The organism is Acidaminobacter sp. (assembly GCF_030247605.1).
Taxonomy (GTDB): Bacteria; Bacillota; Clostridia; order Peptostreptococcales; family Acidaminobacteraceae; genus Acidaminobacter.
In genome coordinates this window covers 1-57671 of sequence record NZ_JAOTSB010000014.1, presented here as the reverse complement: position 1 = coordinate 57671, position 57671 = coordinate 1, and the positions used below count along the sequence as shown (strand labels likewise).

General features: G+C 48.4%; 47 protein-coding genes (1 of these 47 running past the window's edge). 38 read left to right on the top strand and 9 right to left on the bottom strand.

The window, feature by feature from the left end:
• A protein-coding gene (locus OEL90_RS08270) for a PLP-dependent aminotransferase family protein (protein WP_300687863.1) crosses the window boundary here: on the top strand, positions 1-713 show its 3' portion. 466 nt of this gene lie to the left of the window's left edge; 713 of the gene's 1179 nt are visible here — the last part of the coding sequence; the start codon falls outside the window, past its left edge; it ends in the stop codon at positions 711-713.
• 23 nt (positions 714-736) lie between these two features.
• Here OEL90_RS08270 and OEL90_RS08265 read toward each other — a convergent pair whose 3' ends face one another.
• On the bottom strand, positions 737-1111 hold the full coding sequence (locus OEL90_RS08265; protein ID WP_300687861.1) for a hypothetical protein: 375 nt from the start codon (positions 1109-1111) through the stop codon (positions 737-739).
• 58 nt (positions 1112-1169) lie between these two features.
• On the opposite strand from OEL90_RS08265, the gene OEL90_RS08260 reads away from it, so the two are divergent.
• From OEL90_RS08260 to OEL90_RS08245, 4 genes are all read left to right on the top strand, one after another.
• Positions 1170-1376 (top strand): 4Fe-4S binding protein, encoded by a 207-nt coding sequence (locus OEL90_RS08260; RefSeq protein WP_291403588.1) that lies wholly within the window; start codon positions 1170-1172, stop codon positions 1374-1376.
• Positions 1377-1437: 61 nt separating this feature from the next.
• Positions 1438-2538: a 3-methyl-2-oxobutanoate dehydrogenase subunit beta gene (locus OEL90_RS08255; protein ID WP_300687859.1), complete on the top strand. Its 1101-nt coding sequence runs from the start codon at positions 1438-1440 to the stop codon at positions 2536-2538.
• A complete protein-coding gene (locus tag OEL90_RS08250) occupies positions 2538-3347 on the top strand; it encodes a thiamine pyrophosphate-dependent enzyme (RefSeq protein ID WP_300687857.1) in 810 nt (269 codons plus the stop codon). Before OEL90_RS08255 ends, OEL90_RS08250 begins: the two co-directional genes overlap by 1 nt.
• On the top strand, positions 3348-3893 hold the full coding sequence (locus tag OEL90_RS08245) for a 2-oxoacid:acceptor oxidoreductase family protein (protein ID WP_291403582.1): 546 nt from the start codon (positions 3348-3350) through the stop codon (positions 3891-3893).
• A 190-nt stretch (positions 3894-4083) separates the two neighbouring features.
• Here OEL90_RS08245 and OEL90_RS08240 read toward each other — a convergent pair whose 3' ends face one another.
• Complete coding sequence (locus OEL90_RS08240) at positions 4084-5430, bottom strand: hypothetical protein (RefSeq protein ID WP_300687856.1); 1347 nt, start codon at positions 5428-5430, stop codon at positions 4084-4086.
• A gap of 292 nt (positions 5431-5722) precedes the next feature.
• Here OEL90_RS08240 and OEL90_RS08235 point away from each other — a divergent pair, with 292 nt between their 5' ends.
• The 5 genes from OEL90_RS08235 (at position 5723) to OEL90_RS08215 (ending at position 13965) form a co-directional block, all read left to right on the top strand.
• Entirely contained in the window at positions 5723-7129 is a 1407-nt protein-coding gene (locus OEL90_RS08235) for a sodium/glutamate symporter (RefSeq protein ID WP_291403578.1), read from the top strand.
• 56 nt (positions 7130-7185) lie between these two features.
• Positions 7186-8643 (top strand): M20 family metallopeptidase, encoded by a 1458-nt coding sequence (locus OEL90_RS08230; RefSeq protein ID WP_291403576.1) that lies wholly within the window; start codon positions 7186-7188, stop codon positions 8641-8643.
• A gap of 275 nt (positions 8644-8918) precedes the next feature.
• Entirely contained in the window at positions 8919-10991 is a 2073-nt protein-coding gene (locus OEL90_RS08225) for a sigma-54 interaction domain-containing protein (protein WP_300687855.1), read from the top strand.
• Between the two features lie 319 nt (positions 10992-11310).
• Complete coding sequence (locus tag OEL90_RS08220; protein WP_300687853.1) at positions 11311-12720, top strand: M20 family metallopeptidase; 1410 nt, start codon at positions 11311-11313, stop codon at positions 12718-12720.
• 39 nt (positions 12721-12759) lie between these two features.
• Complete coding sequence (locus OEL90_RS08215; RefSeq protein ID WP_300687852.1) at positions 12760-13965, top strand: hypothetical protein; 1206 nt, start codon at positions 12760-12762, stop codon at positions 13963-13965.
• Positions 13966-14104: 139 nt separating this feature from the next.
• Here OEL90_RS08215 and OEL90_RS08210 read toward each other — a convergent pair whose 3' ends face one another.
• On the bottom strand, positions 14105-14986 hold the full coding sequence (locus tag OEL90_RS08210; RefSeq protein ID WP_300687851.1) for a DMT family transporter: 882 nt from the start codon (positions 14984-14986) through the stop codon (positions 14105-14107).
• 118 nt (positions 14987-15104) lie between these two features.
• Between OEL90_RS08210 and OEL90_RS08205 the strand changes: the two genes are divergently transcribed.
• Complete coding sequence (locus OEL90_RS08205; protein WP_331488114.1) at positions 15105-15998, top strand: LysR family transcriptional regulator; 894 nt, start codon at positions 15105-15107, stop codon at positions 15996-15998.
• Positions 15999-16233: 235 nt separating this feature from the next.
• Here OEL90_RS08205 and OEL90_RS08200 read toward each other — a convergent pair whose 3' ends face one another.
• A complete protein-coding gene (locus OEL90_RS08200; RefSeq protein ID WP_300687850.1) occupies positions 16234-17559 on the bottom strand; it encodes a hypothetical protein in 1326 nt (441 codons plus the stop codon).
• Between the two features lie 135 nt (positions 17560-17694).
• On the opposite strand from OEL90_RS08200, the gene OEL90_RS08195 reads away from it, so the two are divergent.
• On the top strand, positions 17695-19077 hold the full coding sequence (locus tag OEL90_RS08195) for a tryptophanase (RefSeq protein ID WP_300687849.1): 1383 nt from the start codon (positions 17695-17697) through the stop codon (positions 19075-19077).
• A gap of 436 nt (positions 19078-19513) precedes the next feature.
• On the opposite strand, the gene OEL90_RS08190 is transcribed toward OEL90_RS08195, so the two are convergent.
• The 3 genes from OEL90_RS08190 to OEL90_RS08180 all read right to left on the bottom strand — a co-directional run bounded on the left by OEL90_RS08190 (position 19514) and on the right by OEL90_RS08180 (position 21268).
• Positions 19514-19954 (bottom strand): SRPBCC domain-containing protein, encoded by a 441-nt coding sequence (locus OEL90_RS08190; protein WP_300687848.1) that lies wholly within the window; start codon positions 19952-19954, stop codon positions 19514-19516.
• Positions 19951-20364: a VOC family protein gene (locus tag OEL90_RS08185; protein WP_300687846.1), complete on the bottom strand. Its 414-nt coding sequence runs from the start codon at positions 20362-20364 to the stop codon at positions 19951-19953. The genes OEL90_RS08190 and OEL90_RS08185 overlap by 4 nt, the downstream gene beginning before the upstream one ends.
• A gap of 160 nt (positions 20365-20524) precedes the next feature.
• Complete coding sequence (locus OEL90_RS08180; RefSeq protein WP_300687844.1) at positions 20525-21268, bottom strand: hypothetical protein; 744 nt, start codon at positions 21266-21268, stop codon at positions 20525-20527.
• 337 nt (positions 21269-21605) lie between these two features.
• Between OEL90_RS08180 and OEL90_RS08175 the strand changes: the two genes are divergently transcribed.
• The 10 genes from OEL90_RS08175 to OEL90_RS08130 all read left to right on the top strand — a co-directional run bounded on the left by OEL90_RS08175 (position 21606) and on the right by OEL90_RS08130 (position 34416).
• Positions 21606-23276 carry a CotH kinase family protein gene (locus OEL90_RS08175; protein WP_300687842.1) on the top strand — a complete coding sequence of 557 codons (1671 nt, stop codon included), beginning with the start codon at positions 21606-21608 and terminating at the stop codon, positions 23274-23276.
• Between the two features lie 188 nt (positions 23277-23464).
• Positions 23465-24343 (top strand): pirin family protein, encoded by an 879-nt coding sequence (locus OEL90_RS08170; RefSeq protein WP_300687840.1) that lies wholly within the window; start codon positions 23465-23467, stop codon positions 24341-24343.
• Between the two features lie 753 nt (positions 24344-25096).
• Positions 25097-26464, top strand: a complete 1368-nt coding sequence (gene ltrA / locus OEL90_RS08165) for a group II intron reverse transcriptase/maturase (protein ID WP_300687838.1) — start codon at positions 25097-25099, stop codon at positions 26462-26464.
• Positions 26465-26599: 135 nt separating this feature from the next.
• Complete coding sequence (locus OEL90_RS08160) at positions 26600-28261, top strand: sigma-54 interaction domain-containing protein (protein ID WP_300687837.1); 1662 nt, start codon at positions 26600-26602, stop codon at positions 28259-28261.
• A gap of 369 nt (positions 28262-28630) precedes the next feature.
• Positions 28631-30196 (top strand): BCCT family transporter, encoded by a 1566-nt coding sequence (locus OEL90_RS08155; RefSeq protein WP_300687835.1) that lies wholly within the window; start codon positions 28631-28633, stop codon positions 30194-30196.
• 51 nt (positions 30197-30247) lie between these two features.
• Positions 30248-31846 carry an aromatic amino acid ammonia-lyase gene (locus OEL90_RS08150; protein ID WP_331488113.1) on the top strand — a complete coding sequence of 533 codons (1599 nt, stop codon included), beginning with the start codon at positions 30248-30250 and terminating at the stop codon, positions 31844-31846.
• Between the two features lie 46 nt (positions 31847-31892).
• Complete coding sequence (locus OEL90_RS08145) at positions 31893-32195, top strand: hypothetical protein (protein WP_331488112.1); 303 nt, start codon at positions 31893-31895, stop codon at positions 32193-32195.
• 358 nt (positions 32196-32553) lie between these two features.
• Entirely contained in the window at positions 32554-33201 is a 648-nt protein-coding gene (locus OEL90_RS08140; protein ID WP_300687833.1) for a DUF6088 family protein, read from the top strand.
• On the top strand, positions 33170-34201 hold the full coding sequence (locus tag OEL90_RS08135; protein ID WP_300687831.1) for a nucleotidyl transferase AbiEii/AbiGii toxin family protein: 1032 nt from the start codon (positions 33170-33172) through the stop codon (positions 34199-34201). The genes OEL90_RS08140 and OEL90_RS08135 overlap by 32 nt, the downstream gene beginning before the upstream one ends.
• A 5-nt stretch (positions 34202-34206) precedes the next feature.
• Positions 34207-34416: a hypothetical protein gene (locus OEL90_RS08130; protein WP_300687829.1), complete on the top strand. Its 210-nt coding sequence runs from the start codon at positions 34207-34209 to the stop codon at positions 34414-34416.
• A gap of 114 nt (positions 34417-34530) precedes the next feature.
• On the opposite strand, the gene OEL90_RS08125 is transcribed toward OEL90_RS08130, so the two are convergent.
• Together OEL90_RS08125 and OEL90_RS08120 are read right to left on the bottom strand one after the other, a co-directional pair.
• On the bottom strand, positions 34531-35427 hold the full coding sequence (locus OEL90_RS08125; protein ID WP_300687827.1) for a YitT family protein: 897 nt from the start codon (positions 35425-35427) through the stop codon (positions 34531-34533).
• Positions 35428-35448: 21 nt separating this feature from the next.
• Positions 35449-36816 carry a PhoH family protein gene (locus tag OEL90_RS08120; RefSeq protein WP_300687825.1) on the bottom strand — a complete coding sequence of 456 codons (1368 nt, stop codon included), beginning with the start codon at positions 36814-36816 and terminating at the stop codon, positions 35449-35451.
• Positions 36817-37156: 340 nt separating this feature from the next.
• Between OEL90_RS08120 and OEL90_RS08115 the strand changes: the two genes are divergently transcribed.
• The 16 genes from OEL90_RS08115 to OEL90_RS08040 form a co-directional block, all read left to right on the top strand.
• Positions 37157-37420: a type II toxin-antitoxin system Phd/YefM family antitoxin gene (locus OEL90_RS08115; protein WP_300687823.1), complete on the top strand. Its 264-nt coding sequence runs from the start codon at positions 37157-37159 to the stop codon at positions 37418-37420.
• Entirely contained in the window at positions 37413-37715 is a 303-nt protein-coding gene (locus OEL90_RS08110) for a type II toxin-antitoxin system RelE/ParE family toxin (RefSeq protein WP_307730926.1), read from the top strand. The genes OEL90_RS08115 and OEL90_RS08110 overlap by 8 nt, the downstream gene beginning before the upstream one ends.
• Positions 37716-37921: 206 nt before the next feature.
• Positions 37922-39718 carry an MBL fold metallo-hydrolase gene (locus OEL90_RS08105; protein WP_300687821.1) on the top strand — a complete coding sequence of 599 codons (1797 nt, stop codon included), beginning with the start codon at positions 37922-37924 and terminating at the stop codon, positions 39716-39718.
• Positions 39719-39916: 198 nt separating this feature from the next.
• Entirely contained in the window at positions 39917-40261 is a 345-nt protein-coding gene (locus tag OEL90_RS08100; RefSeq protein ID WP_307730925.1) for a GNAT family N-acetyltransferase, read from the top strand.
• Between the two features lie 156 nt (positions 40262-40417).
• Positions 40418-40738 carry an NUDIX domain-containing protein gene (locus OEL90_RS08095; RefSeq protein ID WP_300687819.1) on the top strand — a complete coding sequence of 107 codons (321 nt, stop codon included), beginning with the start codon at positions 40418-40420 and terminating at the stop codon, positions 40736-40738.
• Positions 40739-41290: 552 nt separating this feature from the next.
• A complete protein-coding gene (locus OEL90_RS08090) occupies positions 41291-42847 on the top strand; it encodes an acyl CoA:acetate/3-ketoacid CoA transferase (protein WP_300687817.1) in 1557 nt (518 codons plus the stop codon).
• Between the two features lie 219 nt (positions 42848-43066).
• Positions 43067-44401 carry a GntP family permease gene (locus OEL90_RS08085; protein WP_300687815.1) on the top strand — a complete coding sequence of 445 codons (1335 nt, stop codon included), beginning with the start codon at positions 43067-43069 and terminating at the stop codon, positions 44399-44401.
• Positions 44402-44663: 262 nt separating this feature from the next.
• Positions 44664-46133 (top strand): sigma-54 interaction domain-containing protein, encoded by a 1470-nt coding sequence (locus tag OEL90_RS08080; protein ID WP_300687813.1) that lies wholly within the window; start codon positions 44664-44666, stop codon positions 46131-46133.
• Positions 46134-46490: 357 nt separating this feature from the next.
• Positions 46491-47714: a thiolase family protein gene (locus tag OEL90_RS08075; protein WP_300687811.1), complete on the top strand. Its 1224-nt coding sequence runs from the start codon at positions 46491-46493 to the stop codon at positions 47712-47714.
• A gap of 95 nt (positions 47715-47809) precedes the next feature.
• Entirely contained in the window at positions 47810-48553 is a 744-nt protein-coding gene (fabG, locus tag OEL90_RS08070) for a 3-oxoacyl-ACP reductase FabG (protein ID WP_300687810.1), read from the top strand.
• Positions 48554-48637: 84 nt separating this feature from the next.
• Positions 48638-49963: a GntP family permease gene (locus OEL90_RS08065; RefSeq protein ID WP_300687808.1), complete on the top strand. Its 1326-nt coding sequence runs from the start codon at positions 48638-48640 to the stop codon at positions 49961-49963.
• A gap of 174 nt (positions 49964-50137) precedes the next feature.
• Entirely contained in the window at positions 50138-51703 is a 1566-nt protein-coding gene (locus OEL90_RS08060; protein ID WP_300687806.1) for an acyl CoA:acetate/3-ketoacid CoA transferase, read from the top strand.
• Between the two features lie 237 nt (positions 51704-51940).
• The gene (locus tag OEL90_RS08055; protein ID WP_300687805.1) at positions 51941-52336 is read left to right on the top strand and encodes a (deoxy)nucleoside triphosphate pyrophosphohydrolase; all 396 of its coding nucleotides are present in this window, start codon (positions 51941-51943) and stop codon (positions 52334-52336) included.
• Positions 52337-52500: 164 nt separating this feature from the next.
• Positions 52501-55710: a DUF3427 domain-containing protein gene (locus OEL90_RS08050; RefSeq protein WP_300687804.1), complete on the top strand. Its 3210-nt coding sequence runs from the start codon at positions 52501-52503 to the stop codon at positions 55708-55710.
• A gap of 9 nt (positions 55711-55719) precedes the next feature.
• Positions 55720-56304, top strand: coding sequence for a DUF6155 family protein (locus tag OEL90_RS08045; protein ID WP_300687802.1), 585 nt, complete (start codon positions 55720-55722; stop codon positions 56302-56304).
• Positions 56305-56467: 163 nt separating this feature from the next.
• Positions 56468-57671 (top strand): AAA domain-containing protein (locus OEL90_RS08040; protein WP_300687801.1); only part of this gene is annotated, 1204 nt, incomplete at its 3' end.

The window sequence follows — 57671 nt, the reverse complement described above, 5'->3', positions numbered from 1 at the left end:
AGCTCGTGGCGCATCCAGAGGCGAAGCTGATTTATGTCATTCCGAACTTCCAGAATCCGACGGGGCGGACCTGGTCCCTGGAGCGCCGGCAGGCACTAGTGGCACTGGCGGTCAAGTATGACCGGGTGATCCTGGAGGACAATGCTTATGGTGAGGTGCGGTTTGATGGTTCGCGGGTGCCTTCTGTTAAGTCGCTCGATCCTGGTAAGCATGTGGTACATATGGGCTCCTTTTCCAAGGTGCTGTCGCCGGGTCTCAGGGTGGGCTGGATCTGCGCCCACGAGGATTTCATCAAGAAATTTGAGCTTGTGAAATACGGCTGCGATCTTCAGCCGGCGGAGCTGGCGCAGATGCAGGTCGACGCGTTCCTTGAGGAAAATGATTTTGACGCGCATCTCGAGACGATCAAAGGGGTGTATAAGCGCAGGCGGGATCTGATGCTGGAGACTATGGAAGCGGCCTTTCCTTTGGAGGCCAGGTATGAGCGGCCGGAGGGCGGCATGTTTATCTGGGTGGAGCTCCCGTCTCATGTCGATACAAAAGCGATGCTGCCTGAAGCCATCAAGCGTGGTGTGGCTTATATTCCGGGGGAATCCTTTTATCCGCTGGCAGACCGGAACAACGCGATCCGGCTGAACTTCTCGACTATGGAGGACGACAAGATCGTGGAAGGGATCAAGCGCCTTGGGGCTTTGATTAAGGAAAGGCTGTAGCAACTGCGCTTCGTGGCTGGCGCCTAGTGCGCAGCTTTGGCGTTAAGTTTGGTGTCTGACACTGAGTTGAGATTGGTGTCAGACACTGAGTTGAGATTGGTGTCAGACACCGAGTTGAGTTTGGTGTCAGACACCGAGTTGAGTTTGGTGTCAGACACTGAGTTGAGATTGGTGTCAGACACTGAGTTGAGATTGGTGTCAGACACCGTGTTGAGTTTGGTGTCTGACACCGAGTTGCACTTGGTGTCAGACACTGAATTGAGATTGGTGTCAGACACTGAGTTGAGATTGGTGTCTGACACCGAGTTGAGTTTGGTGTCTGACACCGAGTTGAGTTTGGTGTCTGACACCGAGTTGAGTTTGGTGTCTGACACCGAGTTGAGTTTGGTGTCTGACACCGAGTTGCACTTGGTGTCAGTTACGGTAATATTTCTGTAACATTGAGGAGGATGCAAAATGAGCAAAGTATTGACGAAACCGCAGCGGTGCAAGCAATGTGGGCTGTGTGTCGCGGTTTGTCCTAAAAAAGCGATCTCTTTCAGCTCGGAGATCAATACAGCGGGTTATTTGTTCACGGTGATTGATGATGAGGCGTGCATCGCCTGCGGCATTTGTTACACCACGTGCCCGGACGGGGTCTACGAAATTCCCGGTACTAAGTGATGAAGCCAGGGTGCTAAGGCACTAAGGCGCTAAGACGCTCAGAAAAGAAGGAGGCAGCAGCATGTCAACCGTAAAAGGTGAAATGATAAAAGGCAATGAAGCAATCGCTGAGGCGGCGATCCGGGCGGGAGCCAGATTTTATGCGGGGTATCCCATCACGCCGTCATCGGAGATCATGGAGTATATGTCCTGGCGGCTGAAGGAGGTCGGAGGGGCCTTCGTTCAGGCGGAGTCAGAGATTGCGGGGATCAACATGATCATAGGCAGCGCCGCTTGCGGCGTCAGGTCCATCACGGCATCCTCGGGACCGGGCATCAGCCTCAAGCAGGAGGGCATGACCACCCTGTCCGACGAAGAGCTCCCAGCCGTGGTCGTCAACGTTGTGCGCTACGGCAACGGCATAGGGACGCTCCTTTCCGCCCAGTGCGACTACCATAGAGAGACCAGAGGCGGCGGTAACGGAGACTACAGATGTATAGTCCTCTGTCCGGCCAGCGTCCAGGAAGCAGCTGATCTCACCGTTGAAGCCTTCGACCTTGCGGAAAAATACAGAATGGTCTCCGTCCTCATGACAGAAGGCGCCCTGGGCCAGATGATGGAGCCCTGCGTGCTGCCGGAGATGCAAGCGCCAAAGCGCTTCGAATGGGGCTTCGACGGCAAATATACGAACAAGAAAATTGGCATCTTCGACCGGGACAGTATGAAAGAAGCGGTCGCCCTCAACGCTAAATACAACAAGGTAAAGGAAACGGAACAGCGCTGGGAAGCACAGCACATTGAAGATGCGGATTACGTGTTTGTGGCGTATGGGATGCCGGGTCGGGCGACTATTGGCGCGGTAGAGCAGCTCCGGGCTGAGGGCCACAAGGTAGGCTACATCCGGCCTATTACAGCATGGCCATTCCCGGAGAAGGCCTTCGAGCAGGTCAACCCGGACGTGAAGGGCTACATTTCCATTGAAGCCAACGCCACGGGGCAGCTGGTGGATGACATTGCGCTGACGGTCATGCGCCAGGGCAAGAAAAAGGGCAGCGACTGCAGCGGTGGAAGTTGTCCGGCACCAGTCTACTGTAACCCCCACGTCTACGGCGTGCCGTCCACCAAGGCAATTATGGAGGATTACGCCAAAGTCCTCAGCGGTGAAATGAAGGAGGTCTATTAATGGCTGCGAACGCGAACACGAACACGAACACGAGCGTCAAAACCAAGGTGAACATAAAACCGAGAAAAGTACCCGCACTGATCGACAGGCCCATGAGCTTTTGCCCGGGCTGCGGTCACGGGATCATCATACGGCTGATCGCCGAGTGCCTGGAGGAGCTGGGTCAAGATGACAACGTCATCTTTGGCATAGGCGTCGGCTGCTCCAGCCTTCTGGGCGGCGGCCTCGAAACCGACCGTCTCCACTGCTCCCACGGCCGGGCGGGCGCGGTTTGCACGGCCATTAAGCGCGTGAACCCGGACAACGTGGTCATTTCCTATCAGGGGGACGGGGACGCCTACAGCATCGGCATAGGCGAGACTACAAGCGCCGCCTACCGCAACGAGCGCTTCACCACCTTCGTAGTCAACAACACGAACTACGGCATGACCGGCGGCCAGATGAGCAACACCACCATGCCGGGCCAGAAAACCACAACCTCCCCCGATGGTCGCGACTGCACCACCACCGGCATGCCCCTGCGCTTTCCGGAGCTCGTCGCCTCGCAGTTTGATGCAGCCGCCTATGTGGCACGAGGCAGCGTCAGCACACCCGCGAACATCAACAAAACCAAGACCTACATCAAAAAGGCCCTCGAGGCCCAGCTCAGCGGCGAAGGCTACAGCGTCGTCGAAATCCTGTCCTCCTGCCCGACCAACTGGGGCATGACGGCCCCGGACGCCATGAAGCACCTGGATCAAGCCGTCACGCCGCACTTTCCCCTCGGTGAATTCAAAACCAGGGCAAATGAGCAAAGGGAGGTTAAATAGATGGCAGCATACAAAGAAATCATTTTCGCCGGCTCAGGCGGCCAGGGCGTACTCACCGTAGGCCTGCTCATGGCCGAGATGGCTCTGTTCAAAGGCCTCCACGCCACCTGGATCCCACAGTACGGCTCCGCCATGCGAGGCGGCACCGCCAACTGCACCGTCAAATTCAGCGAAAGCTACATCTACAACCCCTCCCAGGAAGAGGCGGATCTCTTACTCGCCATGAACGAGCCCTCCTTCCAGAAATTTTTGCCGATGGTCAAGGAAGGCGGCACCATTGTCATAAACAGCGACCTGGTGGATCCGGCGAAGTGCACGCGCACGGACGTCAAACTCATTGCGGTTCCTTGCTCGAGCATGGCCAAGGAGCTGGGCCACATGCTCGGGGCCAACATCATCATGGCAGGCGTCGTGGTGAAGGCCACCGGAGAGTTTACGGAGGAAGAGGCGCTGAATGGCATGAACCAGGTTTTCAGAAAGAAGGGCAAGGAGAAGTATGAGACTCTGAATTCCAGTGCGCTGAGGGCTGGGTTTGGGTTTATTTAGGAAGGTTGAAAAGCCTGAGACCAGAAGCCGCATGCTTCTGGTATCAGGCTTTTCCCCAATTAACTAAAGGTGAGAAGACAAAAGCAGAGAAGATGGCGCCCCGCGCCATCTTCTCTGCTTTTGTCTTCCTGTTTAAAGTGCGGATGTGAAACTCGGTGTCAGACACCGAGTTTCACATCTTACTCAACCCCTACCCCCGCAGCACATCAATCTTGCCTTTATTCACCACATACCGCTTCACCGGCCTGCCGGCGCCTGTATTGGTTTCGTTACACCCAACTTCACCGGGCTCCTCGCTGTTGATGATGGCGAGGAAACCATCGGCAGCTAACCGGCTGAGGATGCGGTTAGCGCTTCGGACAGTAATATTCAGGGCCTCGGCGACCTGATCCGAGGTCATGTACGGTGTGGTTGTTGAATAAGCGAGCAGCCGCTCGAGATTCTTAGGGGAAATGTTGAGCTGCTTGGAGAGGCGCTCACTTTGGGTCGGGAGCGGTCTGTATTCAATACAGTTTGGGTTTCCAATTGGGCCCCAGATTCTGTTGTTCTGGTCGACCATAAAGCCATGGCGAACGCCAAAATGCCTGGCCTCGGCCAGCGCCTCAATGGCGTGAACCCGGCCTTCCTCAACGCTGCTGCCTATCCCAATCCCGATATTGAAATTTTCAGGATAGTGTTCTGACAGATAATTCAAGAGCGGGAAGGCATAATGGTCCTGTGTGCTGCCAATCTCGACGCGGGAGAAGGTGATCTCATAGACGCCGGAAAGCTTGAGAATACTGTAATTCATCTGATGGATCATTCGAAAATCGACCAGGTGTTTGTACATTGTAATTTCCAGATACTCTGTGAGTCTGAAATCCGCCTTGGTCTGATCATCTATTAACAGATCGATATGCCCAACGGCCAGCTGATTGTTACTCAGGTGGTGCAGCCTGACTTCATCCACGGCGCGCTTAATAGCGTCCCGGATCGCGGCAGCTGGTGGATAAATGTGAATATACGGGATGCCAAGGGCTTCGAAATTGGGGATATTATTGGTAATCCGTGTAAAAACAACATCAATCTGTTGTGATTTCCAGAGGGTCAGGATTTCACCCAGGGTCATCTGGTACATAGTGCTGTCATAGACAAATGCTTTTGGCGTGATGGGCATCAAACTTTTTTCAATATACTGATTCAACCCCAGGTAATCGTTCGTTTCACTGATAAAGTCAGCATAGACACGCTCAAGGGTCGCGCCGGGGGACTCCGTGAGGTATTTCAGGAGCTGGCCAAAAAAGTATTGGGTGTCTACTTCAAGGTAGCTCAGCGGCAGATCAATCTGCTGGGTGTGGTCCTTAAAATACATATACCCGAGCTCGCCGCTGAAGATGATCGCATCCCAATCCGCGTAGGACGCGTTGTAAATGTCCAGAATATCTTCCGGCCGTTTATAGGTGTAATAAAGAAACTGACAGTCAAAGGGCTGAATCTCAAGTGCCTGACGTATGGCGTCCAAGGACTGGCCTGGTCCGATTACTGCGATTTTAAGCATTCGATCACTCCGATTCGTGAGTTCCTAACTCTTAGTTTAACTTAGTTTGGCGGTTTTGTGACTATGAATTTTTTGTATTTCGATTAGCGGGTCTTAGGAAATTAAAGACTTTATTCAGCCGATGGTCACAACACCAACACCTCACCCTGAAAGGCGGGAGCCATCAAAAGTCATATTTCTGAAAAAATAGTTAAAATAACGATCGCAAAAGTATTGAAATTTTATAAAAACGTGATAGAATCATCTTAAATTAAAGACTTAAAAAAAATAAGTCCAAAATAGGAGGTTTGAAATGACTAACGCGCTTTTTCAGGAATTATTATTTTCATTAGCATTTCTGAGTGTTTTTCTTCTTTTGGGGACCTTCCTCAGAGCAAAAGTAAAAGTACTGCAAAAGACTTTTATGCCTGCTTCAGTCGTTGGGGGATTCATTGCATTGCTGCTTGGACCCGTAGGATTTAAGTTAATCCCGGTGCCTGAATCCTGGATGGCAATCTTCTCTCTCTTGCCTGGTATCTTGATTGTACCAATTGTCGCCTCGGTGCCACTTGGACTGTCCTTTGGCAGTAAAGGCTCTAAAGGTAAAGGCGGGGCAGATTCAAAGGACATTGTCCCTATGTTCTTTATCCTGACCTTAATTGTTGGGCTTCAATACATGGTCGGTTTCATAGTGCATGCCATTTTCAAGGGCGCCGGCACTGAACTTTATGACACCTTTGGCTGGGAGCTGACTATGGGCTTTGCCGGCGGTCACGGCACGGCAGGTCTGCTCGGCAACATGCTTAAAGGGATGAACCTTCCATATTGGGAGATCGCACAGGGTGTGGGGATTACGACTGCGACCATCGGCCTCCTCGGCGGTATTCTTGGCGGTATTGTGCTGATCAACTGGGCGGCGCGATCCGGAAAAACCCAGCTTCTCGATAAACCTGGGGACATTCCTCAGCACATTCAAGTCGGTTATCAGACAGATGTCACCAAGCAGCCTTCTGTAGGCAGAGAAACGACGAACTCTTCTTCCATTGACACCTTCGCCTTCCACAGCGCGATTATATTGGCAGCCAGTGGCCTCGCCTACCTGATTCTTCATTACTTAAAGGTGTTTGAAGTACCGGTGCTTAAAGACATCTCAGTGTGGGGCTACGCGATCATTGTCATGTTTGGCGTCTGGTACGTCATGGTTAAACTCAAAATTGAGTATTTGGTCGATACCAAAGTCAAATCGAAAATTTCCGGATCTTTGACTGAAATTGCCGTTGTTGCAGCTATTGCAAGCCTTCCAGTCAAAGCCATCATGGCGTATATTTCACCAATTGTCGTCATGTCCATCTTGGGTTTTATCGTCACCTTCATACCGGCGATTTACTTTGCTAAGAAGTATATCAGCGAATATTGGTTCGAGCATGCCGTAGCTGCTATTGGGACCAGCACTGGCGTTTTCCTAACCGGACTGCTCCTGCTTAGAATCTGCGATCCGGAGCTGAAAAGCCCTGTTCTGGGCAACTATTCGATAGCCTATACCTTCAACTCGGTGCTTGGCTTCGCGGTCATGCAGTTTTATGTGGGACTAATGCTGTCAAAGGGTGCCATGTCAGTAGTGATGGCTGCCGGCTTACAAGCCGTCATTTGCCTGGTCGGACTGATCGTTTACAAGAAACTCGCAAATGGAACCAGCAAGCAAGCGGTCGAGACCAATTAGTTGATCTGATGACACAATGATGGTATGCGTCTCATGCCAACATGAAGGAGAAGACCATGAAAAATTTTGACATACAAAACATACAAAATGAACTGAAGACAATAGAGCAGGGCTTAACTCAGCTGAGCGATCAGCTGTGGGAGCTTGCGGAGACTAGATTTGAAGAATATCAGTCTGCCGCCATACTGATGTCTTATTTGGAAGGAGAGGGCTTTGCTGTCGAGAATAACCTGGCAGGTCTCCCAACCGCTTTTAAAGCCACCTTTGGCTCCGGTCAGCCGGTAATAGGAATCCTGGCCGAATACGACGCACTGTTCAGCCTCAGCCAGGAGGCGGACGTGACAGAGCGCAAGGTGATCAGCGGAAATGAGAACGGCAATGGCCACGGCTGCGGGCACCATTTGTTTGGGGCAGCATCCGTGGGTGGTGCCATAATGGTGAAGCGATACCTTGAGTCGACCGGCAGCGCCGGTACCGTTGTCCTGTTCGGCTGTCCGGGTGAGGAAGGCGGATCTGGGAAAGCCTACATGGCCAGAAGTGGGGCCTTTGACGGACTGGATGTGGCACTTGCGTGGCACCCGGCTTCAGTGAATCTCGTCATATCGGCAAGTATGCTGGCGAATCACCAGATCTACTATCAATTTAAAGGCAGGAGCTCCCATGCTGCGGCGTCTCCGCATCTTGGAAGAAGTGCCTTGGACGCTGTTGAGCTGATGAATGTTGGGGTCAATTACCTGAGAGAGCACATCATTCAAGAGGCCAGAGTCCACTACGCTGTGACCAATTCTGGCGGACTGTCTCCAAACGTCGTACAGCCTAACGCGGAATCCCTCTATCTGATCCGGGCACCTCATATCAAAGATGTTAAAGAGATCAACGCTCGGATTGACAATATTGCTCGTGGGGCTGCGCTCATGACGGAAACTGAGGTTACCATCCAGTTTGACAAAGCCTGCAGCAATGTGGTGCCCAATCTGGCTCTTGAGAAAGTCATCCATGAGACCATGATGGCATGCGGCGCGCCGGCGTTTGGTCCGGAAGATCATGACTATGCGAATAAGTTCAGCGCGACGCTGGATGCTCAGGCGCTCAATAAAGACGTTTTCATGCTGACGCTGGAACAGAATAAGGAAGTCAGAGAAGTCATCAAGTCACTTGAAGGAAAGTCTCTGTGTGATGCGGTCCTTCCGCATGCGCCATCAGACAGAATAGTCCCGGGATCCTCTGATGTTGGCGATGTCAGCTGGAACGTGCCAACGGCACAATTCGCAGTCTGCTGCTACGCGCTAGGGACGCCAGCCCATTCATGGCAAATGGTGGCCCAGGGCAAATCCTCTGTCGCCCATAAGGGGATGCTGAAGGCTGCTGAGATTTTCGCTGCGGCTTCCATCAAACTGCTTCACGATCCGGAGGCTATTGTACAGGCAAAAGAAGAATTTAAGGCCAGACTGGACGGAGATGTTTATGAGTGCCCGATTCCGCCGGAGATTCAGCCGAGGCGGATGGGGAATTGAAGTGAAGAGGATTTGTGGGCTTGTGTGGCATTAGACGCAGTGGCTGAGGACTATCGACACCTGCTTACACCACAATAAAAAAGACCTTGAGGTTGCGCGACCATCGGCAAACTCAAGGTTTTTCCTTATGCAGATCATCATCTACTCACCGCATGATTTTAAAATCTGATATAATGGAGACAGATTTGCCTGATTGGCGCTTTACCTCAATACTCCTTTCAGGTAAATATCCTTTCTTTTTTTGTCTTTACACCGATTGATTGGAGGCGAACCCTTTGACTTCTAAACTTAAAGTCTTTGTATTTGTGATCTATGAGGAGTCCATGGATTATTATCCTGCCATCCTCAGAAGGATCTTCGAGGACCATATAGATCTGGAAGTCAGACTGTATTCCGATCTCAGGCCTATAGACCCCTTCAGCGCCGACTTGATACTGTATACCTTGGGATTTTTAAAGCCTGTACTGATGGATAAATGCTTGAATCCAGCCGCGGAATTCATGCATATGGGTAATACGCTCCACGGTTCGTGCCTGGACAGCATCAAGCAGCTGGAAAGAGGCACTGATGTCCTATTAGTCAGTGAAGGCAGCATATTTCTATGGGATACAATTCTGACGCTTAAAGCCTATGGCATGGCGCATGTCAATTTTGTGCCCTACTATGGCCAGCGCCTGGATACCAGCGCTTACAAGTATGCTATCTACCTCGGCATCAGGTCTTATGAACTTCCTGAGGTCGAGCATACGATTGATTTAGGATGGCGCGTGCTTCACCCCTATGTCCTTCGAAGAATTGGCAAGGCAGCAGGTCTTGCAGAAAGCTTTCTCGAAGAAAAAATTTCAGCTTATATCGTGGACGAGACCGCGTTGTTGAATTACAACGAATGTGTGGAGATCTCCTACATCAGTGAATTTACTCAGGAGCGCCTGGCCATCATGAACCTATTGGATACCCCGGCGCTGCTGCTGAATGATCAGGATGTGGTCATGGGCTTCAACGAGCGTCTCAGAACTGAATTTCATAAGGATTTTGACCGAATGATCAGTCAAAAAGTCTCAAGAGATCAATTTTTAGACCGGCTCAGAAGCGCTTGTGAAGATCGCGGCGGAAACGGAAGCTTCGAACTTTCTCCAGATCAGCGCTATACCGTCAGTGTCAGAGCGATTGAAAGCTATGGTCAATCTGTCCATCACAGGGTTTTGCTGGAAGCGTTGCCCGTCGTTAAAATTGAATCCCAGGGTCAACTTGCCTACAAATTTGAAGACATTCTTTATAAGAGCAGCGTCATGAAGCGGATTGTAGAACTCGCCAGACATTTCTCATCAACGGATACAACCATTCTCATAGAAGGTCCTTCAGGTGTTGGAAAAGAACTGCTGGCCCATTCCGTTCACGCGGCGTCTACAAGGCGGCAGCGGCCATTTCACGCGGTCAACTGCGGCGCTTTTTCGGAATCACTACTGGAATCAGAGCTCTTTGGTTATGCCAGCGGCGCATTCACCGGCGCGCTTCGAAGCGGTAAGAAAGGTCTTTTAGAAAGCGCGCATGGCGGCACCGTTTTTCTGGATGAAATTGGAGAGGCAAGTTTGAAGCTTCAAGTTAAGCTGCTCCGCTTTCTTCAGGAAAAAGAAGTTCAGCCTATAGGATCCAGCATCGCAAGAAAAGTGGATGTCAGAGTCATTTGCGCGACAAACCGAAATCTGGAAGAAGCTATGGAAATGGGTGACTTCAGAGAAGACCTCTACTATCGCATCAGTACGGTGACACTGTCAGTGCCGCCGCTAAGCGAACGCAGGGAGGACATTGAACCCATCCTGATGGATGCACTTGGACAATATACATATCATTTGAGCGAGCCGCTGCGAGCGTTTATCAGTCGGTACCCTTGGCCGGGAAACGCCAGGGAGCTCAAGGGCTGCGCTGAGTACATGCTGAGCTTTGACACAAGGCTGCTTGAGGTCAAACACTTGCCGGACAAATACCAAAAGTGGATTCTAAAGCATCTCGATTCTGAGTCTTTCGGACCTGAGCAACTTAAATCCAATGAGAGAAGGCCCCTCTCAGTGCCTCACATTGAGAAATCGGTTCCACTGGAGGAGACCAAATCATCAATGTCTTTGGAAGACCTTATTCTCCTTGAAATTGACCATGGTTGCTGCGGACGCAGGAAACTTGTCAAGCGGTTGGAAGATCAGGGGTATAGAATCACAGAATATCGAATCAATAATCTGCTGGACAGGCTAAAAAAGCAGGGCTTCATTCAGGTTGAAAAGGGCAAGGGAGGCACCAGTCTCACAAAAGCGGGAAGAGAAAAACGACTTTCAGTTAATCGTCGTGTAGAATAAGTTGTTTATGAAAGCACGTGTGAAATCTCGCGGGGACAAACTATGAACATAGCCCTTCGCACCAAAACAAACCAAAACGAACCAATAAATCAACCAGAAAGACATGAAAAAGGAATTCATACCATTATTACGATCCATAATGATCAAGACGGCGCGCCTCAGGCGCGTCTTTTTATTTGTGAATATAGCGTTTTCAAGGTCTTGAAAAAAATCTTATGAATATCATATAAATTACAGAATTGGCTCAATATTTGCGTTATTTAAAATCAATGACAGTGTTCATCACAAGTGTCATAGATTAACAGGGGAGGTCATATCCGTGGAGTTCAGCAATACAGAAAAAACTCTAAAACTTTCAGACAGTATCGAAAGGCGTCAAACTGGGAGCTTCAGCATCTCAGGAAACGGAGAAATTAAACTTGATGAGGTGGCACTCAAAGCGCTTGGTTTTGTGATTCAGTGGTCAGAAGACGGTACGGTTGGAACGCTGACAAAGGTCAAAGATGGAGAAGTCGTCCTGAGCGAGGAAGAAATGGCCTTTGCCGCAACAGCAACCGATTTTACTGAACTGATTTCAGCGGTAGCCCGCAAGATCTACGATCACCCGCAAATGGCTTTTACAGAAACGCATGCGTGTGAGCTGCTGTGCGAGGTATTCAGCTCACATGGATTTGAGGTTGAACGCAATTTGAGAGGCGTCAATCCGATCACCAAGGAAGCATGGACCATGGATACGGCGTTTATGGCGACATTGATGGGCAACGCGGATGGGCCCACTATAGCGCTGCTGCTGGAATACGACGCACTGCCGGATGGCCATGCCTGCGGTCACAATCTGATCGCCTCAGCCGGACTGACGGCAGCGCTGATGTTGGCAAAGCAAATGGAAGTCCTGCCAGGGAAGCTGGTCGTCTATGGAACACCTGGTGAAGAGGGAAAAGCTGGGAAAGCCCACATGGTCGAAGCAGGACTTTTTAGCGGCGTGGACGTGGCCTTAACCACTCATCCGGGAGATCGCTGGGCAACCGGATCGGACTTCCTTGCGACTAAAACGGCTACTATTGTCTACAAAGGTGTACCTTCCCATGCCTCTGCCGCGCCGGAAAAGGGCATCAGTGCCCTGGATGCCGCAGTGATTGCCTACAATGCCATAGAGCTTCAGCGCGAGCATCTTAGAAGCGATGCCAGAGTCCACGGCTTTATCAGAGACGGCGGAAAAGTCACCAACGTTGTGCCGGACCGAGCAGAAATGGACTGGGGCGTCCGGGCGCTGGACAACATTTACATGGAGAAGCTGGCGGATATGATCGAGCGCTGCGCAAGGGCAGGCGCCCTGGCCACAGGCGCTGACATGGAGATTTCCTGGAGTGTGACTTACGGCGCGCCGGTCAAAGTCGAAGCGCTCGACACCCTGGTCATTCGGCTGGCTGAGGCGCTGAATCCGGGATTGATCAAACCCTTTGACGTCCTTGGCTCTTCGGATGTCGGCAACGTGTCCTTCGAGCTTCCGACATGCAATCTCTGGTTTGGCATTACCCCTGAAGGGATTATGCCGCACACCAAAGAATTCCTTGCCGCCTCAGGGGCGTCCGAATCCATCCCATCGGTTCTTACCGCCGGCACCGTCATTGCTCTGGCAGCCAGAAGGCTGTTCAAGGATCAGAAACTGGTCCAGGACTATAAGACAGCTTTTGAATTATCCAAACAGAAGTTGATTGCGAAGGGCTAACCTAAGCAGTGAACCATATTATCAAGAGGAGGCTATTCAATGAAGTATGGATTTGAAATCGCATTTGTCCTTGTACTCGCCATCATTTTTGTTTCTGAAACCATCTCCGCAAAGCTGAAAGGCAAAGTTCCGGCACTGTTTCTCATGACGGTGATCACCCTCATTGGTTACTGGACTGTGATCCCGATGGACATTGTCGAAGTCTCAGGCCTGTCTGCCGTCAAAAACATCATGATGATGATCATTCTGATCCACATGGGCACCCTGCTTGAACTCGAGCAGCTCAAGCGGGAATGGAAGACAGTCGTCATAGCCCTGGCAGCCGTAGTGGGGATCGCGGCGATTTTCCTGAGCATTGGCGGTATGCTGCTCGGCGACAAGCTCCTCTCTCTGACCGCGATCGCGCCTCTGGCGGGCGGCGGCATGGCCGGCATCCTGACCAGTCAGGCACTTACAAACGGTGGATTTACCGACTTAGCCGTCTGGCCAATTCTCCTCATCACCCTTCAGGGCTTCGTAGGCATGCCGATTGTCGCTTTCCTCGTCCGCGGCGAGATGAGAGACCTCCTGGCTAAAGTGCGCAGGGGTGAGTTGAAACATCCAAAGGACGTTCAAGCGGCATCTGATGCTTCTCAAAAGACAAAACTGATCGACAAGCTGCCTGCGCTTTATAAGACGCCGGCCTTCTACTTCCTCATTCTTGCGATTCTGGGCACTTTAAACCTTGCCCTATACGTCAATGTAACCTCAAAAATACCGTATGTTTCCCTAATGATGGACAAATCCATCATGGCACTGGTAATTGGCGTGGTGCTTGGCAACCTCGGTCTGCTGGATAAAGGCGTCATGAGCAAGACTATGTCCAGCGGCATTTTGGACATCAGCTTCTATGCCTACATCATGACCTTCCTCACCGGTGCCAGCATCGCGACTATCAAGGCAATGTTGCTGCCACTGGTGCTGACCTTTGTCATGGCGACCATCGGCATAGGCGTTTTCAGCTGGATTGTGGGCCGGGGCGTGGGTTATTCAGCAAGGATGGCCATGGCTGTAGGTTATAACTGTTACTTAGGTTTTCCATTTAATTATATGATCACAAAAGAAGCCGCGAGGGCAGTCGCCGGCAGCCCTGAAGAAGAGGAGATCTTATTCGACACCCTGCTCCCAACCATGCTGATCGCCGGTTTCATCTGTGTCACCATTGTCTCGGTCTTGATGGCGGGTGTGCTGAGCGCGATGATTTAAGTACATCGGATTTGTGTTCGCCTTCCTAAAAGCCGATGGAAGTTTATGTAAAATCTACTGCTGCAATCCCAATTGTAAAAGTCCCGGTCGATGGTCAAACTACCATCGGCCGGGACTTTTCTCTTAATGGATTCATTTTTCACACAGCATGCCCAACAGGCGCCCGGGGCTTCTCGCGGTACAGCTCACTGAAGGCGGCACCGCTCAGGATCAAGACGGCACCAATCACCTGAAGTCCTGTCAGTTGCTCATGAAGGAAGACGGCTGAAAAGACGAGGGCGGACAAGGGTTCCAAATAGCCAATAATGGACACGGAACCAGTCGAAAGCTGGTCTATGGAAGCGAAATACAGGTAGCAGCCTATGGCGGTGTTGACCAACCCAAAAATCAGAATAGGAAGTATATAATTTGAGACATCGAGGCTGGGCGCTCCCTGCCTGAATAAGGTATAGAGGGCAACAATGGCAAAGCTCATGAGCAGCTGATATAAGGCGTTTTCAAGTCCTGTCACTTTGAAGGCTTTTTTATTGAACACAATCATGACGGCGTACATAACTGCAGAGGACAGCCCGCAAAACAAGCCCCAGGTGAGCCCGCTCGTCAACAGACCGAGGCCATTGACAAAGAGCATGCCAAGCATCACCGAGCCAAGTCCGACGAGCCTCGCAGACGTCAGTCGCTCGTTAAACAGAAGTGGGGAGATGGCAATAACCAGGACGGGTCCGCTGTAATAGGCCAATGAAGCGATACTGACCCCAATTTCGGAGTAGGCTTCGAAGAGAAAGATCCAGCTGATGCCCAGGGCGGCTCCGGAAATCAGAGCATAGACCCAGTGCTTTTTATGATGGATCGCTTTAAACTTGCCGCCGCTCATCAGGAACAAAGCGAGCAGAAAGAGGCTGCCAATCAAGGTGCGCCAAAAAACAACTTCATAACTGCTGAGCAATATCAAACTGGCCATTATGCCATTGGACCCAAATAAGAGCAGTGAAAACACATATTTGAAATAAGGGTTGTTCATTCTAATCCTCCTGCTTGACGACAATTCGATAATAATATAACATTCTAAAATGAATCACAAAAGCGAATTGTTATCATGAGAAACATGACAAAATGTCATGCAAGAGGTGTGTTGATATATGGATATGAATTTGAATCTGCAAAAGCTGATGGCGTTCGTCAAAACCGTGGAGTGCGGCAGCTTTACTAAGGCTGCTGAAGCCTTGAATTATACCCAGTCCGGGGTCAGCAGGATGATTCAGGACTTGGAAAAGGATTGGAATACTTCATTGCTGGAGCGGAGCAGGGCGGGGGTCAGGCTGACATCTGAAGGTGTTCTTCTCTTGCCCTATGCCAAAACGCTGTGCCTTGAATACCAGAAGCTTCAGAAACAAGTCGATGAACTAAACGGGCTGCAGTCAGGCTTGATCCGAATTGGCACAATATCCAGCATTGCGACCCACTGGCTGCCTAACATTATCAAGGCTTTCCAGCAGGACTATCCCGGTATAGATTATGAGCTGTTGCTGGGGGATTATTCGGAAATTGAAGCCTGGATCCTGGAAGGTCGCGTTGACTGTGGTTTTTTGCTGCAGCCGGCTCACCCGGATCTGGAGACGATCTATTTGGGGCAGGATGAATTGTTGGTTATATTGCCGGAGCATCACCCATTGGTCGAATTCGATAGGGTTCCCTTTAAAGCGCTTTGCGACCAGCCCTTTATGCTGCTGGATCGCGGCGGTCGGTCTGAAGTGAAAGAATTTTTTGAGCAGTATGGGATTTCACCAATGGTAAAATTTACGACATGGGATGATTATGCCATCATGTCAATGGTCGAAAGCGGGCTGGGCATCAGTTTGCTGCCGCAATTGATCCTGCAGCGCGTTCCTTACCGAATTGTCACCAAAAGACTGGACGTCCCGGCTTATCGTGAGATCTGCCTGGCGCTGAGAAGCAAGCAGACCGCGTCTCATGCAGTGAAGCGGTTTCTGGAGTATCTGCCGTTTCGTAGTGAGGGCGAGACAGTAGTGTAAAAGGATGTTTGAAAATAAGAAAACCATCGGCTAAAGTGAAAAGCTTTTGCCGATGGTTTTTTGCATACTGACTTTCCAAACATAGTGAAACTGGGTGTCAGCGGCTGAAACCTATCGACCCCCAGTTTCACCTCAAGACACTGAAACTCGGTGTCAGACACCCGGTTTCATCTCACTACTGTGAAACTCGGTGTCAGACACCCAGTTTCACCTCAAGACACCCAGTTTCACCTCACTAGATCCCCACCCTCAATATCCTGCTGGGCCGCCCTGCCTTCCCAATGATTTTGCTCCCCACGACCTCAATATACCCCGCCTGCTCCAGGCGTTCGATCATGCGGTTCATGCTGCGAAGGGAATTGCCGAACTCCTGGGCCAACTCCAGGCTGGTGAAGGTATCTGTCTTATAGAGGTCCATGATGGACTTCAGCTTATAAATGTTGTTGATGCTGACGCCGCTTTTCTCGGAGATCTCCTTGAAGGGCAGCTCGAGACTACCCACGGGCTCATTTTCAACCACTTTGTCCAGGGCTGTGATGCGCTCCAGGCGCTTGCGGTCATAGACCACGAAGCACTGGTTGCCACCCATTTTGAAGGCTTTGTTCTTGCCAATAACCGCGTTGGACTTGGCCTCCCTGGCGGTGATGCCAAAACCAATGCCCACGCTGAGGGTGTGGGCGGTCTTCTGGTTGATCGACCGGAGGATGGGCAGCTCTCTGAGGTTGTTCGTCTCGAACTCCAGGATCTGCTTTGTGGTAAACAGCATGTAGTTTTTCTCGGTTTCGACCACCGCCGCTTGGATGCGCTGGGCGAACTTGTAGACTTCCTCCGTGATTCGGGTCTTTTCCAGCATGACGCTGTATTCGTTCTCCGAGGTCAAGTCGTATTCGTTGTCCAGGTCTATTTCCATGGACATGACGACAATTTGGCTGACGGACATGTCCTTGAACTTGATCTTTCGCAGCAGGTCATAGAGTTTGTTTTTGATGTAGTTTTCGTTGGAGATTAGGAGCATGGAGGGGATACCATCGGCTAAAAGCAGTTTGTGGACCGTGGAAATTCCAGTGATGGCAATGGCGCCGGGGTGGGATAAATGATAGCCTTTATGAAACGCCACCAGGTCCTCAATCAGGCTGTCGTGAAAAATGTCAATGTCCGACACGGCGGCCTGGTACTGGCCTGGCTCAAAGCCGAAGCCGCTGTAAATGGCGCGGACCATCTCCTCGGTGTAGGAGTCTATGCTGATCCGCCGAATATCCAGGTCATCCTTCAGGGTCGCCTCCAGGAAGATCCGCTGAAGCTGGCTCTCATCGTTATCCAGATGGACCCATGGGTTCTGGGAATGCATCCGGTGGTTCATGATGTCATACAGGATCTTGCCGGTGAAAATGATGCCGTCGAAGTCGTTGATGTGCTCCTTCAGGTAGTTCACCGTGGTCTGGACCTGGCGCATGTCATGAATTTCAATGGGTTCGCCCCGCAGGTTCGAGAAGCTGTTTTCGATCACGCGCTGGATCCGCTTGATGTTGTCAATATGTCCCACTACGCCGATGGTCTTCACATCCATACCCCCTGAATATTTCGCAATTATTGAATTCATTTTACGTCGCAGCGGGATTAAAGTCAAATTAAAGACACTATAAAGCGACCATCGGAAATGGTATGCTTTAATTACTAAATCTCAGGGGGTAATAACATGGTCAAGTACGTCGCGGAGCCATTCAAGATCAAGATGGTTGAACCTCTTAAAATGACAACGAGAGAATACCGGGAAGAAAAGTTGAAAGCAGCCAACTACAACGTTTTCGGATTGGATTCTGATGATGTTTATATCGATTTGCTGACAGACAGCGGCACCGGCGCCATGAGCGACACCCAGTGGGCGGGCATCATGACCGGCGACGAGTCCTATGCGGGGGCCAGAAGCTATAGAAGACTTCTTAAGGCGGCGCAGGACATCTTCAACTACAAATACGCCCAGCCGGTGCACCAGGGCAGAGCGGCGGAGCAGGTATTGCTGCCGTGTTTGTTGAAGAAAGGGCAAAAATGTATCTCCAACATGCACTTTGATACCACCCGCGGTCACGTCGGCCTGATTGGCGCGAGAGCGGTGGATATTGTTGTCCCTGAAGCCAAGGATACGCAGACTTACATGCCGTTCAAGGGCAATATGGACGTTCCTCGGCTTGAAGCTTACATCAATGAAGTAGGGGCTGAAAACGTCGGCCTCATTATTATGACGATCACCAACAACTCTGCTGGCGGTCAGCCTGTTTCCATGGCCAACATGAAGGCGACTAAGGCAGTAGCGGATAAATATGGCATTACTATGATTATCGATGCGGCGCGCTATGCGGAAAATGCCTACTTCATCAAGCAAAGGGAAGAGGGCTATGCCGATGTTGAGATCATCGACATCGTCCGCGAAATGTTCAGCTATGCAGACGCCTTCACCATGAGCGCGAAGAAAGACGCCATTGTCAACATGGGCGGCCTCATAGGCATCAGAGACTCCGAGGAGCTTTACACTAAGGTTAAGGGCTGGACTATTCCTTACGAAGGCTTCGTCACTTACGGCGGCCTTGCGGGCAGAGATCTTGAAGCTTTGGCGATTGGTCTTTACGAAGGTCTCGACAAGGATTATCTGCGTTACAGAATCGGTCAGGTCGAGTACCTGGGCGGGCGACTCATGGAAGAGGGCATCGCGTTCCAGTATCCTGTGGGCGGTCACGCTGTATTCCTTGACGCGAAAGCATTGTTGCCGCACATTCCTTATAACGAGTTTCCAGGCCAGGCGCTGGCTTGCGAGCTGTATCTGGAAGCGGGCATCCGTTCATGCGATATTGGCTCCTACCTGCTGGACCTGGATCCGGAGACTGGGGAGCAGCTGCAGTCTGAAATGGAGTTTACGCGTTTGGCGATTCCGAGACGCGTGTATACTCAGGCGCACTTTGATGTCGTCGTCGAAGCATTGATCAACATTAAGAAACGCGCTAGCGAAATTACAGGCTATAAAATTTTATGGCAGCCTCCTGTTCTGCGCCACTTTACGGCGAAGTTGGAGCCGCTTAAGAAGTAGGGCGGCTTAAGGGAGTAAGGCTAAGAAAGAAAAGATAAGATATTAATCGGAAAGAAGCCATCGGCGCTAAGGCGCTTATGGCTTCTTTTTTATGGAATGAAGCGGTGGCGGAAGCGGGGGTTGATAAGCCGAAGGCCGCTGCGGCTGACGCCTTTCAACCCCCGCTTCCACTTCTCTTGGAAGAAGGCGCTGGCGCGCCTTTTGGTTGCACTTGAGATTCATCCTCGCATGCTCTGGCACCGAAATGATTTTGGTGTCAGACACCAAAGTTGAGCGAGTGTCAGACACCAAAGTTGAATGAGTGCCAGTCACCAAACTGAAACTTGTCCGCGTCACCAAGCTTTATTAACGAAAAGGGAGAGAGAACAGCGCCACGCGCCATTCTTTCTCCCGATTTTTTGTGTTCATCTTCGCGATAGTGCAATTTAAATACGCCTCAGTGTCCTTCGCACATAGATTTTAAAAGTTCTAAAGCACTCAACCAAGGCTGCGTCATCATGTCCTCGTGCTCCGGCAAGACTTCAATGGTGACTCGAAGATCAGTACCTTCGTCAGTAGATTTGAAATAGTAATTTTCGAACGCCGGAGCCCAGGCTTTGGCGTCTTCGCTTTCTGTATCTTCAATGCCTTGAGCGACGAAGCCGAGCATTAAGATGGATATCAGCTCGTGAAGTTTGTTCTCAGCTACTTTAGCCACCATGCCGTTACCAGTGGGATTCAGAAAATAGATCTTTGAGCCTTCTTCCCAAGTGCCTTCATAATAAGAGCCCTCTTCAAAAGTGCTGGTCCACTGACGGTAAGTGTCAGGACCGAGCATGGTTTCCCAAACTAAGCTAACCGGCGCAGCGATGGTCGTCTTGAATTCCAGAGTCTTCATGTCTGATCCTCCTCAGGCTTAACTTCTTCCATATAGACAACTTCCCAGAGGTGTTGATCCGGGTCCTGGAAGCTTCGGCTGTACATGAAATCATAGACCTGCGGGTCGTTGTAGTAGGTGGCACCTGCTGCGAATGCCTTGTCGACGAGGATGTCGACGTCTTCGCGACTATCGGCAGAAAGGGCCATAATGACTTCGGAATAGATTGCAGTATCCGTGATTTCCTTATGGGTGAAGGACTTGTAGAAGTCCTCTTTCAGAAGCATGACGTAGATGGTATCCGAGATCACCAGGCAAGCCGCGTCGTCATTCGTGTAGGTTGGGTTAAAGGTCCAGCCTAGGGCTTGAAAGAAAGACATGGAGACCTTAAGATCTTTAACCGGCAAATTGACGAATATCATTCTGTTCATGTGAAACTTCCTCCTCACATCATAGTGGGATGCACAGTTGAAACTATATAATTATTTATTCTGGTGAATTTGTGCACCTTCTATGTAAATGTGGAGGATTAATATAAAAAATATATACCCCCTACAGGGAGCATTAGTCGCGTTTAAATGAAAATTATTATCAGTCACTTTCCTGATGGTCTTTCAGCATCATCATGCGATGCTCATGGTTGATGCTGAAGCCATTGATCATGATTATCAAGATATACACAAAGTTTAGAAAATGAGGAAAAATGACAGGGATCTCTCCAAGGTAAAGACGCGACCTGTATAGCCCTACAAGCATCACCATCAAAATCGTGATTCCAGCGACGATTTGTAAGAAGTTTTTTTCAAAAATGAGATCCAGTCTTCTTTTTAACATTTTGCTTAAAATATAAATCAACAGCAAAAAAACCAAGCCCGTCAGAAAAAGGTCTTTCGTTAAGCCAGCGGGATTATCATCCACATATAGTCTTGGAATCGTCGTCGTTATGAACATTGCTGTGATAAGAGCAGTTTCGTAATAAATAATTTTGCCCAGGCTGATGACTAATTTTGGCAGCCTGTAGAGGATAAATATAAAGACGAGACTTACAAACATCTGAATGACGGCTATACAAAAAATGATGCTCGCTATAACTACATTAAATGCCAATTCTTGCATAAGATCCGGACTTCCCGGATCGTAGGCAATTCTGCTGATGTTTGAAAATAGAAATGCCGCCAGGATCAGTCCAAAAAATCCGGCAAACAGAATGCCAATAACTTCAGACGAATCTCTTTTTTCGTACTCAATCAGCAAGTAAATGCCACTAAATGAAAAACCAGCAAGAATTCCGGCGAGGTTTGCATAATTGCTGCTCATGGTCGTTATGTCATACATAGTAACACCCCTCTTTATTTCAATGGTTGAGGTCTCATTGTCGGATCAAATCAGAAGAATAATCTTCGATCTTGTTCTTTCTGCAATGGGATGGCGGCGTAGCAGCTTATGAATATACGCTCGTATGTAATAATTATTCTCACCTGACACTGGCTGAAACAGGTTTTGAGAAATGTTTTAGGTTTTATTTTTTTGCTTCACCAGATCGCCTTTAAGGCTGCTTTCAGCTTCCGAGAATATACTGAATTAAAGACACAGTGATGCAGGATCAACAGCCTGACGACCAAATCCGCAGAATCTGTTTCGTACTACAAAACTACACGAAAGGTGGCAACGCATGAAAACGCAGTCTGAAATAAAACCTATAATGCACAGAAAGAAGTCCAGTGCAGCAGCGCTGGCACTGATTCTAGTCTTTGCTGCCAGTTTCTTGACGGGGTGCGCCCAAGCGTCGGATGACACAGCCAACACAGCCAACATAGCCAACTCAGCCAATGAAGGAGAAACCATCACAGAGCAGCCTCTTGATTCAGCCCCGGAATACGCCGAAAAAATCTTCGGCACGGACATCATCACCCTGGAAATCCTCTCAGATGAAGAGGACTGGCAAACCATGCTGGACAACGCCACGGCTGAGGCATACATCAAAGCGGACGTCATCGTCAACGGCACGACCTTTAAAGATGTCGGCATCCGCCCCAAAGGCAACTCCAGCTTAAAACAAGTCGCCTCCTCTGACAGCGACCGCTATAGCTTCCGGATCAAGTTTGACAAGTATGTCGATGGCCAAACCTGCTTCGGCCTCGACCAGCTGGTCGTCAACAACATGATGGGCGACAACACCTACATGAAGGAATACATCTCCTACGACCTTATGAAAACCATTGGCGTGGACGCGCCCTACTTTGGCTTCACCGACATCTCCGTCAACGGCCGGCCCTGGGGCTTATACCTGGCGGTGGAGCTTTACAATGACAGCTACGAGACAAGGGTTTACGGAGACACCTCCGGCACCTTATACAACGTGAAGATGAGCATGGGCCAGGACCAAATGCCAGTAGAGGGCAGGGGGCCGATGGTCAATGATCCAGCAATGGACGAGCGACCATCGGCAGGATCTGGAGCTTCTGAGTCTGTGCCACCCGCCAAAACCCCTCCAGATTCCACGGCTTCCGGCCTCGATCAAGCGCCGGGCGGCTTTCCAGCCAACGCACCAGGTGGATTCCCAGGCGGCAAAGGCGGCAACATGGGTGCCAAGAACGGCGGAAGCCTCGCCTATACGGATGACGACCCAGAAAGCTACAGCGACATCTTCGACAACGTCGTGGGCGAAGAGGACACCGCGGCCAACCAGCGGGTGATCACTGCCCTCAAAGCCCTGTCCACTGGCACCGACCTTGAGACCTACCTCGACACAGACGCAATTCTCCGCTATCTGGCTGCCCATACCATCGTCGTCAACCTGGACAGCTATTCCTCCACCATGGCTCAGAACTACTATCTCTACGAGCGCGGCGGTGAGATCGCAATCCTGCCGTGGGACTATAACCTGGCCTGGGGCGGCTTCCAGAGCGGCGACGCGTCCGCCGTTATCAACTTCCCAATCGATACGCCGGTCAGCGGCGTCGCCATGACCGACCGCCCGCTCCTGAACCAGCTGCTGTCCAATCAAGACTATTTGGCACAGTATCACGATCATCTGAACACCCTCATCCAGAACTATTTTGCCGATGGTCACTTCACCACCAAAATCCAAGCCCTCAACACCCTGATCGCCGACTATGTGAAGAAGGATGCCACGGCATTCTGCACTTACGAGGAATACCAAACCGCCGTTGAAGCGTTTACAGACCTTGGAACCCTGAGAGCGGAGAGTATTCAAGGGCAACTGAGCGGCGACATCCCAAGTTCATCAGATGGGCAGAAAGCTGATCCATCCTCCCTGATTTCAGCCGATGACCTCAATTTGCAGGATCTGGGGTCGATGATGGGGGATAGAAAAAATTAAAAAGGAAGCTTGGAGGCGGGCTCCAAGCTTTAATAGAAACTCGGAGGAAACTCGGTGTCAGCGGCTAGCGCCTATCAACCCCGAGTTTCAATCCGTTTAAGATTCAAAAGATGAAATACGGTTGAAATGGGGTAAGAAAGAAAAAACTCACAAAATCATTTAGTATCAGAAAGTAAGGAGCGATCCCCATGCCAAAAACCAAACCCATTGAAATGATCTTCACCGGCCCGCGTCCACACTGGGTTGGAAATGGATTTTACGTCAATAATTATTTTCCGTCAGGCCAAAACTTGCTGGAGCGTTTCACCCCCTTCATACTGTTGGATTACAATGCACCTCGGGAAATAAAACCGAGCCTAACCCCGAAAGGTGTAGGACAACATCCTCACAGGGGCTTTGAAACCGTGACCTTTGCCTTTGAGGGTGCGGTAGAGCATCATGACAACAAGGGCAACCATGGGATCATCTACCCAGGCGATGTCCAGTGGATGACCGCCGCTGCCGGGATCATGCACAAGGAATACCATGAAAAAGAGTTCAGTAAGCAAGGCGGCGTTTTCCACATGATCCAGCTGTGGGTGAACCTGCCAAAGAAAGACAAGTTTGCTGAACCGGGCTATCAGGCCATCACTAAGGAACAGATGGGAAAAGTCACGTTGCCGGAGGAAAAGGGGAGCGTTACTATTGTGGTGGGTGCTTTTGATGGCGTAAAAGGTCCTGCAAAGACCTTTACACCAATGAATATTTACACTGTTGAGTTGAAGCAAGGCGGCGTCGTCACGTTAAACGAGCCAGCCAACTTTAACTTCGGTATGCTGATCCTCAGCGGCGAAGTCAAAGTTAATGGCCAGGTTGGCAAGGGAAAGGACTTCGTACTCTTCAAGAATGAAGAGGGCAGGGTCGTGATCGAAGCAGCCAGTGATGACGTCAAAATCTTCGTCCTGAGCGGTGAGCCTATTGATGAACCCATTGCTGCGGGCGGACCATTTGTTATGAACACCAGAGAAGAGCTCAGACAGGCCAATGAAGACTTCAATAATGGTAAGTTTGGGACGTTTGATTTTTAAATTTTTTGCGATACCATCTGTAAAGACCATGAAGCCCTTCAATTGCTTCAAGATCTCTGCAGATGGCTTTTTTTGGAATGAGGTGATTAACCTACAATTATTAAGTATTTATGAATTGTAGGTTAATGAAGGTGTCACATCTGGTGTCTGCGGCTTGCGCCTGGTGCTCCCTCTGATTCCATTTGAAAATCATTCTCGCATGCTCTGGCACCAAATCAAAACTTGTCCGCGTCACCAAATTTGTTTTTGTCCGCGTCCGTGCGCCAAGATAAGGGCGTGTCAGATAGTGGGTGGGAACCCCACCGAGAAAGGCGTAGCGAGCCACTCGCAGCGAGTCTTGAGTGCCTGATGGCAACAGATGGTGCTAAGCGTAGACAGCTAGATAGTAGGCGGTAAGCACAAAGATGAAGGGATTGAGCCTCGAAATACGTATCGGGAAGGCTGATGCTTTGGACGCTGCAGAAAGCAAGATCAGTTTGTTCGCTAAGCGAGAACAAGCGGCTTCCCCGGGGTCGGAGACCTCCGCATGCTAGACATTGATTTGACACAGTCAACTTGGGAGACCCTACTGCTCTTCACGCAGAGGGAGAAGGATTAAGCCAAGCGATAAGAAAGTAAGGCGGTCTATGGTAGATAGGGAGTCGGATGACTGCATAGTATTGATGAAGTGGAGTAATGTCCATGGAGAAAAGGCGGTCACGCGACATCAGCCTTGATGGAGACACATACACTATACGCAGAGGTAGGGAATGTATGGAAACGAAACTGGCAAGGATAGCAGAAGTAGCAAGAACTAAACCCGAAGAAAGATTTACATCGTTAGCTCACCTGATCAATAAAGAGATGCTCAAACAGTGCCACAAAGAAATGAAGACTGGGAAAGCATCAGGCGTAGATGGGATTACAAAGATCGGGTATGAACAAAATCTCGAAGAAAACCTGACAGATCTAGTGAACCGGATGAGACGGCAGGCATATAAGCCGTTACCAGCCAGACGCACCTACATCCCCAAACCGGGGACAGATGAGAAAAGGCCACTAGGCATACCTGCATATGAGGATAAACTGGTACAAGCAGGACTCACGAAAGTCCTCAACGCCATCTACGAAGAAATATTTCTGGACTGTTCCTTTGGATACAGACCGGGCAGAAGTTGCCACGATGCAATCAAAATGTTGCGAGCAATAGTAAACAAACCAAGCATACATTACGTGGTGGACACCGATCTCAAGAAGTTCTTTGACAGCGTAAATCATAACTGGATGATGAAGTTTCTAGAACACAAGATTGAAGATAAGAACATCCTAAGACTAATCCAAAGAATGCTTAAAGCAGGAATTATAGAGGCGGGCATAAAACACGATACACACGAAGGAACACCTCAGGGTGGTGTCTGTTCGCCAGTTCTTGCGAACATCTATCTGCACTATGCATTAGACCTATGGTTTGAAAAAGCATTCAAGAAAAACTGTGAAGGCGAAGCCTACATGGTGAGATACGCTGATGATATCGTATTCTGCTTTGAGCACAAAAGAGAGGCCTTAGATTTTTATGAGGCACTCATAGAAAGACTGGCGAAATTTGACCTATCCATATCAAAAGAAAAGACAAAAATCATAGAATTACACAAAGACAAAGATGATGATGGGGATAGCGAACCTTTCGATTATCTGGGATTCACCTTTTATCTCGATAAGAACCCCAATCAATTCAATTTCAAAGAGATCAGACTCAAAACAAGCAAGAAGAAGTTCCAAGCCAGTTTGCTCAGGTGTAAGATCTGGATCAAAGAAAACAGGACACTACCGACGAGAGAATTTATGAAACGAATGAAAAGTAAAATCCAAGGACATATCAACTACTATGGCGTAACAGGAAACTATCGAAGCGTCAACGGATTTGTCAGGAAAGTAAGAGCACAATTGTATTATTGGTTAAACCGTCGGAGCCAGAAAAGAAGTTTTAACTGGGAGAAGTATGAATTATTCCTGAAGAAATATCCTCTCCCAAGAGCGACAACGAAAGTATATATCTATGAACTCGGAAAAGGCTCAAACTATCTGAAGCGAACGATGCCGCGAAGAGCCGTGTGCGTTAGTAGCGCATGCACGGTTCTGTGAGGGTGAAAAGCCGTGAGGCTTGAACTACTCGACCCAACCTAAAACCTGTCCGCGCGGCTTTTGGCCTATTGTCCCCAAGTTGAATATTCCCCTCGTTGTGATATCATAAAGAAAAACAAAAACGGATGTGATACCATGGCCATCGCGGATTTCATGATCCAGTACGGTGATGACGACAGAATCATAGCGATCGAGTACTTGGGCGAGGATCCCGAGTGGTTCAATGCGCTGGGCAGTGAACGCTACCTCGGCGAAAAGCTCTCAAGCGCCTTTGGTGACATAAAGAGCCACGACATTCTCGAACTGGGCAACAAACTCTTCAAGCTCCAGTTCACCTCAATCGGTACGGACAAGCAGCTCCTGCTGAGCCAGGACAGCCTGATGCTCAGCCTCTTAAAGGAAACCCTGGACAAAGTCTCCGAAGGGATCCAGATCTTCGACCGCAACGGCTACCTGATTCACGGCAATCCTGCCAGTGAAGCCCTGGAAGGTTACGACATCAACGAATTCAAAGGCCGGCACCTGCTGGACATCTACGAGCTCACCGAGGAAATGAGCACCACCCTCAGCGTCCTCAGGACCAAGAAGCCCGTCATCAACCGTTGCGACAGATTCCAAGCAAAGAACAACAAAGAACTGGTGACCATCAACTCCGGCTACCCCCTGATGATCCAGGACGAGATCTACGGTGCCTGTGTCTTCGAGAGCGACCTCTCCGTCATCAACAAAATCAAAAACCAGTCCTTCGACCTGGAAGCCTTCATCCGAAACGAGCAGCCCCTATTAAACCCCAACATGTACACCTTTAAGAAAATCATTCACCAATCCGAAAAAATGGCGGAGTGCATCCGTTTTGCCAAAAAGATCGCGCTGACCCACGTCAACGTCATGATCACTGGAGAAACCGGGACCGGCAAGGAAATGTTCGCCCAGAGCATCCACAATTTCAGCCCACGGGCGGACAAGCCCTTCGTGGACGTCAACTGCAGCGCCGTGCCCTCCAATCTCGTGGAGAGCCTGTTCTTTGGTACGGAAAAAGGCGCGTTTACGGGCAGCATGACCAAGAAAGGCTTCTTCGAGCTCGCAGAGGGCGGGACCCTGTTCCTCGACGAGATCAACGCCATGAGCATGGAGATGCAGGCCAAGCTCCTCAGAGTCCTCCAGGAAAAGCGCTATCAGCGGATTGGCGGCAGCCAGTATCACCAGTGCAATGTCCGGGTGATCACCGCCTGCAACGAGGATCCTCAGGCGCTCATTGAGCAGCAGCTCTTGCGAAAGGACTTCTTCTACCGCATTTCCGCCCTCTCCGTCCACATTCCGCCCCTAAAGGACCGCAAGGAGGACATCGCTCTGCTCGCGGCGAATTTTGCCCGGCAGCTGTCCGCGGAGTATGGCAAGCCGAGTCTCAGCCTCACCCCGGACATGCTGGACGTCCTGCAACATCACGACTGGCCCGGCAACGTCCGCGAGCTTCGCCACGTGATCGAGCACGCCGTCCACCAGTCCAGCGTCGAGGAGCAGGCCTTCAGCCTTTCCCACTTTCCCGCCTATCTGACCAAGGATTTGTCCGTCCTCCACAGTACCTTCAAAACTTCTGCCGATGGTCACCCAACCCAACCCATCCCCCCAAGCGCCAAGACCCTCAACGACTTACTGGATGCCTACGAGCAAACCGTTGTTCAAGAAGCGCTGGACCGCGCGAACGGCAACATTTCGAAAGCTGCCAAAGCCCTCGGCCTCAGCCGCCAGAATTTGCAGTACAGAATTCGAAAGTTTGAAGCCTTGAAGAGCGACTGAACGCAAAATTAATTTGCGTTATAGTGCCAAAATATTTGGCACTTTTTTTGTTCAGAAGGAAACAGGTGTCAGACACCAAGTTCCACTTGGAACTTGGTGTCTGACACCTATTTCCGCTTGGAAGCAAGATTCAATTGGCACTGGAGCTCTAACTTCATGCATTTTCAATTCGAACATAGAGCAAAATATTTTTGCAGTTCGGGTCACCATCGGCAGAAGGTCTTTGAAAGACGCACAGATTCAGACACCTCCGAAAGCCGCTTATTTCAATCCCTGCGTCAAAAATATTTAAAATTTCAGTCAATTACGGGCATTTGGCACGGGGCTTGCAATCCAGAGGGGTACCAAATAAATTTTAGGAGGTTTCAAATGTCTGTTGAATCCGTAATTGACCAAAAGGTTAAGAAACAAGGGATCCGAAAGGGCGTTTTCTGGCCGTCCATCCTGGTCGTCGGCGGGGCGGCTGTCCTCGGGACCGTCAACAATGCGCTGCTGACTGAAGTCGCACTGAACAACTTCCTGTTTTCCCTAAGAACCTTCGGGTGGCTCTACCAAATAATTTCGATTGTCGCACTTATCCTGGTTTCCATTATTACCTTTTCAAAGCTCGGCAAGATCAGATTTGGCGGCGATGACGCCAAGCCAAAGTATTCCTTCATGACCTGGTTCGCCATGGCGCTGACCGGCGGGATCGCCACCGGTGTCGTCACCTACGGCGCCAACGAGCCTATCATCTACTTTGGCAACATCTATGGTGAACTTGCCCAGACTGGTATTGAACCGGGCACGATGACCGCGGCGATTTTCTCCATCGCACGCAGCTTCTACAACTGGACCTTCATCCCATACGCCATGTACTCCCTTTGCGGCCTGGTCATAGCCTACGTCTACTTCAACCGCAAACAGGCGTTATCCGTTACCGCGTCCCTGGTGCCGCTCTTCGGCGAAAAGGTGACCAAAGGCGTTTGGGCTAACATAATCGACACGCTTTCACTGCTCGCTATAGCCCTTGGCCTCGCGTCGTCGCTGGGTGCCGGCCTCGCGCTGGTAGGCTCCGGTGTGGAATCCGCCTTCGGCATAGAGCAGGGGCCGATGGTCTGGCTGGTCCTCACCATCATCATCACTGCGACGTTTACCCTATCCTCACTCCTGGGTCTCGACAAAGGCATCAAGCATCTTTCCGCTATCAACGCCAAGGTGTTTTACATCTTACTTGGTATCTTAATTGTTGTCGGACCAACCCTCTATATGCTCAAAATGTCGACCGCGGGACTCTCCATGTGGCTTCAAAACTTCTGGGGCTGGGGACTTGATGCTGGCGAGGTTGGCGGCGAAGCCCTCGTCATGTGGTGGACGCTTTACGACTGGGCGATCTGGATTGCCTACGCGCCGCTCATGGGCATTTTCTTAGCGATTATTTCCTATGGCAGAACGATTAGAGAATTCATGGTCATCAACTGGATTCTGCCATCTGTCTTCAGCATCATCTGGTTTGGCGTTTGGGGCTCTACGGCCCTCTATTGGCAGCAAGAAGGTCAGCTGGATCTGATCGGCACCATTCAGGGCAGCGGCGCGGTTTCAGGACTTTGGGCATTCCTCGCGCACATGCCGCTTGGCATGATTTTTATCCCAATTGTCATGATCACTCTAGTCCTGTCTTTCTCCACGGCGGCGGACTCCATGACGCGCACCATCGCTTCACTCTGTACTGAGAACATGAAGCACGACGAAGAGCCGCCGACTTGGCAGAAGCTGGTGTGGGGCCTTTCTATAGGCTCGATTGCCTTCTTCATGGTCGCTTATGCCGGCGGTGCTCAAGGCGTCGACGGCGTCAAATACCTGGCTGCAGCTGGCGGTACCATGGTGCTCTTCATCTTTGTCCTACAAGTCATCTCGGCCATTAAGATGTTCTTTTTCGATGAGATCGTCAAATAAGGCGGCTTGGATCCCGGACAGAGTGAAACGTCAGACATTGGAGGAACGACATTGCTAAACTATCTGGAAACTGAAATGAAACAAGACGGTAACCTGGCTAAGGATACTGATGCGAAAAATGAAAATACAAACCGTGTCGAACTTGGAGGCACGGCGACATTAGAGGCTTTGGCAGCGGTTGCCAGAGCTAAGGCGGAGGTGGTGTTTTCGGACGCCTACTGCGAGCGGGTCAGCCGTTCAAGAACCCTCGTCGAAAAATGGATTCGCGAAGGCAGAGTCATGTACGGCATTACCACCGGCTTTGGCGCTCTGTGTGACCGTGTGATCTCAGAAGAAGAAACTGCGCAGCTACAGAAAAATATCATTTTGTCCCACTCGACTTCAGTGGGCGAGCCCCTCAGTATTGAACAGACCCGGGCGGTCATGTTCATGATGCTGCAGAATATGGGGCAGGGTTTCAGCGGCGTCAGTCTGGCGCTTCTGGAAAGAATCCGTCTCATGCTCAATTTGGATCTGATTCCGTTTGCCCCCCGTGAAGGTTCGGTTGGTTATCTCAGCGTCGAGGCCCATATTGGGATGGCAATCATTGGGCTTGGAAAGATCTTCGAAAACGGCGTTCCCGTGGAATCCAGGCTGGTCCTGCATAAGCATGGCCTGGAGCCCTTCGTTCTGGGGGCCAAGGAAGGTCTTGCCCTGATCTCCGGCACCACCAGCCCGACAGCTCTGGCGGCACTGGCGATCTTCGACATGAAGACGTCGACCCTCAGCGCGGACATCATTGGTGCTCTGTCTCTCGAGGCCAATCATGGCAACATCAAAGCCTTTGACGATCGGCTGATGCAGGCCAGGCCTTACGCGGAGCAGGGCAACACTGCTGCCAATGTCAGGACGCTGCTTCAGGACAGCGAGATTATTAAGGCCAGCGAAGGCCACCGCCTCCAGGACGCCCTGTCCCTGCGGGCTATGCCGCAGCTCCACGGCGCGGTGAAGCGGACTATTCAGGATGCCGTAAGAACTATTGAGGAAGAGATGAACACCTGCAGCGACAACCCCATCATCTGGCCTGAAGGTGATGATGGTCACGCCATGTCCGGCTGCCACTGCGATTCCTCCTACGTAGGTCTGGCGATGGATTCCGCCGCCATTGCCGCCACCACACTGGCCAAGATGTCAGAGCGACGCAATTACAGGCTGATCACAGAACATCTCTCCGGCATGCCGTGGTTCCTGATTCAAAATCCGGGTCTCAATTCCGGGCTCATGATTCCTCAGTATACCCAGGCAGGTCTGCTCAACGATATGAAAATCCTGTCTCACCCCGCTTCTGTGGATAGCATTCCAACTTGTGGCGGCCAGGAAGATTATGTGGCTATGGGTTATAATGCCGCAAAAAAAGCATTATCCGTCGCGGACAAGCTGGAATACATTCTGGCGATTGAGCTGCTTTCGGTCTATCAGGCCCACCAGTTCCTGGAGCCCGGCGTCAAGCCGTCTTCAGTGACTACGGCAATTTTAAAAGAAATTGGGAAACACATCCCAGTGTCCTCCCAGGATCAGTTCCTCTATCCGCATATGGAGTACCTGAAGGCTCTTATTCATTCAGGTCGTCTGGTTGAGATTGCGGAAGGTTATGTGGGGTCTATGCTTTAAGGACCAGGAAGGAAGGCTCCGCCTTCCAAAGAGAAAGGAAGCGTGTTTGTCTATGGCAGCGGCAGTGGGACATAAAGGCAAGAAACACAAAAGCACACCTGAAAAACAAGTGGAAGTGGATGTTCAGAAGATCTTCCTCACCCCGCCTCGGAGGCTCGGAGAACGCGCGATCCTGCTCGGTATGCTGGTAGTGACCTTCATGATTTTCTTCGGTCCCTTGAAGTTCTCCCAGGTGCCGCCCCTTGAAGCCGCGCTGACCGCCATGCTTCCTGCCGTGAGCCTGTCCTGGGGATGGATCGTTTTTTTAAGGTATAGGTTTAGAAAAGCTGAGTATTTAAAAGAGATTTAGCGAGTCAAAAGACAACAGCCGCAGAGGTTTAAAAGACCTGTCTGCGGCTGTTTTTTGTTGAAAATCCTTCTGACATGCTCTGGCACCAAATTGAGTTGAGTGTCAGACACCGAACTGAGTTGAGTGTCAGACACCAAACTGAGACCTGTCCGTGTCCCTAACCCGAAGTTTGGGACTTACACAGACTGAAATGATCGACTGTCCCAAGTATGAATTATAAAGAAACAGCTGTTAAAATAATAGGAAAATAATAGAAAAAGTAATAGTTTGTAAAATAAAATTCCAATATATTGCAAATACGACGAATTAATGATACAATAAAAGCGACGAAAATGTAATATAATGGATGGTGAAATCGATGGAAAGAGAATTTATTTTATATAAAATTAGAGCGAGAATTCTCGAAGCAGATAAAGGTGAGATATTTATTGTATCTGACTTTAAAGACCTAGGTGATATTAAGTCTGTTGGAAAAGCTTTGTCACGTCTTTGTGACGAAGGACTTATTCGTCGAATTATGAGAGGTTTGTATGAGTACCCACAATACAGTGACTATATGGGTGATCTTGTGGCACCATCACCAGAACGTGTGGCGCTTGCAATTGCTCGAAAGTATTCATGGCGTATTATTCCGGATGGCAATATTGCACTCAATCTATTAGGCTTATCTACACAGGTCCCGAGCACATGGACTTTTGCCAGCAATGGACCATATCGAGAATTTGAACTTGGGAAAACCAAGATTAAATTTGTTCACGTAGCACTTAAGGAAATTTCGAACATGACGTATAAAACGGCACTGGTAGTACGAGCATTAAAAGCATTAGGCGAAGAACATGTAAATGATAAAAACTTGATTATACTAAGCAGAAAAATTGAACATTCAGAGTGGGATAATTTGCTTAGAGAAACCAAATACACAACGGCATGGATCTATAACGCTATTAAAAATGCATTTAGTATTGGAGGCCATGATGAAGGAGATAGCAAAACTAAATACTCGTGAGAGGGCATTTGTCTTTAGACAAGTAGCAGCTGAAATGGGGATAATTGAAGCAATCGTTGAAAAGGATTTTTGGGTATGTTGGACATTGTTTTATCTATTCGAAATGTCAAAGTGGAAACGGGCGCTAGCTTTCAAAGGAGGAACTAGCCTTTCAAAAGGGTTCAAACTTATTGAGCGGTTTTCGGAAGATGTTGACATTATCCTTGACTGGAGACTATTTGGATGCGATGACAAAATAGCATGGTCTGATAGAAGCGGTAGTAAAGAAGACAAATTTGTGAAAGATCTAAATATTAGCGCATCTGAATTTCTTAAAACTACCTTTTTGGATAGTCTGAATGATGATTTTTCAGTAATGCTGAACGAAGATTTCAGTCTTTTTATTGATGAAAGTGATCCACAAACTGTCTGTTTTAGATATCCGCAGGTTTTTGAAGACATATACATTCAAAAAATTATTCGAATAGAAGCCGGGGCGATAGCCGCCTGGACACCAGCAACACAAGTCAATATTGAACCATTTATTTCTGAAAAATTTCGGAATAGAATGCAAAATCCTTCAACGAATGTTTTGACTGTAGCACCGGAGCGAACCTTTTGGGAAAAAGCAACGATCTTGCATAAAGAGGCTTACAGACAAAGTGGATTTATCCCAGAACGATATTCTAGACACTATTATGATTTGTATAAAATGTATAACTCACCTGTAAAAGATCTCGCATATAATAATTTGGATTTACTTACTCGTGTTGTAAATTTCAAAAATAAATTTTATCGATCTGCTTCTGCCCGATATGATTTGGCGATACCTGCTACATTAAAACTAGTGCCAAAAGACAATCATCTAAACAGTGTCAAAGATGATTATAAAGCAATGGCAGGAATGATATATGGAACTATCCCTGATTTTAAGAAAATCATTGAATGTCTTTCAATAATGGAAAGAGAGATTAATGAATTAGGACAAGCGAAACTTGTATCATTATCCCAAAAGGAGTGAATCCTTTGCCAAAAAACGAAAAAGAAATCATTCAAGACTTCAAAAACGAATGCATCAGCGATCTCAGTCAACTCGAATCGATCGAAGAATCTGAACTCATAAAAGCGATTGCCGACTCAGAGGCACAATTCCAAATAGATGGAAAATTAAATGACGCAAGAGAATCACTCTCCGCTTTAAGAAAGAAGCACTTTAGCCCACCTGTCGAAAAATAATGTTCTTCAAACTCAAACCATCGGCAAAGCCCTCGAAGCCTCTAAAAGCTTCAAGTGCCTTTGCCGATGGTTTTTTACTGCATCTCTCAGAACCCTTCAAGTAAGAGCTCAAAATCAAATCTGCATAGTCTCGAACCCAACCCCGCGTCCCCAGACTGAAATGACCGGCATTGCAGTAACAAATGCATCTTTATCCATGCTGGAAATCTGCTTCGCAATCAACATAGATTCCCTTTGTGAGCAAATGGAGACAAGTTTAATGCGCTGCTCGTTGGAGTATCCGCCAATGATGTTGTACTTAGTTATGCCTCTGTTAAGCGTATTTAGGATGTAATTCTCAATCTCCGTACTTCGCTCGCTGATGATTTCCATTTTAACCATTTTATTAGTAAAGCCATAAAGCACCAGCTCTGTCGCCCACATCTGAACAATTTGCATCAGAACGGCGTAAAGCGCAGTTTGAATGTCAAAGACCAGCGCAGAGAGTAAGATGACAGCCATATCAATGATGGCGATCAGCTGACTGATACTGACAAATGGAAAAAACCTCTTGTGAAGAATTTTGCCGATGGAATCCGTTCCGCCCGAAGAGTAGCCTCTTAACAGGATCAACCCCGCTCCAATACCCGCTATAACACCAAAATATACAGAAGAGAGAAACAGATCATCACCAGTCAAATTAAACTGAGCATCTGTAAAAAGCCATTGATCAAATAGCGTTAGAGTGACTGGAAATAAAACTGACAAGAGAAGGATTTTCTTGCTTTCCTGTTTTCCAAGCAAGAAATGCGTCGCTGCCAAAACGAGTGCAGACAAGCCATAGTAATAAAGTGTAAATGGAATTCCAGTTACTTTCCCCGCAAGGATGGAAAGCCCTGTGATCCCTCCAGTAATCAGACTATTGGGTTTGAGGATCACCGTAACTGCGAATGAAAAAAGTGCAGTCCCCAAAAGCAACAGGATTAAGTCAGTGATTTTTTTCCGTAAGACAGTATTTTTTATGGATGACATTTAATTGAATTCTCCTTTTCTTTACATACGTTCCGAGGCATCCAGCGCCAGGCGGGAACGTTCGCATTCGTCCTGCTGCATGGTAATCTGACAGCAGTATGGGCTTCCTTTCATGCGCTCAGAGGCGTAGCTCAAGCCATTGGTCGTTTCATCCAGCAGCGGGTGGTCTATTTGCCCAGGATCACCTAACAAAATGACCTTGGTGCCCTTGCCGACGCGGGTGATAATCCCCTTGACCTGTCTTGGCGTGAGATTCTGAGCTTCATCAATGATCAGGTACGTATGGGTCAGGGATCTGCCGCGGATGAAATTCATGGCTTCGGCGACAATAATGCCGCGATCAAAGAGCTCGTCAAATTTGTCCCGGAGCTCCTTTTCATTTCGGTAGCGTTCCTTTTCATCCCGGTCCACCAGGATTTCCAAATTGTCAATTATTGGCCTCATGAAGGGCGCAATTTTTTCCTGCTCACTGCCGGGCAGAAAGCCTATGTCTTCATCAAACTGGATGTTGGGCCGGCTGATTAGGATCCGCCGGTAAGCAGCTGTCTCGTTATAGATTTTATGCAGTCCCACTGCCAAAGCGTAAAAGGTCTTAGCTGTCCCTGCAGGACCCTTGACTATAACGAGTGGCACCTTTTTAGCATCCTCCATGAGGGCTTCCTGCAGAAAATATTGGCCGAGATTTCGTGGCGTGGCGCCAAAAGGATGTTCATTCGCATGGCGCAGAGGGACGACGAGTTTACCATCAAAACGGCCAAGCAGCGTTTTCTTTTCAGAAATTTCAGAATGGATCGTGAAAAATTGATTGATTATTGGCGTAACCTTCTCGGGCGTACCTTGTTCATTCACGTTGTAAAGCTCGTCAGGATGGATTCCGGATTTCTTCAACAAGCTCATTTTATTGTCCGGCACGTAAACTTTGGCTCTGCCGGTATATTGCCGCTCCGGCGCGGGCGCCTGATCCGTCGTGAATTCCTCCGCGGGGATTCCCATCAGCTGAGCCTTGATTCTGACCATAACATCGTGAGTGACCAGGACCGCGTGTTGGCCGTCATTGATCAGTCCTTTGCAAACCTTCAAAATCCGGTTGTCATTACTGACGGGATCAAAACCGCTTGGAAGCTCCACGTGCTTATGATTGAGCTCCAGTCTGAGACTGCCGCCCTGATCGAGCTGGATTCCCTCGGTCAGACTGCCCTGCTGGCGCAACTGCTCGAGGCTCCGAATGACCTGGCGCGTATTTGCCCCGCGCTCGCCTTCCTCATTTTTAAAGCGATCCAGTTCCTCCAGCGCCGCGATCGGGATGACGACATGGTTATCCTCGAAAGAGAATAGTGCGTGTGGCGCCTGAATCATAACATTTGTATCCAGCACATACGTTTTTGTCATAGGGCTGTGCCTCCTGAACCTGATTGATGATTGGCTGACCATCGGCAAGCTGTCATCTGTTCTAAGAATAGCTGGCCGATGTTTAATGCCGGCGTACAGCATATGAAATTTACGTTAAATATATTTCTGTGGGGCGGTCCTGACCATGCCTGTTACTGTAAAAATGCCATCGGCAAGGTACTTTAAGCTCTCAAAAAGTTTCAAGTGCCCCTCCCGATGGTTTTTGCTTCCAAAAAAATCTTTAATTTACGCCATTCATCTCTCAGCAATCCTGTTTAAACTCTTCTGAAACGTACAAAATAATGTTATAATAACGTACAAAAGAAGGGAGCTGAGCGACATGCCAATTATCAGACCCATAACAGATCTAAGAAATACAAACGAAATTTCCGATCTGTGTCACACTAAAAATGAACCCGTTTTCATTACGAAAAATGGATACGGTGATTTGGTTATAATGAGCATTGAAGCCTACGAGGCTATGATGGATGAGCATGAGCTGGACCAGGCAATTGCAGAGTCGGAAGCAGAATACAAAGTTGACGGTAAACTGCATGATGCCAGAGAAACTTTAAAAACTCTCCGGAGGAAGCATTTTGGATAAGTACACCATTAAATTGCTTTCCAAGGCCATTCGTGACATTGACGAGATCTATGCCTATATCGCAGCACAACTCAACAATCAAGGCGCAGCAAGTGATCTTGCTGATCAAATAGAAGGTGCGATTTTTTCCCTTGAGACAATGCCATTTCGAGGGGCGAAACGTCGTATAGGCGCTTACGCAAAAAAAGGATTCAGGCAACTTTTTGTTAAAGATTTCATCATAATCTATCGTGTGGATCATATAAAAAAACATGTTATTATAGTGACGGTCAGGCATATGAAAAGTATGATTTGAGTCAAAAAACCATCGGCAAGGTACTAAAGCTCTCAAAAAGCTTCAAGTGCACTCTGCCGATGGTTTTTTATTATTATGTCATTCCATCTCACAAAAATGGTAAAATTAACACAATAGCATGTGTCATTACCAAAACACCACGCCCACAACCCATTCTTTACGTCACTTAGATCCCATCACAAGCCTTCGAAGAAAGGGGCATCACAATGCACAAAACGGTTCACAAATCTCTCCTGGCCACCATGATCCTTCTGCTATCTGTTACACTCTTGATCCCGGCGAACACCTTCGCCGCAGCGCCCTCCACCTGGGCCGCGCCCTATATCTCAGCAGTCACCACAGAACCGGAGCTCGAGGTCAGCAGATTACTGGCCAACTATCAAAACCGGATCACCCGAGGCGAATTTGCCTATCTGGCGGTCGCGTTATACGATTACTACACCGGAACCACACCAGAAGCCGGTCAGGCGCGCTTCACCGACACCTCTGACCCTTACGTGCTGGCGGCGAAAAATGCCGGCATCGTCAGCGGCTACGAGGACGGAAGTTATCGCCCGAGCAGTGAAATCCGCAGGGACGAACTGGCCACCCTGTTCGTGAACCTGTTTAAAGCGACAAATATAAACTACCAGCCCGCAGACACCAGCCGCTTTGCGGATGATGCCATCATCCAGTCCTGGGCCAAGTCTTCCGTCTACATAGCCAAAACAAATGGCGTGGTCAGCGGCATCGGTGCAGGCGGCTTCAACCCAGCAGGCACCGCCACAAGGGAAGAAGCCCTGATCATGCTCTACAAAGCCACACGGCTCAGAGGCGACAACCCCATCCTTGAAGTCCATTTCATAGATGTAGGCCAGGGGGATGCCGCGCTGATTAAAAAAGGCGACCGCGCCATGCTGATTGACGGCGGAGATTACCTGAGCGACACGCTCCTTGTCAATTACCTGAAAGCCAAAGGCATTACAAAGCTCGATTACTTAATTGCCACCCATCCGCATATGGATCACATTGGGGGGCTGGACAGCGTCGTCAAAACCTTTGAGGTCGACAAAGTCATTATGCCGTCCGCGACCCAAGAGACACCTACCTATATGAGTTTTTCCAGTGCCCTCGCTCTGAGAGAGCTTGTGCAGGAGAAACCAATGGCAGGGGAAAGCTTTGGGCTTGGGAACTCGACCTTCACCCTGCTCGCGCCAAACAGCAGCAGCTACGACGACCTGAACGACCACTCCATAGTCCTGAAGCTGACGGACGGCGTCAATGACTTCCTGTTCGCCGGCGACGCCACCGCACTGTCCGAAAGCGAGATGCTCTTGAGATTCAGGGGACAGCTTGCCGCGGAGGTCCTCAAAATTTCCCATCATGGCAGCGATGACGCCTCAAGCCAAAACTTTCTGAACGCCGTGTCGCCAAAGTTTGCCGTTATCAGCGTGGGCAACCGCAACGATTACGGCCTACCGTCCCAAGTCGTCCTGAACCGCCTGGCTTCCATGAACGTGAAGCTCTACAGGACAGACCTGCTCGACACCATAGTTGCGAAAAGTGATGGCATCAGTATCACCTTCGACAAAGTCCCGACTGCTGCGGCCTGGCTCCCAGGCACTGGTGGAGTCGCAACGCCAACACCGGCACCGGCGCCAACACCAACCCCGGCCCCAGTTCCGGCTCCTATTGTAAGCCCTGCGCCAGTCGCACCGGGTACTGTGGTCCCCAACGGCATCATTATCAGCCTGCTGGAGAAGAGCAACGAGCTGGTCACCATCAAAAATACAACCACAGCAGACGTTAACCTTCAAGGCTACAGGCTTGTCTCTGAGAAAGGCAATCAAATCTTTGACTTCCCGTACTATCTCCTAAAAGCTGGCGCCTCGATTAAAGTTGCCAGCGGCGACGCCACCGGCGACCTCAAATGGACAACTCAGAACATGTGGAACAACTCCGATACGGACCCGGCAGCACTATACGATAATAAAGGCGTGCTGGTGTCAAGGGTAGTTAAATAAAGCCGGCAAGTCGCAGGAAAATAGGCTGTCCCTGCCGAAAACAAAATAAGCTTAATGAGGTTTCAATATGAGGATCAGAGATTACAATCCGAGTGACTGTGCAGCATTATCACAGCTTTTTTACGACACGTTCACACAGAAAATGCAAAAGACTACACACAAGCGCAGCTTGAGGTCTGGGCGACGGGGACTATTGACTTGGCAGCGTGGAACCAGTCCTTCCTCGAACACCTCACTTTGGTAGCTGAAATTGAAGACATCATTGTAGGTTTTGCGGATATGGACCATCAGGGCCATCTCGACAGACTCTATGTGCATAAAGACTACCAGAGAAAAGGCATCGCAACCGCACTGGTTAAATCACTGGAGAAAAGGTCAACAAATGATAACATTGAATTCTTTGAAACCTACGCCTCCATAACGGCCAGGCCATTTTTTGAAAAACTCGGATACACAGTGCAATATGAAAATACAGTGGTCAGAGGAAATATATCCCTGATAAATTTCAAAATGACGAAGAAGCGTCCAATCAAACTTAGGTAAAAAATTGCGTTTATTACCTATAATCAAGGCAATATAGGTAAATGAATTCGTCCGACGACCTATGTGAAAACAATAATTAACGACAGGTGGTGCTATGCCGATGGTCTCACCAACCCTCATAACACACAAGGTCATACCTTAAGGAGCCCACTCCCCATGAAGCACCTGACCGTCACTGTAGCCATCCTCATTCACAATGGTGAAATCCTCTGCATGCAGCGCAAAAAAAGTCACTTCAGCTATGTTTCATTAAAATACGAGTTCCCTGGCGGCAAAGTTGAAAACGAGGAATCCTTTGAAGCGGCATTGACACGCAAACTCAAAGAAGAGCTGAACCTGGATCTGGCCGTAGAGCCCAGACAACACTTTATGACCGTTGATCACACCTATACAGACTTTCAGATCACCATACACTGCTACCGCTGTGAGATCAGCCACCGAACGATTGAATACAACGACCATGAATCTTATATCTAGCTGAAACCAGAACTGCTCGATACCCTGGACTGGGCACCGGCGGACTGGCCGGTGGTGAAGATGTTGATAGCGGCAGAGAAATGATCCGTTGCCATCAGTCGACATTATCTTTCGCGCAGGAATTTTAAATTCGATATATCATTCTCCATACACAAAAGAGATCCTGAAAATAACTATAAGTCAGATGCAAAAAATCGACATGTCGCAAAAAAGAGACAGTTATTACATCACATAGGACAACATTAAGAATTAAAAAGTTTGTTTATATAAAGGATTGTCAATTTGACAATTCTTTTTTTGTTGAGTTGAAAAAAAGCGAATATTGAACCATTTTTCACATGATTTTGAAATCTTGTATTTGCAATGTGTTCAAGAATTATGTCCGAGAAAAACCACAAACTTCATAGCCAATTCTTTGTTCATTTATGATCCGAAAATGAAAGTTTGAAATCTTGGCATGCATTTTGCTCTATCTGTGAGCGTCAAACAAAATAAACATAAGTCAGTACACCCACCATACAAAAACCAATAAAATAAAAGGAGAATGAACAGATGCCAAAGTTTATTGATGTCAATGAAGTGCCAGATTTGATTAAAGATGAGGCCGTCATTTACAGTGCCGGATTTGGACTGGCTGCATTTGCGGAGGAGGTCGCCATTTCAGTCGAAAAAAGTTTCCTCGAAAAAGGCCGGCCAAGAAATCTGACTTTTTATAATGCGGCGGCTGTCGGCAATTTCGTCAACAGAGGCGCGGCTTATTATGCGCATGATGGCCTCTTGAAGCGATACGTGACGGGTCACTTCGGTGGGGTCGGTCCAGCACTCCAAAAGTTGATTGCAGAAAATAAAGTGGAAGCGTATAACTTACCGCAAGGGATCCTTTCGATCTTACCTAGAAATATTGCAGGTCGCAGACCTGGCGTTCTTTCAAAAGTTGGTCTTGGAACCTTCGTTGATCCAAGGATTGAAGGTGGAAAAGCCAATTCAGTGACAACGGAGGAAATTGTTGAAGTCGTGAATTTCGACAATGAAGAGTGGCTGTACTATAAGCTTCCAAAAGTGGATGTGGCAATAATCCGAGGTTCCGTCGCTGATGAAAATGGCAACCTGACGACGGATAAAGATGGCATCCACACGGAAATTATATCCGTTGCCCAGGCGGCGAAGGCTTGTGGGGGAATTGTCATTGCAGAGGTTGAAAACGTCGTGAAAGCCGGTACGCTTCATCCGAAAAAAGTTAGAGTGCCAGGCATTCTCGTGGATTATGTGACTATTTCAAAGCCGGAGCACCACTTCCAAACAATGGGAACTTATTTCAATCCGTCCTTCAATGGCGACATAAAAATTCCTATTCATTCCATTGAGCCTATGGCACTGACCGAGCGAAAAGTTGTCTGCAGACGCGCTGCCATGGAGCTGGTTCCAAATTCAGTCATCAATTTGGGTGTAGGGATGCCCGATGGTGTCGCGGCCGTCGCCGCAGAGGAAAAGGTGGATCATCTGATGACCATGTCCATTGAGGGCGGCGGCATTGGCGGAACACCGGCACAAGGGATCGACTTCGCCAACACCATCAATGCGGAAGCCATCATTGAACAGCCCTACCAGTTTGACTTTTATGACGGCGGTGGCATTGACGTGACCTTCCTGGGTCTGGCACAAGTTGACGAAAAAGGCAATCTCAATGTCAGCAAATTCAACAATAAGCCTGTGGGTTGCGGTGGATTCATCAACATTACGCAAAACGCGAAAAAAGTTGTCTACTGCGGCTCCTTTACGGCTGGCGGTCTTGAAGTGGAAATCAAAGACGGCAAGCTTCACATTATCAACGAAGGCAAAAATAAGAAGTTCGTTAAAAACGTCGAGCAGATTACTTTCAGCGGCGAATATGCTAGATCCATCGAGCAGCCGGTGCTCTATATCACAGAGAGAGCAGTCTTTAAGTTAACTCAAGCTGGCGTTGAACTGATTGAAATCGCACCAGGCGTTGACCTTCAAAAAGACATTCTGGACTTAATGGAATTTGTACCGATCATGAATGACGTCAAGTTGATGCCTGAAGAGTTATTCCAGGAAGTTTGGGGCAATCTGGCAAGTATGCTTCAATAAAGAAAAATTGGTCAATGGATTTACCGGTTTCCGCTTCTCCACGGGGCTATTCTCTAAAATGTGTTTCAGGCAATAGCCCTGTGGAAATGGCCAATCAGAAGTTTTCATAAGTTCTTCGCTGCATTTAATAAATGATCAGGTACAAACCTTTAACATACATCCATAAAGTTGATTTTGGTTGGCTATCCCAATATGATTAAAATACGAGGTGGAATCGCGATGAGTTTATTACCTTCAATTGGTGTCATTATTTCAATTCTTTTGATTATTTATCTGGCTGTTAAAGGCTACAGTATCGTTTTCATCGGTCCTTTATGTGCCATAGTCGCCATGCTGTTCAATGACATGAATATCTTCGAATATCTGATCACAGCGGATAAATCCTATTTCAAAGGACTCGCGAATTTTGTCGTCAGTTTTTCAGCCATGTTCATGCTGGGCTCAATTCTGGCGAAGTACATGGAGGAGAGCGGCGCTGCCAAATCGATCGCCGCGTCAGTACTGAAAGTTACCGGTAAGGACAAGCCGTATTCTGTACTGCTTGCCATCTTTCTGATCAGCACGATACTATCCTACGGCGGCATCAGCATCTTCGTCATCATGTTCGCGGTACTTCCAATGGCAAGACCAATTTTCAAGGAAATGAACCTCTCCTGGAGTTTGGTGGCCATTCCGCTATTCTTAGGCGCGGCCACATTTACCATGACCATGATGCCAGGGACGCCGACCATTCAGAACGTAGTGCCGACGACCTTCCTAGGCACCACGGTAACCGCAGCGCCTTTGCTGGGGATTCTTGGCTCTGCTGCAGCGATCGCTTTTGGTTTGCTCTTCATGAAATATGAACTGAAACTCGCCACAAAGAATGGAGAAAAATACACGGATACTCAAAAGATCTCTGAAGACGAAGTCCTTGCAGCAGAGGCGCCTGAAGTCAAAATGCCAAATATCTTCATCAGTCTGCTGCCTTCCATATTATTGGTATCCATTCTGATTGGCGGTAGTGCCATGAAGATTCCGAACATCATTCTGATTGGTTTGTTGGTTTCAAACGTGGTCTCAGCCATTCTGTTCAATGGCTATATCAAGAGTCATAAGACCATTTTGAACAGCGGTGCCGAAGGTGCCGTCATGCCGATCTTCTTTACCGCAGCGGCAGTAGGTTTTGGTATTGTCATTACGGCTGCACCAGGATTTCAGACCATCTTTGAAAAAATCCTCAACATGCAAACGAATCCGCTTGTGGGATTATCTATCGCAACGAGTGTGATTACGGTCATCACAGGTTCATCCTCAGCAACGCTGGGCATTGTTATGGGGACTTTTGCAGAACAATACCTCAATATGGGGATCCAACCTGAAGTACTGCACCGCGTCTCTGCAATTGCATCTTCTGCGTTGACACCGACGCCACATTCGGGCGTTATGCTGGCGTTCTTTGCCATGGCTGGTCTGAGCCACAAAAATGCTTATAAGCGATTCGCCATTACAATTGCTGGCGCGAATACACTGGCGACCATAGTCGTTGTGATTGCGGCCATGCTTCTCTATTAACGTTCTTCACTAAATTCCATTTAACCATCCACTGAAGCGGAAGCTTTGGTGGATGGTATTTTGGCGTTATCAACCAGGACGCGCAATGATCGTCTTGCATTCAGCGAGTTTTTAGCTCTGTTATTGGAGACGGAATCCCGATGTAATCGAAAAATGTCGAAGTATGTTATAATTCATTTAGAGTAGGATGATTTTACGACTGTTATTATTAGTCCCTTTCGCTGCTCCATCATAAATGATTTCAAGTACAGGAGTGATCAAGATGTTGAAGCCATTATCGGGAGAAATGGAACAGAAGCTGCCCCTATTTACAGCGGAGCAATTGAATAAATTTTTTGAGAATTCCTATGATGGCATCCTGGTGTCAGATGCGGAAGGAACCATCATCTTTGGAACACCTTCAGCAGCATTGTGCATGGGAGTTAAACTTGAAGAGCTGGTTGGAAAGAATGTCAAAGACCTTGTGAATGAAGGGAGATACAATCAATCCATCATTTTAAAGGCGATCGAACAGCGTCAGCAGCAATCCGGCGTGGTTTCAGTCGCGGCGGACGGTAATCGTGTTTTTTCGACAGCAACGCCTATATTTGACGAGCATGGTGCAATCAGCATGGTCATCACCAATGTCAGAACAGACAGCATTATGGAGAAATACATTCAAGAACTGGATCAGATCAAGACGAAGAACAAACGATACCGTTCTGCCCTCAAGTACCTGAGTCATTTAAATGTAGGCACCAACGCTGTCATCGCAGAAAGTCCGAAGATGATCAGCATTCTAAACTATTTGGACAGAATCAGCGGCACCAGCAGTACAGTACTGCTGCTGGGTGAATCAGGAACTGGCAAAGAAGTCCTTTCAAGATATATCCATGAAAAGAGCAACCGAAGCTCAGAGCCGTTTATACCCGTCAACTGTGCCGCGATCCCGAAAGACTTGCTGGAATCCGAATTCTACGGTTATGAAAAGGGCGCGTTTACAGGTGCCTTAACCACTGGCAAATCTGGATTCTTTGAAATGGCGGATCATGGCACCTTATTTCTGGATGAAATTGCAGAACTGCCGCTTGATATGCAGTCTAAACTCCTGAGGTCCATAGAACTGGGGGAGTTTCAGCGCGTTGGCGGAACTATGGTTATCAAGACAGATGTCAGGATTATCGCAGCGACAAATCAAAATCTTGAAGAAATGGTTGAGAAGGGTCTGTTTCGCAAAGACTTATTCTACCGGTTGAATGTTATTCCAATCCTCATCCCACCACTCAGGGAAAGAAAGGATGATATTCTGGCATTGTCTAAATACTTCCTTAATTTACAATTGAGTGATGAGGAAAGTGAAGCTGTTTTAAACTCTGGTCTATCGGACTTTTTGCTGAATTATGATTGGCCCGGCAATATCCGTGAACTTAAAAATGTTATTGAACGCGTCAGCATTGACTACAGTATTGGGGAGCAATCCCTGGAGCGACTGATCGAGATATTATCCTACAAGCCTCAAACCAGTCCGGATCAATCCATCGGAAACAAAGTGGTTTCAGCGGATCGTGAAATTGAAGATCTTTCTATGGTTGAGAATCTCAAGACCCATATGGACAAACTGGAAAAGCGATATCTGTTGGCCGTTTTGAAACAATGCAACTGGAATATTGTCAATGCTGCTAAGAAGCTTGAAATTCATCGAAGTCTTTTATACCGGAAAATGCAGGCATTGGAGATCAAGAAAGAGATCTAGCGGGACATCATTTAAGTAAGATCGATCATTAATTCTCAGATGTCTCAATTTTCAGACATGTCGCAGGAAAGAGACGCAAATTTGCGGATTTAGGACAGTCAATTCATTGAATCTGATCTTACAGACAGAAAGGTCCATTATAAAAGGACCTTTCTTTTTTATTTTGATTGAGTTGTTATGTCGCGCGCAAGTAAAAAACAAGCCATATCAACGCGCCTGGCTTCGCAAAAAACAATAAAGCAAAAAATCGTAGAAACATTAAAAAAACAAATCAAGTTGGCACACGACTTGCTTTATTAGAGGTTGAGACAAATATTAACCATCTTAACCAACCATCATAAGGAGGCCATAATTACAATGAAAAAGAAAGTCGTCATTACAAGCGGTGCAAGGACACCGGTAGGAGCGTTTCTTGGGGGCCTGAAAACCGTACCGGTTCAGGATCTGGCTGCAGCTGCCATCAAAGAAGCACTGAAGCGAAGCGGCAATCTTGATCCAGCCCTTGTTGAGGATGTCATTATGGGACATGTTGAATCTTCCGGCGAATGTCCGAACCTCGGACGAAATGCAGCCATGCTGGCGGGACTTGAATTCATACCAGGGTATACCGTCAACCGAATTTGCGGTTCCAGCATGCAGTCCATTGCCAATGGCGCAGTCGAGATTATGAACGGCGACGCTGAGATCATTGTCGCAGGTGGGGCCGAGAGCTTATCACGCGCACCGTATTATCTTCCGCTTGAAGCGCGGTATGATGGACTGAAAATGGGCAACCAGATGCTGAAGGATGCCAATACCACTTATCATCACAACGCTCAGCCGTACCCAATGTATCCTGTTGTACATATGGGGAATACTGCTGAGAATATCGTTAGAAAATATAGTATCCCAAGAGAAGACGCAGACCGGTTTGCTTTTGACAGCCAGATGAAAGCAAAAGCGGCCAAAGAGAGAAAGCGGTTTGAAAGGGAGATCGTTCCGGTCGAAGTGCCAGGCAGAAAAGGCGCGGTTACAATCGTGGATCAGGACGAGCATATGAAGCCGGATACGACCATGGAAGGGCTTGCAAAGCTTAAACCGGCCTTTGAGAAAGATGGCATCATCACCGCCGGCAATGCTTCCGGTCTCAATGACTGCGGCGCGGCAGTCGTACTAATGAGTGAAGATAAAGCCGCGGCACTTGGACTTGATGTCATGGCAGAAGTCGTGGATTACGCAGTGGCAGGTCTTGATCCAATGCTGATGGGACTTGGCCCGGTATATTCCATTCAGAAACTTCTCAAGAAAAATAATATGACAATGGAAGACATTGATGTTTTTGAAATCAATGAAGCTTTTGGCGGCCAAATGCTGGGCTGTATGATTGAATTGGGAATGACGTTTGAGAGCCCACTTTACGAAAGACTGAATCCTAATGGCGGCGCTATTGCTCTTGGTCACCCGCTCGGCGCAACAGGCGCCAGGCTGGTCATTTCAGCGATGTATGAACTGATTGACAAGAACAAACGCTATGCCATTGCCAGCGCTTGTATTGGCGGCGGAATGGGCATTGCGGTTCTGATTAAAAATCCAAAGGCATAATTGTCCTCATTTCAGTAACTTGAAGTCAAAAATTTGTAATGGCTCAAAAGTTCATGATGTTAAAAATCACATAATAATAATTTGGAGGGTTAATCATGAGATTAGAAGGTAAAGTCGCCATTGTCACAGGTTCAGCGAGAGGTTTAGGTAAAGCTATTGTAGCCAGATTGGCTAAGGAAGGCGCGAAAGTCGTCGTTACAGACCTGGATCAGGCTGGCTGTGACGCTGTTGTTGACGAAATCAAAGCTGCGGGCGGGGAAGCAATGGCCGTGGCCTGCAATGTGACAGACCGCATTGCAGTTCAAGCACTTGCGGCATCAACGCTTGAATACTTTGGTAAAATCGATATACTTGTCAACAATGCAGGTATTACAAAAGACGCGACCCTCAAAAAAATGACCGATGATCAATGGGACGCCGTCATCAATGTCAATCTTAAATCGGTCTTTATCTGTACGCAGGAAATCAGCAAGTATATGGTAGAGCAAAAGTCAGGTCGCGTCATCAGTATGAGCTCACTCGCAGGGGTAGAAGGCAACTTTGGTCAAACGAATTACTCCGCTTCAAAAGCGGGCGTGATTGGCATGACCAAAACCTGGTCCAAAGAACTCGGCAAGAACAATGTCACAGCAAACGTTATTGCGCCAGGCTTCATGAATACAGAGATGACCAAAACGATTCCTCAGAACATTGTGGATCAGATGCTCTCCAGAATTCCGGTTGGAAGAATGGGTGAACCGGAAGAAATCGCAGCCGCGGTTGTCTATCTGGCTTCAGATGAAGCAGGCTTTGTCAATGGTGTCACGCTCAATATCAATGGCGGTATGTACGTCATGTAATTAAACACTTAGGCAGGTCCGGCAAAGCGGGGAGCCGGACCTGTTCATAAATCCAAAATCATTCTATGTCTGGGAGGAGTTTATGTGGGTACAGTGGGGGTTATAGGTCTTCTGGTGTCGTTGGCAGTCTTGGTTGTGTTTGTTTTTCGGGGATTCCATGTCATTCCGGTTTCGTTGATAGCGTCGTTGATCGCCATTATCGCGAACAACGCAAATATTTGGGAAGTGCTGTCTAAAAACTATGCTGTCTCTATGCAGGGCTTTGTTGGCAATTATTTAATTATGTTTTTTCTCGGAACTTTGGTCGGTGAAATCCTTTCCAAGAGCGGCGCGGCCAGGCAAATTGCGATTAAGCTTGCGCAGGTCTTTGGAAGCAAAAGAAGTATATTGATTGTCGTATTGGCATCTGCGCTTCTTTCCTATGGCGGCGTGTCCGTCTTTGTTATCGTCTTCTCCATCTATCCTGTAGCCCTTTTCCTGTTTAAGGAAGCTGATATACCAAAGCGTCTGATCCCCGGCTCTATCATGTTGGGTGCAGGCACCTTTACGATGACCGCTTTACCAGGCACACCGGCGTTGACCAATATCATCCCAACCAAATTTCTCGGCACCACCGCAACAGCTGCGCCAATCATGGGCATCATCTGCGCCATCGTCATGTTTTCCGTGGGCTATGCGATCATGATCACCTATGAAAAACGCGTCAAAGCAAAAGGGGAGCGGTTCATACCAGGCCCTAATGATATTGTGGCGGATCTCAGCCCGGAAGAAATTAAAAAACTCCCAAGCTTTGCGCTTTCGATTATCCCAATCGTGGTCATCATTGGCATCATTTTGGGTGAAAGGTTCATGAAGATCGGTTTGCCTTCTGTTTTCACCGTCATTATCGCGCTGTTTACAGGTTCAATGGTGGGTTATGCTCTGTTCTGGAACAAGATTGAACAGAAAAAAGAAGCCTTGAACACCAGCGGACGAGGCAGTGTAGGCGCTCTCTTAAATACAGCAGCTGTCGTTGGCTTTGGAGGTACCATCAGAGCGGTACCGGCGTTTCAATCCTTTGTCAATTTCGCGCTTGGCTTAAATTTTGCGCCTGTCATCTCCGCGGCGCTGGCGGTCAACGTCATTGCGGCCATCACGGGATCTTCCTCTGCAGGCATCACCATTTTCATGGAATCCATGGCTCAAAACTTCCTGGATCTTGGCGTCCAGCCTGAGATCCTGCACCGCGTCACTGCCATTGCGGCAGGTGTACTCGATTCACTGCCCCACGCAGGTCCAAACGTTACCTTCCTGGCTGTTACAGGACTGACCTACAGGGAAGGCTATCCTGCAATGTTCCTGATGACCTGTGTCGTTCCGTTATTCGGATTGATCACTGCGCTGATTTTGGCGGCGGTCGGCATTGTGTAGGATCGAAATCAGTGCAAAATTCTGAAATATCGACTTTAGTAAGCTCACCGAATTATATAAGACCCTGTAACGTGAGTTAACGGTGTTGAAACGAGACCATCGGCCAAAATAAAAAATGAGAGGCTCTGCTCAGCCGGCAGAGCCTTCTATCAAAGGATGAAAGGTTATGATGAGATGATAGCATTCGTAAAGTCAAACGAGATCCCGGCATTGATTCCCTGCGGTGCTACAATTTATACCTGTGGGTTCGGGCTGGCGGGCTTCGCGGAAGAAGTGGCCATTGAAATTGAGCAGAGCTTCCTGAAGCAGGGCACACCGAGGGACCTGATCCTGTATCACTCCACCGGAACTGGGAACAGCAGGGACAAGGGCATCGCACATTTTGCCCATGAAGGGCTGGTTAAAAGGATTGTCGGAGGACATTTTGGTGCCAGCGGACCCGAGATTGGTAAGCTGATCATGGAAAACAAAATTGAAGGCTATAATTTTCCCCAAGGCGTTTTAGCCATCTTGCCAAGGGAAATTGCGGGACGCAGACCAGGCGTCATCACGAAGGTCGGACTAGGGACGTTTGTTGATCCACGGCTGGAGGGCGGAAAAATTAACTCACTGACCAGACAACAGGAAGATTTAGTGACACTGGTGACTTTGGACCAGGAAGAGTGGTTGTTTTTTAAAGCCCCCAAAGTGGATGTGGCGATTATCAGAGGGACTTCTGCCGATGAGCACGGCAACCTCACCATTGAAAAAGATGGCGTTCTGGTTGAAACGCTTTCTGTGGCGCAAGCTGCCAGAGCCTCCGGCGGCATTGTCATAGCGCAAGTGGAACAAGTTGTGAAAGCGGGCACGATGCATGCAAAAGAGGTAAAAGTACCGGGCATCATGGTCGATTATATCTGCGTCGCGAAGCCTGAAAACAGCTTTCAGACCCAGGGCACCTATTTCAATCCGGCCTTTTGCGGGGATCTCAAGATCCCGCTTCATACCATCAAGCCCATGCCGCTGGATGAAAAGAAAGTCATCAGCCGCAGAGCTGCCATGGAGTTGACAGAAGGCGCGGTGGTCAATCTGGGGATTGGGCTGCCGGAAGGTGTTTCAGCGGTCGCCGCAGAACAGGGTGTCTGCAGCAAGATTACCCTGACCACGGAAGGCGGCGGAATAGGAGGCGTTCCAGCATCAGGTCTGGACTTCGCCAATTCTGTCAATCCAGAAGCCATCATTGAGCAGCCCTACCAGTTTGATTTTTATGATGGTGGCGGCATTGATCTCTCCATTTTGGGGCTCGCCCAGACGGACAGCGCCGGCAACGTCAACGTGAGCAAATTTCATAGCAAAGTCGCTGGCTGTGGTGGTTTCATCAACATTACACAAAACGCCAAGAAAATTGTCTTTTGCGGCAGCTTCACAGCTAAAGGACTGGAAGTTGAGGTGCGCGACGGCACACTCAAGATCCTGAAAGAAGGCCAAATGAAGAAATTCATCCAGAGCGTGGAGCAAATTACCTTCAGCGCTAACTATGCACTACAAAGGCATCAAGAAGTGCTTTATGTCACTGAACGCGCAGTATTTAGCCTGACCGAGCGTGGCTTGGAGTTGATTGAAATCGCCCCGGGGATTGATCTTGAACATGACATCTTGCGAAACATGGATTTCATTCCAATCATAGAACAGGTGAAACTCATGCCGGAAGAGATCTTTTTTGAGCAGTGGCATGGCTTGGCCTGTTTGGCAAAAAAATAAATTAGAACAAGACCAATGTTGTTTGTGTTTAAAGCGAATGCTTTAGGACCAGGACATTGGTTTTTTCATGTTATAAAGGTATTATATTGTTAAGAGTAAAAAATTGCCGGGATGTTAACGCGTACAAGGCCACTTTGACAGGAAAATAACTGATAAGGGTGGAGATCTTGTTGCCGATGGTCACGCCCCACCCTACACCCCCCACACCACAAAATAAACCTTAAGGAGCCCACACCCATGAAGCACTTGACCGTCACCGCCGCCATCCTCATTCACAATGGCGAAATCCTCTGCATGCAGCGCAAAGAGAGTGAGCGCGACTACATCTCACTAAAATATGAATTCCCCGGCGGCAAGGCAGAAGCGGGGGAGACCATGGAGGACGCTTTGTCCCGCGAGCTTAAGGAAGAACTCAACCTGGATCTGGCGATTCAGCCAAACCACTTTTACATGACGGTGGATCATACCTATCCGGATTTTTCGATCACCATGCATTGTTATCAATGCGAGATCCCAAGCAGAACTATTGAATGCAATGACCATCACCATTATGTTTGGCTGCCCCCAAGTCAGCTCGACACCTTGGACTGGGCGCCAGCGGATTGGCCGGTGGTAAAGCGTTTGATGGGATAATGGACGAGAAGGCGGTGTCAGCGGCTAAAGCCAATCGACCCCGCCTTCCTTCCATTTTTTCCATTCGACAATATTAGACACTAAATTTTCCAATTATCTTGCAGGATTCCTGGAAATAATCTCGAATGATGTAAAGTGCAGTTAATCGGAGGTGTCCTAAGCCCATGGTGCCAGTATCAGGTCTCTACGAAGAAGTGATCTCTGAAGCGCTGAAGACCCAGCTCGAAACGCTTCAGGAATACCAAAATGAAACCAAGAAAATAGACCCGGAAGAGGCTTATCTCATCCTGTCAAAATACACCGGCCAGGTGATCCGTCGAGCCCTTCGCTTAGTTCGTGAAACTAAGCATACTAAGGAAAGCGACAACGACGACAGCGAAGCTCTGGCACATCAGGTGTCACTCTGCAATCAGGTTATTGAACTACTCTCACAAGTGACAAAGCAGGATGACCTTTTACATTACAAAATCAGTGAACAGCACGAAATGCTGCTTTCACTTTACTTAAAAATAAACACTACGCGGGCACTCAAAAAAGAAAAGTCAGTCCTTAGGCCAGTGACGCCAATTTCCGAAAGCGCACTTTTCACCGGTGCCAACATTGAACCGAGTATGGTCAGCGAATTAAAAAAAGAGATCCTGACCTCAGACAGGATCGACATTTTAATGTCCTTTATCAAGCTGAGCGGCCTGCTGCTGATTATCGAAGAGCTCAAGGAATTCGTTTCCCAAACCCCAGACCGCAAAGTCCGCTTCATCACCACTTCCTATATGGGCGCGACTGACTACAAAGCCCTTAAGCTCCTGAGCGACATCCCTCAGATCGAAGTTAAAATGTCCTTCAACAGCGACCAGTCCAGACTTCATGCCAAAGCTTATCTTTTCGAGCGTCAAACCGGTTTCTCAATCGCTTACATAGGCTCCTCAAATCTCTCAAAAGCTGCCATCACCAACGGCTTGGAGTGGAACGTCAAACTCTCTGAGCGCGACTCCTTCGAGATCATCAAAAAGTTCCAGGCGACCTTCGAAAGTTACTGGAACGACCCTGAGTTTGAAACCATCAACCTGGAAGACCCAATCTCAACCAAGCGCATAAAAACAGCGCTGCAGCAATACCAGCAGACGCCTCAACATAAAGAGCTCCTATTCGACATTACACCCCATCCGTTCCAGCGAGAAATGCTTGGCCATCTCCAGGCAGAGCGCGAGGTCCACGGCCGTTACAAAAACCTTTTGATCGCCGCCACCGGCACTGGTAAAACAGTAGTCTCAGCTTTCGATTACGCCCGCTTCGCAAGAAGCATAGAAAACACAGCGCTCAAAGCCATCAAGCGCCCACGCCTCCTATTCATTGCCCACCGAAAGGAAATTCTGGATCAGAGCCTGAGGACCTTTAGAGTCATCCTCAAAGACCAAAATTTCGGTGAGACTTTCTACGGCGGCAGTGACCCCACCCAGCTGGACCACCTGTTTATGAGCATCCAGACCTTCAACGCCAAGGCGTTTCACACGCACACGACCTCGGACTTCTATGACTTCATCATTATTGACGAATTTCACCACGCCGCGGCGAATTCCTACCAGAAGCTCCTCGCCCACTATAATCCCAAAATCCTTCTGGGTCTCACCGCCACACCGGAGCGCATGGACGGAAAGGATGCCTTCCAACATTTCGATCACTACGTCGCCTCCGAGCTGCGCCTGCCCGAGGCTATCGACCGCCAGCTCCTGGCGCCCTTTCTCTATTTCGGCGTCGCCGACAACGTCGATTACTCCCAGATGCAGTGGAATGGCCGCTACGACGAGAACGAGCTCACCAAGGTCTACACCGCCAACGATCACCGGGCCAGCCTCGTCTGCCAGAAGGTCGAACAGTATCTGAACGACCTGAGCGAGGTCAAGGCCATTGGTTTCTGTGCGTCCCAGGCCCACGCCCGGCACATGAATGCCTACTTCCAGAAGCGGGGCCTAAAGTCGGAGGTCGTCCTTGCAGATACCGACACGTCTTCCCGTGACAGTGCCCAAAAGCGTTTAGCCGATGGTCACCTCAACTTCCTCTTCACCGTAGATCTTTACAACGAGGGCGTCGACATTCCGGACCTCAACACCGTTCTCTTCCTGCGCCCCACCGAGAGCCTGACCGTCTTCCTTCAGCAGCTCGGTCGCGGCCTGCGCCTCAGTCCGGGAAAAGAACACCTCACCGTCCTGGACTTCATAGGCCAGGCCCACAAGAACTACCAATCCCGCTTCGAAGAAAAATACCGGGCGGTCTTCGAAAAGAGCCGTCATTCCCTGGTCCATCAGATCGAACAGAATGTCTTCAAGCTGCCCCGAGGCTGCTACCTTCAGTTTGAAAAAATGGCCAAAGAGTACGTCCTGCGCGGTCTCAAGCAGGTCACCTTCAACGCGCGCTTCTTGAGCGAAAAAGTCCGGACCTTCGAGGCCGACACCGGTCAGCCTTTAACTTTATCCGCTTTTCTGGAGCATCATAAGCTCACTCTTTACGACTTTTACGGCACTGGCAGCACCCCGCGAAGTCTCTATACTCTTCTGAGCCCTGAGGGCTTTGAGGCGACCGCTGATTACCTCAGTGTCGTCAAGCGCTTCAAGAGCCTGTTTCATCTGAATTCCAGGCGCTTTCTCCGGTTCATCTTGCAGTACCTTGAGGAGAAGGGGTGGGAAAGGGAACCATCGGCCAACTTACTCGAGAATAGGCTGGAGGGGATGCTGTACTACACTTTCTTCCAGAAGCACCCGGGCCAAAACGGGCATGGGGGCTATAAGGACGCCTTAAAAACCATTTTCTCCGCCGATGGTCACCTCACCCAAGAAATCGCCCAAATTTGCGACCACCTGCTCGAAAAAATTGATTTCGTCGATGCGTCCGTGGACCTGGGCTTCGAGTGTCCACTGGACCTGCACTGCGCCTATTCGCGGGACCAGCTGATGGCGGGACTCGGGGCCTTTGACGAGCAGTCGAGCCAGGAATTCAGGGAGGGCGTCAAATACCTGAAGGATCAGAAGCTGGACCTGTTCCTGATCAACCTGAACAAGTCGGAGAAGGACTTTTCGCCGTCGACCATGTACGAGGACTATGCCATTAACAGCACGCTGTTCCACTGGCAGAGCCAGTGCACAACCAGCGTGGAGAGCCCGACGGGGCAGCGCTACATTCACCATAGAGAAAACGGTCATAAGATCCTGCTCTTCGTGCGGGAATACAAGAAAGAGCATGGATTGACTGCGCCGTTCATCTACCTGGGGAAGGCGAACTACATCAAACATGAGGGCTCGAAGCCTATTAGCTTTGTGTGGGAGCTGGAACGGGAGATGCCGGCAAGTCTCGTGGTTCGGGCGAATAAGAGTGTGATGTAGGGGGAAATGATGAAACCAATAACCGTGAATGAATTGAAAAAGGAATTGAAGAAGCTGGATCAGGCGGAACTGATTGAACTGATCACAAAGCTTTATAAAGACAATAAAACAGTCAAAGAAGCATTGAGCGGCCGATTCATTGGTGCGGAGTATCAACTGGAAATGCTTGAGTCAAATAAGAATAAAATCTATGACATCTTTTTTCCGGACAATCCGATGAAGCCGGTTTCTTATAAAAAGGCGATTGATTTGCTTGAGGTATATAGAAGCGTTGGAAATAAAGAGTTCGTGTTGGATCTAATGCTCAATTATGTGGAGTGTGGGGCCGAGTTCACTGAAATGTTGGATGGCCCGGATGGAAAGTTTTATAGTTCTTTGATTAAAGTCTATTCAAAATTTGTAGATCTTATCAATGAAAACGGAACGGATGAGCTGCACAATAAATTCAGAGAAAGAATCAGCAAACTATATGATGCCTTAGCGCCAAAGGACTGGGGTTTAGGGGATGCGTTCTTTGAAATGTCGCTTGAGCTGGAATGGTTTGATGAGGTAGTGTTTGGGGAAGAGGAAGAGGAAAAAAATTTAGAATGTTAGTGAAGTTTTCCAGATTACAGAATGTGATTCTAAAATTTGACGACGTTAGAATTTAACTAACTTTATGATCATGATAAAGCAATACAAATATTTTGTTTTGCTAACACTTATGATTGAGTAGTAGCAGCAACAAAATTTGAATGCTTGCAGTGGGGGATAATAATTGAACACTAATTCGAACATGCTGTTGCATAAAGGACGAGATATCTCTGCCGATGTAAAGTTTTGTACTTATAATCCAAAAACAAAGAAATATGACGTTACATTTTTAAATGGGAAAGAATTCTCATATAATTATTCGTCATTATTACGGTTAAGAGACCCCAAAGCATTGAATCCAGCTAATATTCGAATTGAATATAATGGATGCGAATTGAATGATATTTGTTCGATACAAGTATTTTCAGAACCATCCATTGAATTTTGGCGTATTCGATTTATTGATGGTCGTGTAGGGAGTTATAACAGAACAGATTTGAAAGTAACAACATCTTGTCTCAGCCAAAAAGAAGCTCTGGACTGCTTAAAGTATTTGCGACAACTATCTCAAATAAATGAATTGCGTTTAGACAATGGTGAATACTTGCTGAAAAAGCTGTATGATAATTTGGAGTTTATTGGTGACGATACTGGGCTTGCTGTATACCTAAATTATAAAAATATGAGGCCAATGGCTTCAAAGAGTCCTTTTTTAATTTTTCCATTTGGAGGAAATGCAAGTCAATTTGAGGCGGTTAGTAACGCTCTAAATAACCAAATTAGCGTAATTCAAGGCCCGCCCGGGACTGGAAAAACACAAACGATACTAAATATAATAGCTAATTTGTTGGTCCGGGGAAAAACAATTCAAATAGTTTCAAATAATAATTCTGCCACAAATAATATTTTCGAAAAACTATCAGCACAAAAATATGGGATGGATTTTCTAGTTGCACAATTAGGAAATTCAGAAAACAAATCAGACTTCTTAAAAAATCAAACAGGTCATTATCCCGACTTGCAAAGTTGGGTATCTGATTCTGAAACACTTAATAAACTTTGCTCAAGAATATCATTAGTAACAAATGAACTTAAAGATATATACACAAAACAGGAACGTCAAGCAAAACTGCGTCAGGAGAGGAAAGAGTTAGAACTGGAAATTAAATATTTTAGACAATACTGCGATGAAACAGGCTATCCTTTTGAGGACAATAAGAACAGGCATTCAATAAAGTCTGAGAGATTAATGCATTTATGGCATGAATGTTATGATTTTTCAGAGAAAGGTAAAACTATTTCATTTTGGTTCAAAATTAAAAGCATCTTATATTATAAGATATCTGATTGGAATTTTTATAAAAATAGTTTACCAACGATGATTACAC

Bases quoted from the DNA above. Each gene is read 5' to 3' on its own strand.
- OEL90_RS08260 (WP_291403588.1), top strand. From the start codon at position 1,170: ATGAGCAAAGTATTGACGAAACCGCAGCGGTGCAAGCAATGTGGGCTG.
- OEL90_RS08255 (WP_300687859.1), top strand. From the start codon at position 1,438: ATGTCAACCGTAAAAGGTGAAATGATAAAAGGCAATGAAGCAATCGCT.
- OEL90_RS08250 (WP_300687857.1), top strand. From the start codon at position 2,538: ATGGCTGCGAACGCGAACACGAACACGAACACGAGCGTCAAAACCAAG.
- OEL90_RS08245 (WP_291403582.1), top strand. From the start codon at position 3,348: ATGGCAGCATACAAAGAAATCATTTTCGCCGGCTCAGGCGGCCAGGGC.
- OEL90_RS08240 (WP_300687856.1), bottom strand. From the start codon at position 5,430: ATGCTTAAAATCGCAGTAATCGGACCAGGCCAGTCCTTGGACGCCATA.
- OEL90_RS08235 (WP_291403578.1), top strand. From the start codon at position 5,723: ATGACTAACGCGCTTTTTCAGGAATTATTATTTTCATTAGCATTTCTG.
- OEL90_RS08230 (WP_291403576.1), top strand. From the start codon at position 7,186: ATGAAAAATTTTGACATACAAAACATACAAAATGAACTGAAGACAATA.
- OEL90_RS08215 (WP_300687852.1), top strand. From the start codon at position 12,760: ATGAAGTATGGATTTGAAATCGCATTTGTCCTTGTACTCGCCATCATT.
- OEL90_RS08210 (WP_300687851.1), bottom strand. From the start codon at position 14,986: ATGAACAACCCTTATTTCAAATATGTGTTTTCACTGCTCTTATTTGGG.
- OEL90_RS08205 (WP_331488114.1), top strand. From the start codon at position 15,105: ATGGATATGAATTTGAATCTGCAAAAGCTGATGGCGTTCGTCAAAACC.
- OEL90_RS08195 (WP_300687849.1), top strand. From the start codon at position 17,695: ATGGTCAAGTACGTCGCGGAGCCATTCAAGATCAAGATGGTTGAACCT.
- OEL90_RS08190 (WP_300687848.1), bottom strand. From the start codon at position 19,954: ATGAAGACTCTGGAATTCAAGACGACCATCGCTGCGCCGGTTAGCTTA.
- OEL90_RS08185 (WP_300687846.1), bottom strand. From the start codon at position 20,364: ATGAACAGAATGATATTCGTCAATTTGCCGGTTAAAGATCTTAAGGTC.
- OEL90_RS08180 (WP_300687844.1), bottom strand. From the start codon at position 21,268: ATGTATGACATAACGACCATGAGCAGCAATTATGCAAACCTCGCCGGA.
- OEL90_RS08175 (WP_300687842.1), top strand. From the start codon at position 21,606: ATGAAAACGCAGTCTGAAATAAAACCTATAATGCACAGAAAGAAGTCC.
- OEL90_RS08170 (WP_300687840.1), top strand. From the start codon at position 23,465: ATGCCAAAAACCAAACCCATTGAAATGATCTTCACCGGCCCGCGTCCA.
- ltrA (WP_300687838.1), top strand. From the start codon at position 25,097: ATGGAAACGAAACTGGCAAGGATAGCAGAAGTAGCAAGAACTAAACCC.
- OEL90_RS08160 (WP_300687837.1), top strand. From the start codon at position 26,600: ATGGCCATCGCGGATTTCATGATCCAGTACGGTGATGACGACAGAATC.
- OEL90_RS08155 (WP_300687835.1), top strand. From the start codon at position 28,631: ATGTCTGTTGAATCCGTAATTGACCAAAAGGTTAAGAAACAAGGGATC.
- OEL90_RS08140 (WP_300687833.1), top strand. From the start codon at position 32,554: ATGGAAAGAGAATTTATTTTATATAAAATTAGAGCGAGAATTCTCGAA.
- OEL90_RS08135 (WP_300687831.1), top strand. From the start codon at position 33,170: ATGAAGGAGATAGCAAAACTAAATACTCGTGAGAGGGCATTTGTCTTT.
- OEL90_RS08125 (WP_300687827.1), bottom strand. From the start codon at position 35,427: ATGTCATCCATAAAAAATACTGTCTTACGGAAAAAAATCACTGACTTA.
- OEL90_RS08120 (WP_300687825.1), bottom strand. From the start codon at position 36,816: ATGACAAAAACGTATGTGCTGGATACAAATGTTATGATTCAGGCGCCA.
- OEL90_RS08115 (WP_300687823.1), top strand. From the start codon at position 37,157: ATGCCAATTATCAGACCCATAACAGATCTAAGAAATACAAACGAAATT.
- OEL90_RS08105 (WP_300687821.1), top strand. From the start codon at position 37,922: ATGCACAAAACGGTTCACAAATCTCTCCTGGCCACCATGATCCTTCTG.
- OEL90_RS08095 (WP_300687819.1), top strand. From the start codon at position 40,418: ATGAAGCACCTGACCGTCACTGTAGCCATCCTCATTCACAATGGTGAA.
- OEL90_RS08090 (WP_300687817.1), top strand. From the start codon at position 41,291: ATGCCAAAGTTTATTGATGTCAATGAAGTGCCAGATTTGATTAAAGAT.
- OEL90_RS08085 (WP_300687815.1), top strand. From the start codon at position 43,067: ATGAGTTTATTACCTTCAATTGGTGTCATTATTTCAATTCTTTTGATT.
- OEL90_RS08080 (WP_300687813.1), top strand. From the start codon at position 44,664: ATGTTGAAGCCATTATCGGGAGAAATGGAACAGAAGCTGCCCCTATTT.
- OEL90_RS08075 (WP_300687811.1), top strand. From the start codon at position 46,491: ATGAAAAAGAAAGTCGTCATTACAAGCGGTGCAAGGACACCGGTAGGA.
- fabG (WP_300687810.1), top strand. From the start codon at position 47,810: ATGAGATTAGAAGGTAAAGTCGCCATTGTCACAGGTTCAGCGAGAGGT.
- OEL90_RS08060 (WP_300687806.1), top strand. From the start codon at position 50,138: ATGATAGCATTCGTAAAGTCAAACGAGATCCCGGCATTGATTCCCTGC.
- OEL90_RS08055 (WP_300687805.1), top strand. From the start codon at position 51,941: ATGAAGCACTTGACCGTCACCGCCGCCATCCTCATTCACAATGGCGAA.
- OEL90_RS08050 (WP_300687804.1), top strand. From the start codon at position 52,501: ATGGTGCCAGTATCAGGTCTCTACGAAGAAGTGATCTCTGAAGCGCTG.
- OEL90_RS08045 (WP_300687802.1), top strand. From the start codon at position 55,720: ATGAAACCAATAACCGTGAATGAATTGAAAAAGGAATTGAAGAAGCTG.